Below are 56,298 nucleotides of genomic sequence, written 5' to 3'. Positions count from 1 at the left end.
TTTTCACTATTTCCTTCAGCAATGTGTTCAAAAAGTTCACCAATTTGGTAAAAAATCATGACAAAAACAGCTTCGGCAAACTCTGCTTCCTGCGTGATAAAACTAAGAAGAAAAGCACCTAGCGTTGCCAAGGATATGAGAAAATGCTCACTAAAGACCTTACCTTGACTGATTTTCACAACAGCTTTTTTCAAAACCGTATACCCCGCAATTAAATAAGGAACGGCGTACAAAATAGCTTGCATTTCTAAGGTTGGTTGATAGATCCGCACCACCACAACAACCAGTAAAAAGACAAGGATAGCTAGAACAATCTGCCTTAAGGATTTTTTATTCTTCTCTGACATCGGTATCCTCCTCATAATGCTCGATAACGGAATGTAAGACGTGACTGATATGGCTATCAGCCAAACGGTAAATTTGATGCTTACCTTCACGTCTAACAGCCACAATCTTAAGGTTTTTCAATAAAGTCAATTGATGGGAAATGGCTGATGGTGTCATCTCTAAAACTGCCGCTAAGTCTGTTGGTTTCCATTCTTTTTGGCTTAGTTGCCACAAGATTTTCAAGCGGGTTTCATTGCCCAAAGCCTTGAAAAAATTAGAAACCGTATCTAGCAACTCCCCCTCAAAATGCTCTATCATCTTTTCTCCTTTCTATTATTAACGTTTTTTATATTTGAACACTTATTCAATCGTTCAATAATTTTTAGTATAACCTAAACGCTTTCGTTTTTCAAGTAAAAAACGCTAAAAGACCACTCTCAACACTCAGACACCTCAATATTCCTATTTGAAGAAATCAAAACGGCCTTGAAAGCTTTATAAGATCGCAAGGTTATTGGAAAACTGGTCTTTGATATGTATTTATCTTGAAAACGTTCGGGAAAATGACTTGCTTTCATTCTGATGAAATAGTAAAATGAAGATGGGTTGGAATGCCTTTTCAACCGTTATTACAACACTTGGAGGACTTTATGGTTTCTACTGCAACAAAAATCGGTGCTTTCGATTTTGACAACTGCCTCATGAATGCCGCTGGCGTTTACTGCATGACTCGTGAGGAATTAGCTGATATTGATGCTTCTGCTGCTGGCTCTTTTGTCACCAAGACAGGGACATTAAACGCACGCGCTGGTAACCCTGAACCACGCTACGTTGATACAAGCCTTGGCTCAATCAACTCAATGGGCTTGCCAAATCACGGTTTCCAATATTATTTGGACTTTGTGACTGAGCTCCAAAACACGCCAAATAGCAAGAATCACTTCTTATCACTTGTTGGTATGTCTGAAGAAGAAACACACACCATTTTAAAAGCCGTCCAAGACTCTGACTACCAAGGTTTGGTGGAATTAAACCTTTCTTGTCCAAACGTTCCAGGAAAACCTCAAATCGCTTATGATTTTGAAACAACTGAGAAACTCTTGAAGGACATTTTTGCTTATTTCACAAAACCACTTGGGGTGAAATTGCCTCCTTATTTTGATATTGCTCACTTTGACCGTGCTGCTGCGGTATTCAATCAATTCCCGTTGGCTTTTGTTAACTGCATCAATTCAATCGGTAACGGTTTGGTTATCGAAGATGAAACCGTTGTTATCAAGCCAAAACATGGTTTTGGTGGTATTGGTGGGGATTATATCAAACCAACAGCGCTTGCTAACGTACACGCCTTTTACCAACGCCTAAATCCTACTATTCCTATTATAGGGACAGGTGGGGTCAAGACTGGTCGCGATGCCTTTGAACACATCTTGTGCGGAGCTAGCATGGTTCAACTAGGAACTGTTTTACACCAAGAAGGTCCAGCCGTTTTTGAACGTATTACAAATGAATTAAAAGCCATTATGACTGAAAAAGGCTATGAAAGCCTTGATGATTTCCGTGGCAAGTTACAGTATTTGGACTAACCAAATCATAAAAAAATGCCGCCCTAGAAATAGGGTGGCATTTTTAGTCTTAAAATGACGCTTACCAATCATTCCAAAAATCATCATCGTCATCATTGTTGAGTGTCTTTTCATCGTCCTTATCGTCTTTTTTATTCTTAGGAGCGATGATATTGCCGTCCTTATCCACTTTTGGTTTTAGGACGTAACTATAAGCAATCAACAAAAGAACCTTGATAATTGAAAAAATAGCTAAAACAATAATGATAAATAACAGCGTTTCCTTCATGTTATCAACTCTTCTCTCTAATCCTTTTGGGCAAAGCCAAAAGATGTTTCAACTGATTATAACACAAGTTACCCACATTTTAAACTGTAACCACCTGCTTTATCTTCTATGGTGGTTTTGTGCTAGGCAGTTTGGGCATTCTATGATACACTATAACTTGAGGGTGGTTTCATTTCTGTATTCATGGGCGATTAGACAAATTTTAGCTCAGGATATGTGGACGCATACCATTCGACATACGAGATAACAAACGTGTAAGGCTGAACCACGTAAAAAGCTGAAAATAGAAGATAATCATGAAAAAGCTTAGTGTAATCGGGATGACTTTATTGTCTATTGTGACCCTTAGTGCTTGTGCCACCTCGTCAAACAACTCAAGCAGCAAAAGCAAGACGGAAAATTCGTATCCTTTAGAACGTTATGCTTCTTCTAGCGAAACAGAATTACCTCAAAAGACCACGGCTTATTCAGACGAGGCCTATGTATCATTTCCGTATAGCGTTCAAGCCGATAAAAAAAATACCTATACTTTTAAGAGTATTACCAAAGTCAAAGGAAACAGCGATGAGGACAATATCCTCTTGGTTGATATCAGTTTCACCAACAATGAAGAAACAGCAACAACACCTTATATGGGATTTGCTGTTGATTGGGACTTGCAACAAACTAACGACAACAAAAATGAGAGTCTTTCTCCTGTTGACCTCAAGGAAGTCCACACCGATGCCAACCAAGAACTCGTGGACAACGCTAATAAAGAAGTCAATCCAGGCGAAACCGTTGACGCCATTGTCGGCTACCGTCTAGCCAACAACACTGAAGACGTTGGCTTTATCCTACGTTCTACCATTTCAAGAGACAACCACAAAGGCTTCGCTTGGTCAAACCAGTAATTTCTCATCACATTATCCTTTATGGCAATAGCCATAAGGGATTTTTTTAACGCAAAAAAGCACCTAGAAGCTCATCTTGGTGCTATCGTCTGATGACTAAAAAAGAGTCTTGCAACACTCAACAAAGGTTGATGGGACAAGGCTCTTTTTCTGCGTTGATTATTTTACAGCGTCTTTAAGTGCTTTACCAGCTTTAAATGCAGGAACTTTTGAAGCTGAAATTTCAATTTCTTCACCAGTTTGTGGGTTACGACCTTTACGAGCTGCACGTTCGCGAACTTCAAAGTTACCAAAACCGATTAATTGAACTTTTTCGCCTTCAGCAAGGAAGCTTTCAATTGCTGAGAATACTGCATCTACAGCTGCTGCTGAATCTTTTTTAGTAAGCTCAGTTGCTTCTGCAACTTTAGCGATTAAATCTTGTTTGTTAGCCATTTAACAAATCCTCCAATTAATTTCTAAGCGTTAACACTTTAACACGTTCTATCATACCCAAAAATCCCCATGAGGTCAAGTATTTAGCGCTATTTAACGGCTTTTCTTGTAAATGTCAAAATTGAATTGGTCCCCAACCAAATCGACTGTTGTTGCCTTCAAATAAATGTCCGCATCGTTCTTCAAATTTTGGATATTGATGTTGATGGCTGACTCATCAGGAAGCACTTCAACAAAGTAAGGCAGCTTATAACTTGACGCAATGTATTTTAAGATTTCAGATTTTGGTAACGAAAGGGTTCCGACTGAGAATGAGGTAACTTTTAACTGAATAGCACCTGAATTTAAGCGGCTAGGTTGGAAGTAGATGTACAAGGGCACTTCATAACCCAGCAAGGTGTATTTCCCTTCAAACATGATTTCAGACGATGTAGCATAGACATTATAAGACATTTTTTTGGTCTGATAATCCTTCAGGTAAGCTGCCACGGTGTCGTTAAGCTGCTCTATGTTGGTTGAGAACGTCCCAACCTTGATGCTCTTTTTTTGGTTGTTGCTGATGTTTTCGGTGGCAGGCTCTCTGACTTGCAACAAACGACTTGCCACCACACCAACAAAAGCGAGGTTCATGGCTAAAATAAGGAGAAATCCCCATTTCCACCAGTTAGTTTTTCGTCCAGTCTTTTTTTGTTTCACTTATCTTCTCCATTACTGCATCTGACATGATTTGGTAGCCGATATTATTGGGATGGAAATGGTCGCCACTAAACAAGGCATCGTTGATGACGGTTGTTTGGTCACCTGAGGTAGATACAATGCCCTCTTCACCATTGACGCCCTTATAGAGCAAATCATTGATTGGCACAAAGTAAACCTTGTCATACTCTTTGGTAACGTCTTCTGTGGCGGTATTCCAATTGTCCACAATGTCTTGCATTTCCGTCATATCAGGAAAATTCAAATAAAAAGGATTGTAAATACCTAGAATATAAATCGGCAAGTTGGGGTTATCTGTTCTTGCAAGGTCAATAATCTGACGGAGGCGTTTTTGGTAATCCTTGGACGATTCGGTGAAAGAAGACACCGACAAATTAGCCAAATTCTTGCGAATCACAGCCATCACGTCATTGCCTCCGACAGTTAAGGTCATCAGATTGGCTTTGGCAAGAGCTTCTTGAATGTCTGTTTGTTCCTGCATGCGTTTTAAAATCTGATTGCTGGTATTGCCAGACACCCCATAATTGCTGTAATGAACATCGTAATGATATTTATCGGTCAAGTCCTGAGAAAGCAAGGGCACAAAGCCACCTTGATTGGTACTATCGCCAACCCCTTGGGTCAAGGAATCACCGATGGCAACATAGTTAAAGGACTTAGCCTTGGTAGTCGCAATGTCCTTGTGGCTTATCTCTGAAGCAGATTTTGGAATGAGTAAGGAAAAAAGCCCACCGAACAGAAGAAGGGCTGCTAAAAAGAACGCAAACCCTACCATTATCTGTTTGAATTTATTCATAACGCACCATCACCGCAAAGGCATTTTCGCCTGTATGAGTTTGGATAATTGACCCCGTTTCAAGAACGGTGATTGGCGCTCCTAGAACTTCTAGTTTTTCTTTAAAGCCATTCGCCATGTCAGCCGTTCCACAGTAAGAAATCCCAATTTCAGCGACTTTTTTGTTCTTAGCTGTTTCAATAAAACCATCCAACCATTTGTTAAAGGTTTTCAAGCCACGCCCTTTGACAATAGGATTGAGTTCGCTGTGAGCCATTTCCATAACGACTTTGATATTAAGCAGTGAGCTGAGCAAGCCTGTCACACGACCGATACGGCCACCCTTAACAAGATTTTCAAGGGTTGATACACCGATAAAGAGTTCTGATTTTTTACGAACTTCTTCGATTTTTGCCACGACTTCTGACAAGCTCGCACCTTCTTGCGCTAATTTGGCAGCTTGAACCACTTGGAAGGTTTGGCATTGGTCAGTAAAGGTCGAATCAATGACCGTCACATTCGCACCTGATAAGTTAGCACCTTGGCGGGCCGCTTCTACTGTTCCTGACAAGGTATGAGCGATGTGAATCGATACAATGTGTTCAGCGCCCTCTTTCATCAGTTTTTCATAAACTTCTGCAAAAATGCCGACAGGTGGTTGGCTGGTCTTTGGCAAATCACGGCTATGACGCATCATGTTCAAGAATTTGCCTTCTTCTTTTAAGTCATTGTCTGAATAAACCACACCGTCAATCATCACTGACAAAGGGATAACGGTAATATCATACTTCGTAATCAACTCAGGTTCTATCGTTAAAGACGAATCTGTAACAATTTTAATTTTACTCATATTTTATCCTATCATTACTTCTGTTCTAGTTTTTACTCCAATGCCATTATACCAAATTTTTCAAGACTTCGGGGATTTTTTCTAACGTGAAAATGAGAAATCTTTGAAAAGAAAGCTACTCTGTTCCACTTTTGTGCTAAGCGTCTAATGTTTTAATAATTCTCGGGCTTGTTGGCGGGCCAAATCCGTCACGTCATTGCCTGCTAACATTTTAGCAATTTCTTCCACACGTTGGTCTTGCGTGAGCAAACGAACCGTTGACACGGTTTTATGCTCATCACTCCGTTTTTCAATGTAGAACTGGTAATCAGCAATAGCCACCACTTGTGGCAAGTGAGAAATAGCAAGAACCTGACCATGACTGCCAATTTTGTGAATTTTTTGGGCAATAGCTTGGGCAACACGACCTGACACCCCTGTATCCACCTCATCAAAAACAATACTGGTCTTGTCCTCTTTGCGTGAAAATGCTGATTTGATAGCCAGCATCAAGCGCGATAATTCCCCTCCAGATGCCACTTTAACCAGCGGCTTAAAGCCTTCACCAGGGTTAGTGGAAATGTAAAACTCAACGTTTTCATTACCTTCACGATTGAATTTTCCCTTGCTAAATTGCACTTGGAAGTCTGCCTTTTCCATGTACAAATCAGCCAGTTCTTGCTTGATTTCACTTTCTAGAGTTTTAGCAAGAGCATGGCGTTCTTGGCTGAGGTTGTCAGCTGCCGAGATAAGCTCTTTTTCCAATTGTTTCAAGGTCTTTTCCATATCATCGGAAAATTCGTCATTGCCCGTCAACAGATTGTATTCTTTGGTGATATTATCGTAATATTCCAAAACGTCATCGACACTGCCACCGTATTTTCGGGTAATGCTGTTAATGACTTCCAAACGAGCCTCGATTTGCTGCAATTGCCCGGCATCAAAATCCAAATTCTCAATCCCATCCCCTAATTGTTTGGTGATTTCTTCCAAAATGTAGTAGGCTTCTGATAGATTGGTGGACATTTCCTTGTAGTCACGGTCAAATTCTTCCAAGGACATCATGTCATTCATGGCAGAGCGGATATTGGACAAGCTTGAAAATTCTTCGTTATCCAGCATGACATAGGCATTCATCAACGTATCTGCAATGTGCTTGTGATTTAACAATTTATCGCGGTTTTGATGGAGTTTTTTGTCCTCACCTGATCGAAGGGCAGCTGCTTCAATTTCCGCCATTTGAAAGGCAAGCATCTCAATACGAGCCTTGTGTTCTTGCTCGTTTTTTTGTTTGGTCAATACCCGTTGACGCAATTGACGGTAGTCTTCAAAAAGGGATTGGTAATGTTTTTTGACTTCCCAAAAAGCCTTGTCACCAAATTCGTCCAGCATCTTAATATGGCGATTTGGCTTCATTAATTCTTCTTGGTCGTGCTGACCGTGGATATCCACCAGATATTGCCCCACAGCTCGCAAGGTAGCTAGGTTGACCAATTGCCCATTGATGCGACCGATTGAACGACCATTTTGCAAAATATCACGGCGAATAATCAATTCCTCACTGGCGTCAATGCCATTATCTTCCAAAATGGTCATCAGCGCAGCATTTTTCCCAACTGAAAAGAGCCCTTCAATTTCGGCTTTGGTCGCTCCATGACGAATCACATCAAGGCTGGCACGCGCCCCTAGCATCAGATTCATGGCGTCAATAATAATGGACTTACCAGCCCCTGTTTCCCCTGTCAACACCGTCATTCCATTATCAAAAGTCAGGGAAATTTCCTCGATAATGGCGAAATTTTTAATGGACATTTCTAAAAGCATGGGAAAAACCTCTCTTAATGGCTACTTGTCATCCATTGGTGCACTTCATGGCGAATGTCCTTGGCAGCGTCAGCGCTTTTTGCCAACACCAACAAGCTATCGTCATCTGCAATCACACTCAAAATACGGTCCTTGAAATCTTCCAACAAGAAACGTTTAATCAGGCGGCTATTTCCTGGAACCACGTCCAAATTGAGGAAGGCCTCTAAACCTGGTGTTTCTTCTGAAATCGACAAAACGGTGCTCTTAATGGGGACAGAGGGCTGACCGACTTTTTGGGCTTTATCTATTGAAAAGCCGTAGATATAAGGCCCTTCAGATGATGGCACCTTGATAATGCCAATCTCATTCATGTCCCTAGACACCGTTGCTTGGGTCAAGGTCAAGCCTCTTTCCTCTAGCAATTTCAGTAAGTCGTGTTGGGTTTCAATGGCATTTTCTGAAACCATTTTCTTGATTAGTTCTAAACGTTCACTCTTTTTCATCTTTAAATTCCTTATGTGCTTTTTCTACGATTTCTGGAATCTGTGCTGCCACTTGGCTTTGAGGGTCAGCAGATTTTTCCAAATGGGCCAAAAATTCGATATTGCCATGCCCACCTTGGATTGGTGAAAAATCAAGTCCCTTAACGCTAAAGCCATCAGCCAAAGCCAAAGCAGTCACCTGCTCTAAAACCTTTTGATGAACAGCCTTATCGCGAATGATGCCATTTTTTCCAATTTGCTCGCGGCCTGCTTCAAATTGCGGCTTAATCAGCGCAACCACTTGGCCTTGGTCTGCCAAAATAGCGTGTAGAGCTGGCAAAATGAGTTTGAGGGAAATAAAACTAACGTCAATGCTGGCAAATGTCGGCTGCCCTTCTGTAAAATCAGCTAACTGAGCGTAGCGGAAATTGTATTGCTCCATGCTCCGCACACGCGCATCCTGACGTAATTTCCAGACCAATTGGTTGGTACCGACATCAACAGCGTAAACCAGTTTGGCACCGTTTTGCAGCATCACATCGGTAAAGCCACCTGTTGAGGCACCGATATCAATCGTAGTCTGACCGTCCACAGACAGGCCAAAAACCTGCAAAGCCTTCTCCAATTTCAAACCACCACGGCTAACGTATTTGAGCTTTTCGCCCTTGAGTTTGAGTTCGGTTCCAGCGTCGATTTTTTCACCAGGTTTGTCATAACGTTCTCCGTTAATCACATTGACCACAAGACCCGCCATCACCCCACGTTTGGCTTGCTCACGGGTATCAAAAAGCCCTTGTTTATAGGCTAGTACGTCCACTCTTTCCTTAGGCATTTAGTCGTAACCTTTCTATCATTTCAGTGATTTTTTCAGTGTGAAACGCTTGCGTTTCTGCTAGTTTTTGGAAAATGGCTAGCGCTTGGTCGATGGATTGATTTAAGACATCGTACGACTGTTCTAAACCAAGCAAACTTGGATAAGTAGCCTTGTCAGCTAAGAGGTCTTTTTTAGGGGTTTTGCCGATTTCGTCAAAGGTCGCTGTCACATCTAAAATGTCATCACGCACTTGAAAAGCCAGTCCAATCAAGGCACCCGCTTCATGCAAACGAACCAAGTCTACTTCTGATACATTGGCAACAATCCCAGCTGCCACAATCGGAAAAGTCAACAATTTCCCTGTTTTATTGGCATGAATAGCCTGCAATTCTGTTAATTCCAGTTGACGTTCTTCGCCTTCCATATCCAGCATTTGCCCACCAACCATGCCATAGGTTCCAGATGCTTGGGACAATTCTGCTATCAATTGCACCTTAATCTTATCAGCCAGCTCTGCATTTGCCACCAACCCAAACGGGTCTAAAAAGAGACTATCTCCTGCTAAAATGGCTGTCGCTTCGCCAAATTTTTTGTGGTTAGTCAAACGCCCACGGCGGTAATCATCATCGTCCATGGCTGGCAAATCATCGTGAATCAAACTTCCCGTGTGAATCATCTCCAAAGCCGCTGCCACGTCAAAATGCCCCTCGGTCAAATCCATGCCAAAACCTTCCAACATTTCCAAAAACAGAAGCGGTCGAATGCGTTTGCCACCAGACTCCACCGAGTACAAAATAGAGGCAATTAAATCCTCTGAAACCTGAGGTTTTTGGCTATAATAACGGTAAATAGCCTGATTGATTTCCTTTATTTTATCCATTAGGCATCCATTTCCGTCTCTGTTCCGTCAGCTTGCATGACTTTGACAAGCGTTTTTTCCGCAGAATCCAGCGTTTTTTGCAATTCTTTTGACAAAATCATGCCTTGCTGGAAGGCCTCGATCGCATCTTCCAAAGCCACATCACCATTTTCAAGCTTGGTCACAATGGCTTCTAATTCCTGTAAATTTTCCTCAAATGTTTTCTTTTTTGGCATTTTTTACCTCCACTTCAAGTTGCCCATCTTTTAATTGAACGCTCAATTGCTCTCCTTTTGCTACTTCAGTGACGCTAGAGATCACCTTATCTCCCTTTTGCACCATGGCATAACCTCTTGCAATAATACGACTCGTATCCAAGGACAACAAAGCGTCTTGGGCTTTTTCAAATCGTGCCAATTGGCTTTCGTACTGGCTAGTCACCTGCGAGGTCAATAGACGTTTGAGGGCCTCAATTCGCTCCTTATAGCGTCTGATATTGCGCTCCAAATCTACGGCCAAAAGGCGTTGGTTAAGCAATTGTTGGGCTTGACTGGCTTGTTGAACCTGCTGTTCCACGGTGCTTTTTAACCGCGAGGTCAAATGGTCACATTTCTGGGCATAACCATCATACAAACGCTCAGGCTGTCTGAAAATCACCGATTTGGCCAACTTACCCAAACGTTCTTGATCTCTTTTAATCACTCGCAAACCAGCTTGATAAGCCCTGTTTTGTCGCTCAGAAATCCATGAAATAATGTCTGTCTTTGTCACAGGTGTCGCCAATTCTGCCGCTGCCGTTGGAGTAGCAGCCCTGCGGTCAGCCACAAAATCCGCCAAGGTGGTATCGGTTTCATGCCCCACGCTTGAAATCACAGGAAGGCGAGATTCAAAAATGGCCTGCACCACAACTTCTTCATTGAAAGCCCACAGGTCCTCAATCGAGCCGCCGCCACGACCGACAATCAGTAGGTCCAGGTCCTCACGTTCATTGGCTAAGGCGATATTAGCAGCCACTTCCTGACTAGCTCCCTCACCTTGCACCTTGGTTGGGAAAAGCAAAATCTCCACCCCAGGAAAACGGCGAGATACAGTGGTAATAATATCACGAATAACGGCTCCACTGGGGCTAGTCACCACACCAATTTTCTTGACAAATTGTGGTAAGGGTTGTTTATGACGCTCGTCAAAATACCCCGCCTCAGTCAATTTTTTCTTCAATTGCTCAAACTGAATAGCCAAGGCACCAATACCATCTGGCTCCGCTTTCTCAATGATAATCGAATACGAACCGCTTGGTTCATAAATTTGGACACGGCCAACAACGTTGATTTTCATGCCTTCTTCCAGCTCAAAATCAAGTTTTTTAAAAGTGCCTGCCCACATGGTGGCCTGAATGACCGCTTGCTCATCTTTTAAAGAAAAATATTGGTGATTGGGACGACGACGAAAATTGGATACCTGACCAGTCAAATACACCCGCTCCAAATAAGGGTCGCGGTCAAATTTTAATTTAAGGTATTTGGTCAAACTTGACACACTTAAATAATCTGACATAGTAGGCTCCTTTCTGTTCTCTTGTTACCTGATATAAATATGGCATATCATTACAATTATAGCAAAAAATAGCGCAAAATGGCAGACGGAATCTCCTAGTCTGTCCAAACAAAAAGCACCACAGAGCGCTTTTCAGATTATAATTCGGAATACTTTTTCATCACGCGCGGAATATCGGCACTAATGCTTGTCGGAAGAACAACATAGGCATCCGCACTCAATTTATCCGCTATGGCTGAGTGGAGATAAGTCGCCGCTGCCACCGTATCAAAGAGATTATCAGATAATTGTGCCACAAATCCTGCAATCATGCCGCACAAAGTATCCCCCATACCTCCAGTTGCTTGGTAGGGGCCTCCAACCATCAATTCACCAATACGTTTACCTTGAATGACCTTAGTCTGATGGCTTTTAGCCACTAAAATGGTTGAGGCTGGGAAAGCTTGCAGGGCTTTTCGGGTATTGGGCAAGGTTTGTTTGGCAATGGGAATACCTGATAAGCGTTCCCACTCTTTTTGGTGCGGCGTTAAGATTAGATTTGGCGTCTTAAATTGACGAAAATTGGGCAAAGCAAGGAGATTTAAGGCGGAACCGTCAACAATCAAAATTTGGCGTTTGGCAACCTTATCCAAAACCGTTTTGAAAACCTTTTGGGCTTTAAAGCTTTTACCCAAACCAGGACCAATCAAAATCACATCAGCTTGTTCAATGCTGGTTTGCAAAAGTTCGGTATCCACAGCATCAAAAGCCATGGCTTCTGGCAAGTGGCTATGCAAGGCAGCGATATTGTCACGCTCGGTCGCCACAGTCACCAAACCCGCTCCGCTATTGACCGTAGCAAGAGCCGACATGATAATAGCACCACCATAAGGATAAAAACCACCGATCAAAAGCACATGACCGTAGGTTCCTTTATAAGAATGACTGACACGTTTGGTAATAACTTTTTTAACTAAATGTTCATTGATAATCATAAACTCACACTTCTAAGGGCTGATTGATAGGTTTGTTCCATCAGCATGGTTATGGTCATTGGGCCAACCCCACCAGGAACAGGGGTGATTAGACTGGCTATTGGTTCAACCTCTTCAAAATCAACATCACCAATAAGTCTGCCATCAACATCACGATTCATGCCAACGTCAATGACTACGGCACCTTCTTTGACAAAGTCATCCGTCACAAAATGACCTTGGCCGATAGCGACAATTAAAATATCCGCTTGCTTGGTGACTTTTGCCAAATCGCGTGTCCGCGAATGCGCCAAGGTTACCGTTGCATTTTTTTCCAGCAGGAGTTGTGCCATAGGCTTACCAACGATATTGGAACGGCCAATGATAACAGCCGTTTTGCCCTCTAACGCCACTTCGTACTCACGCAACAATTCCATGATACCAGCTGGGGTACAAGGCACCATGACAGGACGCCCACTCCAAAGATGACCAGTATTCATAGGATGAAACCCATCCACATCTTTTTTAGGGTCAATGGCTAAAATGACACGCTTGTCATTGATATGCTTTGGCAAAGGCAATTGCACCAAAATTCCATGAAAACGCTCGTCCTTATTGTATTTTTCAATAACTTGAATCAGCTCTTCTTCGCTGATAGATTCTGACAAACGAACCGTTTCACTCAAAAAGCCGACCTTTTTAGCAAAGCACTCCTTATTTCGCACATATACTTGGCTGGCAGGGTCGTCCCCCACTAAAATAACCACCAATCCAGGCACTAGACCTGATTCAGCTTTTAAACGTTCCACTTTTTCCTGCAAGGCCGCTTGCTTTTTTGCCGCTAGGGCTTTGCCATCAATTATCTTTGCCATACCATTCCCCCTTTTTATTATTACCCTCTATTATACCAAAAAAATCGATTATAAAAGTGTGTATTTTCAGAATATTTCTCCATAAAAAAACGTGCTCCAAAGAGCAAGTCCTTATTTTAAATGAGCGGGTTTGTGCATTTCTTCTTTGATAGGGCACGAACACTCACAATCTGCGCAAGCCCCCTTACTTTTAAAGAGGCGTCGAATGCCAAAAAACGTCGCTACTGCAATCAATGCTGCAATAATAAAAGTTGCCATATTATTTCCCCACTGTTTCTAAATCATCCAAATGAATCACTGGCGTGTCTGCTGTTTTTGGTTTTCTGACGATGAAGTAAATTATGCCAAGGCACAACAGAACCGCGATAACTGTCCACACGGTAATTGGCTCACCGTACAAGCAGACCAAACCAAATTGATAAACCACCAAGCTAATCACATAAGCCAAACCTGTTTGAAATCCAATGGTGCCCAAAGTCCATTTCAAATCACCCATTTCACGTTTAATGGCACCAATAGCCGCAAAACATGGGGCACAAAGCAGATTGAAAATCAAGAAAGAATAAGCTGCTAAGCTACTATAATCCAATTGCAAGGCTGTTTCAAGGCCACTAACGTCGCTGCTGTGGTACAAGATACCAAATGTGGCAACCACTGTTTCTTTGGCTGCTAGACCAGTTACAGCTGCCACCGCTGCTTTCCAATTGCCAAAACCAAGTGGTTGGAAAATCCAAGCAAAGAGTTGCCCAAAATGCGCCAAAATAGAAGAATCTGTATCAACGGCATGAAGAGAGAAGTCATAAGAAGACATAAACCAAATAATAACCGTCAAACTGAAAATGACTGTCCCAGCACGTTTTACAAAACTCAAGGCTTTCCCAAAGGCATAGCGAAGAACCGTTCCCATTTTTGGCAAGTGGTAGGCTGGTAATTCCATGATGAAAGGACTCACGTAACTGCCAAGCATAGTTGTTTTCTTCAAAGCAATCCCTGATAAAATAATGGTTAGAAAGCCGATGAAATAGGTCGAGGGCGCTACAAATGGATTGTCAGGGAAAAAGACGCCTGAAATCAAGGCAATGATTTCTAGCTTAGCCGAACAAGGCATGAAGGTCGCGGTCATAATGGTAATGCGGCGGTCACGCTCATTTTCAATCGTTCGGCTCGACATGATGGCTGGCACCCCGCATCCCGTCGCAATTAGCATGGGAATAAAGGATTTTCCAGACAAGCCAAAACGCCTAAAAATACGGTCCATGACAAAGGCAATCCGACTCATGTACCCAATATCTTCCAAGACACCAAGGCAGACAAAGAGCACGAAAATTTGCGGCAAAAAGCCAAGAACCGTTCCCACTCCAGCGATGATACCGTCAATAATCAAAGATTTTAACCAATCAGCCACCTGCCAACTTGTCAACAGAGAATCCGCCAAACTTGGAATCCAGTCACCAAACAAGGTGTCATTGACCCAATCTGTCCACATGGTCCCCACCGTCTGAATCGAGAGGAAATAAACCAAAAACATCACCAAAGCAAAGATTGGCAAGGCAAGAATACGGTTCGTCACAATGCGGTCAATACGGTCAGACAGCGTTGTGCTGAAGCTGTTATCGTGGTGCTGAGCCATTTGGGTCACACGTTCGATAAAGGCATAGCGTTCGTTGATGACGATTGATTCCGAATCTTCCGTGAAAATTTCCTCAGTGATTTTGATCACGTCATCGATTTCTTTCTGCTGAAACTCCGATAAAGTCACCTCGGTTTGCACCAAAGCGTCGCGTTCAAAGAGCTTAATGGCAAAAAAACGCATGGCACGTTCTGGGACACTATTGCCTAAAATATCCACAATCTGTTGAATAGCTGCCTCAAATTTATCGCTGTACACAGGGTATTCCACCGTATCCACAGTTGCTCGAGTGGTGTGTGCTGCCTTTTTCAAAACCTTATCCACACCTTGATTTTTAATAGCGCTGGTCGAAACGACAGGAACACCTAGTTGATAAGACAACTTATCCACACTAATCTCTTTCCCTTGAGCTTTTAGTACGTCGCTCATGTTCAAGGCCAATGTTACAGGGATACCCGTTTCAATCAACTGAGTGGTCAAATAAAGATTGCGTTCAAGATTTGTGGCATCTACCACATTTAAAATGCTGTCAGCACGGTTGCTCAACAAATAATCTCTGGCAACTTTTTCCTCAGGCGTATAAGGCGACATGGAATAAATACCAGGCAAATCTTGAACTTGCCAGTTTTGGTTGAGCCTGGCTGTCCCACTCTTACGCTCAACCGTCACTCCAGGCCAATTTCCCACGCGCTGATTGGTTCCTGTCAAAATGTTAAACAGACTGGTTTTCCCGCTATTGGGATTTCCGATTAAAGCAATTTCTGTCATTTGTCCTCCTCTCCCTCGATTTTCACCACACTAATCATCTGCGCTTCAGACTTGCGCAAGGTCAATTCATACCCACGTAAACGAATTTCAATCGGGTCACCTAGCGGAGCGACTTTACGAAGGTAAACTTTGGTATGACGCGTCAGTCCCATATCCATAAGACGCCGTTTGGTTTCATTTACCGCATAAATGCCTTCGATATAAGCGAATTCGCCAACCTTCAAATTCGACAAAGGCATGACTTCCTTGTCACCTTCTTCGGTAACATCAATGTGTTTTAAAATGGATTGATCAAAGGCCAAACGACTCGATTTTAGCATGACAATAGCACTTGTAGATGTCTTAGACACCAATCGAATGGGACTGCTCACCTTTAACCCCAAGTGCGATAAATGCCGCACACTATCATCTGGTAAATCTATGCTCGCAACGGTGTAGGGAATCCCCACCTTTGCATTTTGCAAAATCATATCTAAAACCTCCCTACCAGGTAAGAAAATCTCCTGTTATAAGGCTTTATTATAGCACAAAAACCGACCCAATTTAGCCGATTTGCCATATTTTCCAGCCTATAACAAAAATGAGAATTATTCTAATTATCACAAAAAAAATCATAGAAAGGAACGGCTAAAGGCCAACCCATTTCTATGATTTCAATGCTTTGTTTACAAGACCTTACTTAAAAAGTCTTTTGTTCGTTCTTCTTTGGTGTGTTCAAAGACTTCTTCTGGCGTTCCTTGTTCCACGATAACACCGCCGTCCATGAAAATTACACGGTCAGCCACTTCACGGGCAAAGCCCATTTCGTGTGTCACGATAGCCATTGTCATCCCTGATTTGGCAAGGTTTTGCATAACCCCAAGTACTTCTCCAACCATTTCAGGGTCAAGGGCTGATGTGGGTTCGTCAAACAACAAAACGTCAGGATCCATAGCTAAGCCACGCGCAATCGCGATACGTTGTTGTTGCCCACCTGAAAGGCTATTTGGATAAGCGTCTGCCTTATCACGAAGCCCGACCTTTTCAAGCAATTCATAAGCCTTAGCTTCTGCTTGGGCTTGCGGAATTCCTTTTGTTTTGATAGGCGACAAGGTAATGTTTTCTAAAACCGTCATATTTGGGAAAAGGTTAAATTGTTGGAAAACCATACCCATTTTTTCACGCATTTTAAAAATATCATTTTTCTTGTCTGTAATATCTACCCCTTCAAAGGTAATCACACCCTTAGTTGGTGTTTCCAATAAATTCATGGTACGAAGGAAGGTTGATTTTCCTGAACCTGACGGTCCGATAATAACCACCACTTCTCCCGCGTGAATATCGAGGTCGATTCCTTTTAATACTTCATTTTTTCCGAAATATTTATGAAGTCCTTTGATTGAAATAATTGTTTTTGACATTAGTTACGAGCTCCATTTCCCATACGTTTTTCCAGTTGTTTCAATAAGAAAGACAAGACTGTGGTTACCATCAAGTAGTAAAATGCCGCAAAAAGAAGTGGCGTTACAGGTAGATAAGTGGCGGTCACGACTGATTGTGCCCCACTCCACAATTCCATAACCCCGATGGTTTGCAAGAGGGAACTGTCTTTGATAATGGTAATAAATTCATTCCCCAAGGCTGGCAAAATGTTTTTCAAAGCCTGTGGTAAAATGACGTAACGCATGGCATTGACGGGACGAATTCCAAGCGAATACGCCGCTTCCAACTGCCCCTTAGGCACTGCCTCAATCCCTGCACGCACAATCTCAGAAATATAAGCACCGCTATTTAAAGAAATGATAATAATACCAGGTAATAGACGTGAAAAATCAAGGTTCAAAACCCCAAATCCAATAATAGGAGCATTGTTAAAATGCATCCAAGCAAATGAAATCATAATCTGAACGACCATGGGTGTCCCACGGAAAACCCAGACATAAAAACTCGTAATCGCGTTTAAAATCTTGCTATTTGTTCGTTTAGCCAGAGCAACTAAAATACCAATAATGGTCCCAAAAAAGACGACGCAAGCCGAAATCATAATGGTCACAAGGACACCATAGTTAAAATAAGACCAATATTCTGGTAAAAATGAAAAGTTCATTTATTTCTCCTATCACTAATAATCAACTAATTATAACATTCTTTGAATAAAAATACAACAACACAAAGACGTGCTTACCTTGCTTTTTTTCAGCAAAAAAGGAGCGTCGTAACAACCCCTTTATGTCAGAGCATCAAAACGAAAAAGGTTGCTTTTTAAAACAACCCCCGTTTGACTTTTTAAATGATCGCTATTTTAGTAAAGAAGATCGTAGATTTCCATTGCGATAAGGTCGATGCTATCAAATGAGTAAAACTCACGCGCTTCAACATCACGCAAAGTGAAAACAGGACCATTTTCAGAGTCATTGCTAAATGACACTTCTGCCACAACGACACCATCACGTTCAAAATTACGTTTTAGATTGCTACTATCAGTTGTCATCAATTCCAAACGGTTGATAATTCTCACCAAATGTGATTCCATGTTTTTTTCTCCTATTTGTTTATTGTCTTTTCTATTTTAACATAATTTTTCCTAAACAAACACTCTTAGGAGGGTATTTTCTTATATTTATGGTTCAATTAAGAAATGACCTTGAGCGATTGGTACATAATTGCCTTGATAGAATGCATACGGTTTTCTGCTTCTTGGAAAATGATCGGGCTAAATTGTTGAAAAACAGCATCTGTGATTTCCAGTTCGGCCAAGCCGTATTTTTGGTAAATCTCCTGACCAATCTCGGTATTAAGGTCATGAAAAGCTGGCAGACAGTGCATGACAATCACATTTGGATTTTCCGTTTTGGCTAACAAGTCCGCGTTAATCTGATAAGGTAGCAACAGGTCAATCCGTTCTTTAAAGTCAACCGCTTCTCCCATAGATACCCAAACATCGGTGTAGAGCATATCCACACCTTTAACAGCATCAAGGTCATCGGTGATCGTGATTGTCGCACCATTATTGTATTGCTGCGCCAAAGCAACAATTTCTGCTTTTGGCTGCAAACTCTCTGGAGCGATGATGGTCACATGAACTCCCAAAATAGCTGAGGTAACCAGCAAGGAATTCGCCATATTATTGCGTCCATCACCGACATAAGCAATGCTTAAACCGTCCAAACTGCCAAAAACTTCCTTTAAAGTCATAAAATCTGCAATCATTTGGGTCGGGTGCCAAGTGTCTGTCAACCCATTCCACACAGGCACGCCCGAATGCTCTGCCAAGGCCTCCACATCTTCTTGCTTAAAACCACGGTATTCAATCCCATCAAACATAGACCCCAGAACTTTTGCCGTATCAATGACGGATTCTTTCTTGCCCAGCTGAATCTCGTCACTACCAAGATAAGTGACATTCATGCCCAAATCTTGCCCTGCCACCGTGAAAGCCGAACGCGTTCTCGTGCTGGCTTTTTCAAAAATCAAGGCAATATTCAATCCCTCTAAATACTTATGCAAAATTCTTTTCTTTTTTAATTCCTTAAAAGCCAAGCCTAAATCAATCAATTCTAAGAGCTCTTCCTTTGTAAAATCAATTTCTTTCACAAATGATTTTTGTTTTGTCATATGTCATCTCCACCCTTTTATTCTGAAATATTATAATTTATTTTAGCATAAATATACCATTTGTCAATATTTTCTGAATAAAAATAAAATATAGCACTCTAATGACAAGAGTGATAATTTTGTAATCTTTTTCCTTGATTTCTAGTCATCACATGCTATAATGGAAATATAAATTTGACTATCTTTGACCTTTGTCGCCATAGTCAGTGATTTCGAAAGGAGGGTATATTATATGCTCTGTCAAAATTGTCATTTAAATGAATCAACCATTCATCTTTATACAAATGTCAACGGTCAGCAAAAGCAGATTGACTTGTGCCAAAACTGCTATCAAATCATGAAAACTGACCCTAACAATACTATTTTAGGAAATCTAGGTGGGGGGCAATCAGCTACGTCAAACAATCAAAACCAAGCATCTGGTACCAATCCATTTGACGATTTTTTTAGCAATCTAGGTAACTTCCAAGCATTTGGAAATCAAAGCTTCCAAAATACACCTCCAACTCAGTCAGGAAATGGTGGGCGTAACGGAGGAAACAATAATAACAACTATCGCAACAATGGTGGTGCCCAACAACCAAAAGGCTTACTAGAAGAATTTGGTATCAATATTACTGAAATGGCCCTTCGTGGCGATATTGACCCTGTCATCGGACGTGATTCTGAAATTGTCCGTGTCATCGAAATTCTCAACCGCCGTACCAAAAATAACCCTGTCCTCATCGGAGAACCTGGTGTTGGTAAAACCGCAGTTGTGGAAGGCCTAGCCCAAAAAATCGTTGACGGCAATGTGCCACAAAAATTGCAAAACAAACAAGTCATTCGCTTAGATGTGGTTAGCCTCGTTCAAGGCACTGGCATCCGTGGTCAATTTGAAGAACGCATGCAAAAATTGATGGAAGAAATCCGCAAACGTAAGGACGTTATCCTCTTCATTGATGAAATTCACGAAATTGTTGGTGCAGGTTCAACAGGTGATGGCAGCATGGATGCAGGTAACATTTTGAAACCAGCCTTGGCACGCGGTGAATTGCAACTGGTTGGGGCAACAACCCTCAATGAATATCGCATCATCGAAAAAGATGCTGCTTTAGAACGTCGCATGCAGCCTGTCAAAGTGGATGAACCAAGCGTTGAAGAAACCATTACCATTCTTCGTGGTATTCAAAAGAAATATGAAGATTACCACCATGTCAAATACAGTGATGATGCTATTGAAGCAGCCGCAAATCTATCAAATCGCTATATTCAAGACCGTTTCTTGCCTGACAAGGCCATCGACCTTCTTGATGAAGCTGGTTCTCGCATGAATTTGACGCTTAATTTTATTGATCCAAAAGAAATCGATAAACGTCTAGAGCAAGCTGAAAACTTGAAAACTCAAGCCACTCGTGAAGAAGATTACGAACGCGCTGCTTATTTTCGCGACCAAATCGCTAAATACAAGGAAATGCAGCAACAAACTATCAACGAGGAAGATATTCCAGTCATCACTGAAAAAACCATCGAAGCGATCATTGAAGAAAAGACCAACATTCCTGTTGGCGACTTGAAAGAAAAAGAACAATCTCAATTGATTCATTTAGCCGATGATTTGAAGAAACACGTGATTGGACAAGATGAGGCTGTGGATAAAATTGCCAAAGCCATCCGCCGTAATCGTATCGGACTTGGTACCCCAAATCGTCCAATTGGTTCTTTCCTTTTTGTCGGGCCAACTGGTGTTGGTAAAACCGAACTTTCAAAGCAATTGGCTATCGAACTCTTTGGTTCAGCTGATAGCATGATTCGTTTTGATATGTCTGAGTACATGGAAAAACACGCTGTCGCTAAACTTGTCGGAGCCCCTCCAGGGTATGTTGGTTACGAAGAAGCTGGACAATTGACTGAAAAAGTACGCCGCAACCCTTATTCACTTATCTTGCTTGATGAAGTGGAAAAAGCGCATCCTGATGTGATGCATATGTTCTTGCAAGTTCTTGATGACGGTCGTTTGACAGACGGACAAGGACGCACAGTCAGCTTCAAGGATACCATTATCATCATGACATCAAATGCCGGAACTGGTAAGGTAGAAGCTAGCGTTGGTTTTGGGGCAGTACGCGAAGGACGCACTAATTCTGTTCTAGGCGAATTAGGCAACTACTTCAGCCCTGAATTTATGAACCGTTTTGACGGCATTATCGAATTCAAATCACTCAGCAAGGATAACTTGCTCCACATCGTCAACCTCATGCTTGATGATGTTAACAAACGCCTTGCTCAAAATGACATTCATCTTGAAGTAACCGATAAGGTAAAAGAAAAATTGGTTGACATTGGTTACGACCCTAAAATGGGAGCACGTCCTCTCCGTCGTACTATTCAAGACTACATTGAAGATGCTATTACCGACTACTATCTTGAAAATCCAAGCGAAAAAGATTTGAAGGCTGTTTTGACCAGCAAGGGCAAGATTAGCATCAAATCCGCTAACAAAGACAAAGATAAAGATGCTGAAACCGTATCAGAACCGACAGAATAAGTCATTATTCTCCAGATAGCAACTATCTGGAGAATTTTAAAAACCAATATTATTAAAATATTCAGATAACTTTCTGGAAAAAATGAGAGCGATTTAGTATAATATAAGTAATGGATGGATTTAGTGTCGTCAGGTTTGTCTGATTCGCTGCTTCTATCCCATTTACCAATGGAGGAAAAGCATTATGACAAATCCTACTTTCGGTCAAAAATTAGACCATGTTAACTATAAAGCGCGCTATGGCGTGTATGCGATTATTCCAGATAAGAGCCAAACGCAAATCATTTTAGTTCAAGCTCCAAACGGCTCATGGTTTTTGCCTGGTGGCGAAATCGAAGCTGGTGAAGACCATTTTACCGCCTTGCAACGTGAGCTCCGAGAAGAATTGGGCTTTTCAGCGGATATTGGCTATTATTATGGGCAAGCCGATGAGTACTTCTACTCACGTCATCGCAATACCTACTTCTACAACCCTGCTTACTTGTACGAAGTCACCCATTTTCAAGAATTAGGGGCACCGCTTGAGGACTTTAACAACCTCGCTTGGTTCCATGTTGAAGAAGCCATCCAAAAATTAAAACGCGGCAGCCACCAATGGGGTGTGAAAGCCTGGCTGAAAAAACACCATAAAAACGCTTAATTTGTTAAAAATCATGTTATAATATTAATGTAAAGAAAACATCAGGAGGGGAGTATATGAGATTAATCAACACCACCAGTAGCCACTCTGAGTTAGTTCGTAACCAACTTCGCAATACGGATGCTCAGCTGGTTGAGACTTATTCAGCAGGAAATACTGACGTTATTTTCACGCAGGCGCCTAACCACTACGAGCTGTTGATTTCAAACAAATATCGCGCTATTAAAGATAGTGAAATTGAAACCATTCGTGAGTTTTTCCTCAAGCGTAAAATCGATACGTCAAGTATCCAATTAGACCAGCTAAAAACTCTACACACGGCTAATCTCATTGAAATTTCATTCCCAACAGCTTCTTAATCTGAGGCATTTTGTCTCAGATTTTTTCTTTTGGACAAGCAAAAAAGCTAGGATTCTCATCCTAGCTTTTGATTTTTTATTGGCTTATTCAAAACCTTCGCTTACGGCTGCTGAAAAATTCGTTTCAACAATGTCAGCACAGTGGTCACAGATTGTCACACCGTATGAGCGTTCCGCTGTTGTTGGGTCAACACGGCGGCAGCGGTCACAAACAGCACCTTCTGCATGAGCAACTGTGAAGGCAACATCTTCAAAAGCAACGGCATCTGCTGGCGCAGCTTCATCTGTAATGGTCAATTGAGAAACAATCAACAATTGCGCAATGTCGCTATCAAGGGCTGTCAAAAGTGTTCTCACTTCTTCGCTCGCATAGATTGTCAAATGAGCTTCCAATGATTTACCGATAACTTTAGTATTACGCGCTTCTTCCAAGGCTTTTTGAGCTTGGTTGCGAAGGGTCATGAAGGCATCCCATTCTTCAAGGATATTGTCTTGACCTTCAAAGACTTCTGCTTCTGGTAATTCTGATAATTGCACGTAGTCTTCTGGTTCAAACTCTAAGTATGACCAAATTTCTTCCGCAGTGTGTGGAAGGATTGGTGTCAACAATTTAGTGATTTTAACCAAAATGTCATAAAAGACGGTTTGCATTTGACGACGAGCAAGGTTGTCAGCTGCTTCGATGTAAACCACATCTTTGGCAAAATCAAGGTAGAAGGCAGACAAATCAACAGTGATGAAGTTCACAACAGCTTTGTAGATAGCCATGAAACCATAAGCTTCATAAGCTTTACGGATAGTTGCTACCAATTGGTTGAATTTCACGGTCATGTATTTATCCACAGAACGCAATTCTTCGTAAGCAACGGTATCTTCATTTGGATTGAAATCGCTGGTATTTGCAATCAAGAAACGAAGGGTATTACGGATTTTACGGTAAGTTTCTGACGTTTGTTTCAAAATATCCATTGAAATACGAACATCGTTGCTAGAATCAACGCTTGTTACCCAAAGACGTAAGATTTCAGCACCAAATTGTTTTTCAACGTCACTTGGAAGGATAGTGTTTCCGAGTGATTTAGACATTTTTTCACCTTTACCATCAAGAACGAAACCTTGAGAAAGGACAGCTTTATAAGGAGCATGACCATTGACGGCAACTGAGGTAATCAATGATGAGTTGAACCAACCACGGTATTGGTCAGAACCTTCAAGGTAAAGATCAGCTGGATATTCCAAACCTTCGCGGGCATTCATAACACCATTCCATGAAGAACCTGAGTCAAACCAAACATCCATGATATCTGTTTCTTTGGTAAATTCGCCATTTGGTGAACCTGGGTGCGTGAAGCCTTCTGGAAGAAGGTCTTTGGCATCGCGTTCCCACCAAACGATTGAACCGTATTTTTCAAACAAATCTGCAACGTGGTCAGTCACTTCTTTAGTCATGATAGCTGTACCGTCTTCTGCATAGAAGATTGGAAGTGGCACACCCCAAGCACGTTGACGTGAGATAACCCAATCGCCACGGTCACGAATCATGTTGTAAAGACGTGTACGACCCCATTCTGGATAGAATGTTGTGCGGTCAATTTCATCAAGAATGTCTCGACGGAATTTAGAAACTGATGCAAACCATTGTGGTACAGCACGCCAGATGATTGGTTTCTTAGTACGCCAGTCAAATGGGTATGAGTGAGTAATGGCTTCGCTAGCAAGCAAAAGGTCACCAAGTTTTTCAGTAACAGTTGGAACAACTTTATCGTAGAATTGACCTTGGAAATCTGGACCAGCATTTTCCATCATGATACCACGTTCGTCAACAGTAACAAAAACTTCCAATCCGTATTTAACACCAACGTTGTAGTCATCTTCACCAAAACCAGGGGCAGTATGGACAACACCTGTACCTGAATCAAGTGTAACGTGGTCACCCAAGATAACCAATTCATCCACTTCAGTATCCCATGGGTGTTCTGTAACGATATATTCGAGTTCAGTACCTTTATGTTTAGCAAGAATTTCAAATGATTCCCAACCAAATTTTTCAGCTAAGCTATCCAAAAGTCCTTCTGCAACAACGAATTTTCGGTCATTATTAGCAGGTTTCACAACGACATAATCCATATCAGGACCAACAGTCAAAGCGCGTGATGCTGTTACTGTAAATGGTGTTGTTGTCCAAACGACAATGTAAGTATCTGTATCAAGCACACCTTTACCATCTTTAACTTTATTGGCATAGTAAAGAGAAGTTGAATCAATATCGTGGTATTCAATTTCAGCTTCCGCAAGAGCCGATTCAGATGACCATGACCAGTAAACTGGCTTAGCACCACGGTAAATGTAGCCTTTGTCAGCCATAGCACCAAAGACACGGATTTGAGCCGCTTCATAAGCTGGTTTTAGAGTAATGTATGGATTTTCCCAATCAGCAGAAACTCCTAAACGTTTAAAGTCGTTACGTTGTTTATCCACTTGGCTAAGCGCATACTCACGACACATTTCAAGGTATTCTGTCAATGGAATTTCTTTGCGTTTCACACCTTTTTTAGACAACACTTGTTCAATTGGCAAACCGTGTGTGTCCCAACCAGGTACATAAGGGGCGTGGAAACCAGACATTGATTTTGAACGCACAATAATATCTTTAGAAATTTTATTCATGGCATGCCCAACGTGGATATTTCCGTTAGCGTACGGAGGTCCATCGTGGAGGTTGAAAGAAGGCTTGCCTTCGTTTAATTGTTGACGTTTGGCGTAAATGTTAGCTTCTTCCCATTCTTGCTGCCATTTTGGTTCTTTGTTAGGAAGCCCAGCACGCATTGGGAAAGCTGTTTTTCCAAGATTAAGCGTTTCTTTTAGTTTCATAGCTACTCCTTATATAAATAATCTAACTGTCATCACACAAGCAACGACAGAAGGTTGACAGGGTTAAATAATAAAAAAGAGCTTTCGCCTCAAAAGGACGAAAGCTCGTGGTACCACCTTTGTTCAGAGATTTTATTTTCCTAAAAAAATCAGGTCAAACCAAATCTCCCTCTGCGACTCGTAAGGTAAGTCAGCCCTTTTATCTTACTTCATTCAGATAAAACGATTCGAAAATGATAATTGCCAATCTAGGGATTACAGGACTCACACCATCTCCTGCTCGCTGAAAATATGGATTAACAATCGCGTTTTTCTTAGTCTTCTTCGATATTCAATTTAAATGTTTGTGTTTCGCTGAGATTAACTACTTCATCTGTATCTGCGTCAGCAGATTCGTTGTCAGCAGCTGCTAATTTTTGCGTTTCTTCAAGGTGTTTGTTGCTTTCTTCAACACGACGTTGCAATTCTTCCATTTCTTCTGGTGTGAATTGACGTGTCGCATCCATTGACAACTCATCATCCAATTCTGGAACTTCTTCGTCTAACACTTTCTCAACAACTTCACGAAAAGCTGCGTCTGAGTTTTGAAGATAAACGGCTGTTGGTTGCAACAATTCGTTCCATTCTGGTGAGTTAGCCAAGCTAAGTTGACCTTCAATAGCAGCTACCAAACGTTGGTGGAAGACGCGTGTTTGACGTTTCAAATCTTCTGTTTCCACAGCAACACGTTTTGCTTCGTCAGTTGCATCACGCAAAATTTGGTTGGCTTTTGATTTTGCTTCATCAATCAAATGTTGCGCATCGTAGTTCGCCTTGCTAACAAGGTTTGCTGCTTCGTCGTTTGCTGATGTTTTCACTTTTTCAGCTGTTTCTTGAGCAAGGATAACAGATTGGCTCAATGATTCTTTCATTTCATCAAAGTAAGCCAATTTATCTTCCAAATCTTTGATACGATTTTCTTGCTCATGGTTACGATGAACCAAGTTTTCGTAGTCTTCAACAACAATATCTAGAAATTCATTAACTTCTTCTTCGTCATAACCACGGAATTTTACTTTAAATGTTTTATCTTTAATATCAAGTGCTGTAAGTGCCATTGAATTCTCCTTATTTATGTATCATCTTATCTATGGTCAATTTCAATTTGCCGTTTTTGGTTATCCCATTATCGCTCAAAATTGAAAATCGACCAAATCCTCTTACACTAACTAAATCTCCAACTTGAAGAACTGTCGCTGTTTTATCGATCAGTTGATAATTAAGTTTGACTTTACCTGTTCCTATTAACTGCGCAGCTTGCGTTCTTGATAGCTTTAGCACAGTTGCCAGAATCTTATCCAGACGCATACTTGACACGATGACGTTTAGCTGCAGACTAGCCTGATTTGCAACGATGATATCGCTTAGAGGAATTTCTCTCAATGAAACACTCGTTCTGGCTATCTTTGTTGTATGGATTCTAATATAATCAGACATATTTCGCGAAACTAACACCTGAGCGTAGCCATCTGTTACCAAAATATCACCGATGACTGTCCGTTTAATGCCAAGATGATTAAGGAGAGTTCCCATAATCTGTGCATGGCTTAACTGGGCAAATTTTGACTGGTAACGCACTTCAAGCAAGGCTAATTCAAAATCTTCTACCTGACAGACATAATATTCTGGTGCGATAATCAGACGGGCATATTCACTAGCATAATAATCACTGGACACAAATGCTTTCAGTCCAAAATGATTAACCACCGTTTTCGCAATCTCGATTTGACGAGGATTTAAAAACTCCGTCAAAACATAGGCATAGGTTTCTTCTACCCGCTGAGCAAGACGTGTTATTTTATCAATAAAGTCATGCTCCTCAGGTCGAAAATGTTGATAGACTCCTTGTGATGTCATAAGGATGTGAATACCATAATCAGAATGCGGCTCAAAATATTAAGAGCGAACACCACAGCTATAATCGTAAAATCTAACCCCAAAAATTGAAGGTTAAAACGTCGGAAAGGTCTAATCACAGGCTCAACAATTTGTGTCAAAACCTGCCCCAACCAAGTATCGTAGGCTCCTGGGAACCAAGACAGTAAAGCGTAAGCAAATAGTAGATAAGAATAAAACTGAATCGTCTTTAGTAATACAATTAATATAAAAATCATATGTTATCTATATTAGCGTCTTTTCATGTCAAAATCAAATCCGACATCTTGACCATTATTTGGCATTGGAAGTTCTTCAACATTGACAATCACATTAAATGGTGTCAAAAGGTACATTGAACTACCTACTTTTTGAAGTGTTCCATAAAGCACTTTACTTGCGCCATCAATGAAATCAAGGCAACGACGTGCTTGAGCGTCTAGCATGTATTGAAAATCAATCAAAACACATTCGTTATTGTTTAACAAATCCACTACTTCTTGAGCATCCTCATATTTACGAGGGTATTTAAGCGTAATAGTTGTAGTTTGTTGATTCACATTTGCTTGCTCTTCACGGCGTTGGTTTAATGCGCGAACACGTTGCATATCTTCTACCGTCCTCTTTTGTTGAGATGAAGATGAGCGTTGAGCATCGTTACCATTAACCACGTGTTGAACGCGGTTAGATGGTTGAGGTTGTTCCATTGGTCGTTTGATTGGCTGGACCTTTTCACTCTCTTGAGAGGCAGAAGGCTTGACCTCCTCACTCACTGTTGGCTCAACGTCACTAACTTCATCAGTATCAAAATATGAAATTATTTTCTCAAATCTGTCTTTAAATGCCATCTTTTCTCCTGTTACTTAAAGAATGATGTCCCAATTCTGACGAAAGTCGCTCCGTTTTGAATAGCAAGCTTAAAATCACCGCTCATCCCCATACTTAATTCTGTAAATGGCATATGGGGTAAACCACGTTTTTGTAACTCTTGTCTAATCTGATTTGCTCTACCAAAAATGTCGTTTATCTCATTTCCAGAAGCATCTTTCGGAGCCATTGTCATTAGGCCCACCAGTTCCACTTTATCACATTCAGAGATAGCGGCTAAAGCTTCGTCAATTTCCGAAACTTTAAAACCGTGCTTACTCTCTTCACCTGAAATATTGACTTGTAGGAAACATTTGATTGTATGCTCCGCTCGTTTCTGAATTTCTAAAGCCAATTTGACAGAATCTAAGGCATGGAAGTAATCCACCAAGTTAATCACATTTTTAACTTTACGGCGTTGCAAACTTCCAATCAAATGCCAAGTCAAAGGTCTGTCTTTCAAAGCTTCGTATTTATCAAGAAAAACATCAACCCTGTTTTCCCCAATATGGGTAATGCCAGTATCAACAAGACGAGCAGCCACACCACTGTCAACGTACTTCGTCACTGCGATAATATTGACACTATCCTTAGAGCGATTAGCGGCTTGCGCTGCCTGCGCTACTTGTTCAAAAACAAGGTCTTTATTCTTTTGAAAATCCGTCATTAACGGTTTTTAAAGAATGGTGGTGTTTCTAATTCATCGTCAGTTGTGTCGTTGCTTGAGAAAGTTGACATCGTCAATTTGCTGTCTAGTTCACCTTCTTTTGGACGGCTGATGTTGTCACGACGAAGATCCCAGTTTCCAAATGAATTGTCTTTTTGTTGTGAAGCTGGGTTAGACGCTGGTTGTGATGTTGGTACAGTGTTTGTTGCACCCATATCATAGTCAAAGCTTGAACGACGTTCAAAAGCTGGTTGGCTTGATTGTTGTGCACGTTCAGAAACGTATTGAGCACCTGCTGCTTGTTGTGCATTTGGTTGGTTAAATGAACGGTTTGATTGTTGGAAACCAGCCACTTTATCTGCACGGTCTTGGCGGACACCAGTTGCCACAACAGTCACACGGATTTCATCTTTCATGCTGTCATCAATAGATGTACCCAACCAAATGTTGACCCCTTTACCAGCAGCTTGGCTGATGATTTCAGAAGCTTCTTCGGCTTCAGTAAGAGTCATGTCAAGACCACCAGTAACGTTTACGATAACATCTGCAGCACCATCGATTGTTGTTTCGAGTAATGGTGAGAAGATAGCTTTGCGAGCAGCTTCTGTGATACGTTCTTCACCAGAACCGATACCGATTCCCATAAGAGCGTTACCTTTGTTTGCCATAACGGTTTTCACATCGGCAAAGTCAAGGTTGATAAGGCCTGGGCTTGTAATCAAGTCTGTAATACCTTGTACCCCTTGTCTAAGCACATTGTCAGCTTCGCTAAGTGCTTCAAGAAGCGGTGTCTTTTTATCCACGATTTCAAGAAGGTTGTTGTTTGAGATAATCAACAAAGTATCTACTTGTTCGCGAAGTTCTGCAATACCTTCAGCAGCGAAGTTGCCACGTTTGTTTCCTTCAAAACCAAACGGACGTGTGACAACGGCAACTGTAAGAGCACCCAAGCTTTTAGCAATACGAGCGATAACTGGCGCAGCACCTGTACCAGAGCCACCACCCATACCAGCAGTGATAAAGACCATATCAGAACCTGACAAAGCATCTGTCAAAGCTTCTTCGCTTTCTTCGGCAGCTTTACGACCAACCTCAGGTTGACCTCCAGCACCTAAGCCACGTGTTAATTTTGGACCTAATTGAATGACTGTTTCTGCTTTTGAAGAACTCAACGCTTGAATATCAGTGTTAGCAGCGATAAATTCAACACCTGCAACACCTTCATCAATCATGCGGTTAATGGCATTTCCGCCACCCCCGCCGACACCGATAACTTTAATAATAGCACCTTGTACAGACGCTGCATCAAATGAAATTCCCATTTTTAATTTTCCTCACTTATTATTAATCAAACATACTTCCAAAAAGACCACGAATACGCTCTGTCAGGCTAGGTCTTGATGGCTCCTTATGAGCAGGAATACCCTGAGGAGCCTGCGGTGTAGGCTCGCTAACTACTGGAGCAACAGGCTCTGGAGCTGGTTGATAGACTGGACGTGGTTGTGGTTCTGGTTCAAAATCCACTGGCTTACGTCTAAGGAGTTCTTCACCAGAAACCGCACGTTGAGCAATCACATCTACCTCGCTCATCATGCCAACGTATTCTACCAAACTAATCACGTTGGCAAACATTGGGTTACGGATACCCACTTGGTTTGGCACGTGGAGTTTAACAGTGGTTCCGAAAATTTCTTGAGCCAACTCAACCACACCTGGCATGATCGCTCCACCACCGACAAGAATAATCCCTCCTGGCAAATCCAAGAGGCGTCCACGTTCCAAATCTTGTTTGACACGGTCTAAGATGTGGCGAACACGCGCAGAAATGATTTCTGCCAAGTAATGCTCGCTCACTGAAATTGGCGTGTCACTACCAACCACATCAACTTGAACACTTTCTGACTCACTTGCTTCTGCCAAGTTTGCTTGTCCAAAGTTGAATTTAAGCGCTTCTGCAATTTGCATTGATGTCTTCAAGACTTTCGAAATGTCTTTTGTGACATACTCTCCACCTTCTGGGTAGATGTTTGTGTATTGCAACTCTTGTGCGCGCATTGAAGCGACTGTTGTTTGACCGCCACCCATATCAATCACAGTAGCACCAAATTCACGTTCCCCTTCGTTGAGAACTGATTTCGCCAAAGCTAGTGGTGAAATAATCACGTTTTCCACGCTAATACCAGCACGCTCTACTGTCTTGCGAAGATTGTGAAGGATCGTGCTTGGCCCAGTGTAAATCAAGCCACGCATTTCCAAGCGAATACCCATCATGCCACGAGGGTCACGGATACCTTGGAAACCATCCACGATAAACTCTTCTGGAATGAGTGAAATCACTTCACGCTCTGGCGTAATGCTTTTTGTCAAAGCTGATTTCACGACACTATCAACATCTTCGTCTTTAATTTCTTTTGATTCGCTAGGAACGGGAATCATCCCTTGAGTAGGCTCGATTTGAAGAAGATTAGCTGGAAGACCAACGTTAATCTTATCAATGGTCATTCCGGCTTTTTCTTCTGCTTGTTCAACCGCTTTTTTGATTGCTTCAGCAGCAGCTTCAATATCTATAATAATTCCATCTTTTACTCCAGTGCTGGGAACGTTGCTCACACCAATGACGTTCATCTCGCCAGAAACAAATTCTGCTACGAGAACTTTAATCGAGCTTGTCCCTATATCCAAACCTGTAAAAAAGCCATTTCTAGCCATTCACTCGACCTCTCTATCTTTCCATTCATTTACTATTCTAAAATCTGCATAAAATCAGAAGTATTCAGAAAATATTATATCATAAAAAAACGTAAAATGTTATCATTTTACGTTTTTTGTTATAGAAATTTCCCTACTATTAATATTGTAAAAAACGTTACAGTATAAAACACATACTAATATTTATAGATAGAATATATTAATTACGATAAAATACACGTAACAAAAATCGTAACAAATTTTATAACAAATTTACGAGTTCAGCAGGCAGGAAAAAAGCACCCAAACGGGTGCTTTTATGATATAGTGAAAATGTTCGGGCTGTTTTTGTGTTACCATTCTTTTAGCTCTTCCAAAACGTCTGCTACCTTTTCAATGGTGACAACCTCATGGGGCTTTACTGGTTCATTAGGGAGAACATAATCAAATACTATCCCATTTTTTCTAACAATCTGAACAGTATCTCCCTTTATAAAACCACGTTCGATTGCCTCTTTAAATTCATCATAATATAACATAACGATACCTCCTTACTTATCTATTCGTAAAAGAAACAGAAAAAGTACTACTTTTTACTACATTCAGCGCCTTATATTAATCATTTCAATAACCGCTTATGCTATAATAGTAGTGTACTTAGATAGATATATTGTGATTTTCTTCCGTGGTTTATTCCACGGCTTTTTATTTGCATAAAAAAAGGTATCCATGTTCTTATTGTAGCACTGTAAGCGATTGTGGTATAATATGAATAAGTTTTTTATGTGTGTTGTCCTGCTTGCCCGAGCAGGCTTTTTTATTTGGCTATGTCACAACAAACAGTTGATAAATAGCCATTTTTATAGGGGAGTATCAGAACTCCCCTACAAACTGTTATTTGCAGTTATCTATACTCATTTGGAATTTCGATATGAAATGTCTCACACAATAACTTCACATCATGTGCATCATTTTCATCAAACTCGTATCCCAGATGGAACATTACTTGACTATATGGTTCAATACAGGAAACCTCTATTTCCTCAATTCTTCCTTTACCCGAAAAAGTTTCTACCGGAAAACAATCCCCATCATAAAGAATTTCACCTTCGTCCGTATATTCAAAACAATGCAAATCAATAATTCTGTTTTTCAAATCTTCCCATACAGTATGGTTCAATGTTGTATATTCCATCTTAATCTCATAAAAGCCATTAGCTTTCATTATTTCTATAAAGTTCTGATAATCGTTCTTTTCTACAAAAATGTCAATATCATTATGGGCTCTTGACTGATATCCAAGAAGAGCATCTACACCCCAGCCACCATCAAGAAAGACTTTAATCTCCGCATCTATTGCAAATTGAAGAATCTGTTTTACATCTGTTATATTGACCATCTTATCATCTCCACAAATTCTAATTAGGCGACCAGAGGAACTGCTGGTCTGTTTGATAAATCTCTGCATTTAGCAGTTTTCAATGTTGCCAAAACAAAAGTTAAGAAGATGTTCCTTTTCTCCATGTCGCTTTCTTTGGCGTAATTTACAAGGTTATTCCACACAAGATAGTTGTTCAGATACTTGGTAGAAACACCGTTAAAGCCACGCATAAACCTCTTTAGCTGGCTATGGTAGCTATTGATATGTTGGATATTATAAATGCCTTTCTTGGCTTTGCCAGTCTTTAACTGCACAAGGTCAATGCCATTGGCATTTGTAAATCTCACATGGGAGTTCATCTTGTCCGTAACAAGAGTGGAATTGGTCTTAATCCTACCATCATAAATATGATGTAAATCTCTTGTAGAAACTCTACCAGTATTCGTAATCTTGGAGATAGACAAGCCATTCCTATTAACCGCACAAGGAACACATACCTTTTCTTGGGACAAGCCTCTGATATGTGTAGAATGACCACGCTTATGAGCCTTGCGTGGCATAGCAAATGTCTTACTCTTGCTATGATTGCCCTTGTACGAGATGGCGAAAAAAGTTTCGTCAGCCTCAATAATGCCGTCAAGAATAATTGGAAAATGGAGAAACACCCACGTCTCAAGTATACCAAAAAGCAATATCAGTAGCAATCTAAAAGCGGAACAGATAGAAAGTTAACTGGTAAATAAAATATAATCAAAATAAGGCTTTTCAAGGTTACATGACACCCCTTTAAATTCTTAAAAAATGGTGCGTGATACAAGACAACACCTTGCCGTGGCTCTCCGTGTTAGTAAACAGGGGGGGCGGGGTCTTTTAGTGATAGCCTAAAATCAAATATACGCCCCGTTTACCCACGTTACCACCTTATCTAATACCATAAATACCCCAAGAATTTAAACACGCTTATAGGGACAAATACAGGCGTTTAAACACGTTCAGAAATTTAAAAAGGGAAAATCATGCACGGAAAAGGGCGGCGTTGTTTTCCCCGAACGATTACCCACCCCGTTTTAGAAATAGTGGGAAAATAAGAAAAAAACCTTTAAAATAAGGCTTTTGAGTTAGGTTTCTATCTTTTGGTAGCTATTTGGGTAGCCAAAGAGATTTAATCGATAAAATCACTTGATATGAGATTGAGTTTATCTGTTAATTCGGAATCGGCATTTGGGTATAGATGGCTATAAATACTAAGTGTAGTTTTGACATCAGAATGACCTAATCGTCTTTGAATATATAGGGCATTTACATTGTACTCATTAATGAGTAATGATGCGTGGGAGTGTCTCAGACCTTTTGGTTGAATGTATTTAACCCCAGCACGCTTAGCGTATTTTATAATCTGGTCTCTAATACTACGTTTACAATATGGATTTCCATCAAGTGATAGAATGAATGAGTATTGCTAATATTATTATCTTTTATTGTGTAATGTGTAGTTGTCATAGTATTCTCAATCTAGCCATATTTCGCTTCTTATGGACTTTGTATTACCATTTTGGTATAATTGTGTTGGTTTTAAACGAAAGCCTCAGAACGCTTTGCAGAGCTTTCTGGGGTGTTTTTGCATATTCATAAGCTAACTAGTATTGCCTATTTTGTATGCTTTGCTTCAATATAACCTTTTTTGGTTATAAGCCAATATAAAAGCGAAAGGAATTTTAAAATGTTAAAAGACAATATAAAAAAAGCCCGACTAGATGCAGGACTTACTCAAATAGAAGTTGCTAATAAGTTAGGTGTAGCTCAAGCTCAATATGCTAGGTGGGAAAACGGAGGAAGAAATCCAAAAGATGAAACTGTAGAAAAATTGGCTAAAATCTTCGATACATCTTTTGAGATGCTAAAAGGACGTGATGATGGATTAGAAGAAATTGTTAGTTTATTGAGGGAATATAAACTAACGGAAGAACAAAAATGTTCACTTTTGATTACAATAAAAAATGAATTGAATAACAAAAATATAAAATAGTGTTTTATTTTGAGAAAGAGGTTTTAAGAATATGGCGGTAAGAGGACAAATTGAACGTTTGACAAAACAACATAAACTTTCTGAAGGTGTTTTAGGAATCTTTAATTCTGTATCAAAAGAACATGATATAAATGTAGGAACAGTAGCTAAAGCCACAATGCAATATTTGGTTGAACAGTATCCTTATTTAAAGTTTAGACATAGGCCTAGTATTTCAAAGAAAGAAATTAATGATTCATTAAAGAAGATAGATGATGAGCTAGGGCAAACATTGTTTGTTAACAATTCTAGAATTAAACCAGACGGTGGGATTATCGAAGTTGAAGATGATAACAAGAATTGGAGAATAGTTTTAGTTACTGAAGCAAAGCACCAAGGAAATGACATTGAAAATATTAAAAGTGGTATTTTAGTTGGGAAAAATAATAACCAAGATTTAATGGTTGCTGGCAATGCAATTGAACGTTCACATAAGAATATTGATGAAATTGCAAATTATATGTTGTCAGAGAACTATTTTCCATATGTAATCTTTTTAGAGGGTTCAAACTTCATTACAGAAACGATAGAAATAACTAGACCAGATGGCAGAAAAGTTAAATTAGAATACAAATCAGGTTCTCTAAATCGGTTGGATAGGCTAACAGCTGCTAATTATGGTATGCCTTTTAATAAAAACCTATGTGAGAACAAATTTGTATCAATTGATGATAGGTTAATAATGTTACAAGCAGCTTCAATGTATACAACTGGCAATGGGGAAGTATGGGAAGCAGGAGACATGCTAAACATTATGATTGATATTGCAGAAACCTCAATAGAATGTTTAGCTAGAGATATTTTCAAACAACTTACTGGAAAGAACGATGTGGAAGATGAGAAAGAATGATTTTTTAAGAAAAGCTAAAAAAGGAAAGAATGATGAATTTTATACTCAATTAGAAGATATTGAAAAAGAACTAATACATTATAAAGTTCATTTTAAAAATAAGGTTGTGTATTGCAATTGTGATGACCCAATAACAAGTAATTTCTATAAGTATTTTGCTATTAACTTTAAAAAGTTAGGTTTAAAAAAACTTATTGCTTCTTGTTATGTTGAACAAGAATTTAATTTGTTCAATTTAGATAATGAAATAAAAAGAGGCTATTATTACGAGTATTCTGGAAAGAAAGATGAAGTTATTTTTCCAACGAGTGATACGGTAAAGTACTTTGATGGTGACGGTGATTTTCGTAGTGAAGAAAGTATAGAATTATTAACTGAATCAGATATTGTGGTAACTAATCCACCCTTTTCACTTTTTCGTGAGTTCCTCTCACAACTTGTAGAATACAATAAACAATTTTTGATTATTGGGAATATTAATGCTATTACATATAAAGAAACATTCAAACTAATAGGTGAAAATAGAATTTGGATGGGAATAAATATGGGAAGGGGTATCTCTGGTTTTATAGTACCAGAACATTATGAACTTTACGGTACAGAAACTAAAGTAAATGAGAATGGAGAGAAAATAGTCTCACCTAATAATTGTTTGTGGCTCACGAATTTAGATAATTCCAAACGACATGAAGATATCCCATTAACTAAAACATACCAGAAAGACAAGCATTTATATCAGCATTATGATAATTACAATGGAATTAATGTAAATAGGACAGTTGATATCCCCTCTGATTACTCTGGAGTCATGGGCGTACCAATTACATTTTTACACAAATATAATCCTGAACAATTTGAAATTGTAGGTTTTCGAAAAGGTGATGATGGTAGAGACTTATCAGTAAACGGAAAGAATCCTTACTTTAGAATATTGATAAAACATAAGAGATTATCTCCCGAAACACTGGATTAGTATTTGGTTTGGTATCTTTTTGGTAGCTAAACAGACAAAAGTTATCATTTTTCTAAAATGATATATTACGAGAATGTTGATTTATCAGCATTCTTTTTAATTTCAAATCAATTATCGGAATAAATTCTTGGGGGTGTTTGCTGGCTCTGTAAGGCACACAAAAAGGAAGTAAGTTGCCTTACTCCCCTTGTTAAACTATTCCACCTAATTCTAACAACGTTTCATGGTCTGCCTTGTTTAGTTCTTCCCAACTCATAGCCATAAGACAATAATAACGTGCGTTCAATCTCAACTCCTCTTTTTGGCTATACTCTAAAAATTCTTTATATTCTTTTTCTGTCATTTCTCTTTCCTTTCTTGTGTTTTGTCATACACTTCATACACTTGTTTTTGATTTCTTTATTTTAATATAGCCTTATCCGTTAATATTACTATTTTTATTTTTTTGTTTTATATACTCTAAAATAGACTGTATGAAGTGTATGAAACCCTTGATATGACTGGGCTATTTTGTCATACACTTTGAAACAGTAGTGTATGAAGTGTATGCAAATGAAAGTCTATTTTCTTATGTTATTGTTAATATATCCGAACAATACGATACCTCGATAAAAAAATAAGGGGTATTTTTGAACGATTATACACCCGTTATAAGCCTCCCTATGGCTGTTTCTCGGAGTTCGCTCGCTGTTTGGTGTGATTACCGATACATGCTTACTTTGTCGCTCTCTGCTGACTGTTTACTGTATCCTACTGTATCTTACTGTATCCAAACAAAAGAATGAAAAGGCAACACTTGGTAGCACTGGTTTAAAGTCGCTAACCAACTGACTAACTCTGTTCATGTCTGCTTGTTGCATTGCTCTATCAATCATGTTGTTAAAATGTTTCTCTAAACAGTCAGTGAACAACTGTAGTCTGTCATCTGTTGGGAACTTCTTATCATAGTGTAATGCTGTTCTTGCTACCATGTTCCACACCTTGAAACGTGTATTTATGTTTCTGTGTAACATGTATAAGTTAACTGTGTTATCCTCATTCATTACCCTATTACCAATCTCTAACAGTTTTGTATGGTCTGCCTTATTTAAATCTTCCCACTCCATACCCATAAACTGATAGCGCCTAGCCTCATAGCGTGTCAGTTCTTTCTCACAATAGCTAATATATTCTTTTTCATTCATATTAGTTTACCTCCTCATAAATAACCATGATTGATAGCTGTACACTCATATCCTCATAGGTGCCATAAGTAGCCTCTTGATATTTAATATCAACTACTTTCTTATCGGCTATAAACTCGTTTACTCTGTTTTCTATCTCCTCATTAGTTTCTTGTCTGTATTTAGTCATACCATTACTGTAGTAGCTATCAAAAACTAACTCACGGTTGAATAGTTTGATTTTCATCTGTTTTTTGTCCTTTCTGTTTTATCTGTTTCTTAGTATTTTTGGTACACTTAGTACACTTGAAAAACACCCGTACTATAAAATAAACGTTGATATATCAAGGGGTTTGCACAGTTAGTACGGATATGACACTTTTTTTCAAAAAGTTTTTCCCGCATACTTTTTTTATTTTTTTATTTTTTTATGTATCAATATTATTACTGTACTAAGTGTACTAAGTGTACAAAAGTATTGATATTAAAGGTTTTATATTTTTGTATACTGTACTAAACCCGTACTAAACCCGTACCAAAAATTAAACTCTTTCATATCCCCGCTCTGGTTTGGCTTTATTTTGGCTCTTTTCATGCTCTCTACCGTTGTAATACTCCCCAAAATGCCAAGGGTTGAAAACTAAGTTAGGGTTAAAATCTTTGTAAAACCTCTTCTCTTTTGGGATAGTTACTTTTTTAGGTCTAAAGGACTTAGGTAACAATGGCTTTAACTGTTTATGTAAAGAGACTTCGTTTAGAAAGTATTTACTGTTTTGGTGTTGCTTGCAATAAGCTTTAAAGCATTCAAAAACATATCCGTTAGGTACATACTTGCATTGAATAACGTCATCATTGAAAAATCTGTCTACAAAGTCCGCTACGGGGTTCATTTCTTTGTATTCTTCGTTAAGAAAATCAATTGACCTTTGAGGTTCAATGTCTTTAAACGGTGTTTCAATGGCAAGCTTAACAAGGTATTCTAACACTTCGGGGCGATTAATATAGTCATTCTTAATTCTCTTATCTGGTTTCCCTTTTAGTTCGCTAAATGACAACACTCTAAAACGTCTATCAATGGCGTTTTTATCTGCGTTCATTCTCGGAAAACCATTAGATGACTGAACAACAGTCATTTTTAAGCGTGTGGTATATGGTCTTTTTCCTTTATCCTCTATCCTAATCGGGTCACCTGTTGCAAGACTGAACACAATAGAAGTATCTTTTATAATCACGTCTTTTTGAACGTCATCACCAATAACTACAGACTTACCAATAAGAATAGAAGTATCAAAGCGCCCATTCTTTTCATCAATTTTATAACTAGCTATGTTTTCAGCACCCACTAAATTCTCTAGCAAAGTTTGAAATGTTCCTTTACCTGTTCCACCTACTCCATGCAACCAAAAAATATTGTCTAAGGTCTTGCCTGTAACTGTAGCACGGATGATTTGAATGGCTAACTCATAACTTTCTTTATCATGGTTAAAAAGTCCTTTAAGCCATTCTGTGGGTTTCCAACCATTGATAGTTGGTTCTACTGCGTTGGGATTGTATTCTGTTTTAACTTTTCGGGTTGCGATAACGTTAGGGTTAAACGGTTGAAATTCGCCCGTTTGATTGTTGTAAAGTTCACTACCGATAACAACAGAGTTACTTTGCTTATCTCTCAAAGGGACACTGTGAGAGATTTTATAAAGCGTATCAATAGCTTGTCTTTCTGTAATATTCGGATAAATAGTTACCATTAAATCTTGCAATAACTCGTTATCCTCTGAATAAATACCGCTGTCGGGGTCATAGAAATATAACGGCGCTTTTTGTCCTTTTCCCTCGGGTCTAATTCGTACAAAACGGATATATTTTCTTAAAAAAATTGAACATTGTAAGGGCGTTTTGGGGCTTGCTTTGCTTTTAACCTTTTCTGCGTGCTCCACTGCTTTACCCTCTACTAATTGGCGCTCGAGGTCTGCGTTAAGGTCATCATCTTTTATCTTAGATAGTTTACTTAAAGCCTTGGGGCTTTTCATGTAAGCATTGTAAGCCTCTTTATAGGCGTTTTCTTTTTGTTTTTCTATAATGTTCCTAAACTGACCTCGGATATTTTTAAACGTTAGTAAGTAGCCCTCACTATCAAAAGGTGATTGCTCTTCTTTAATTTCTTCTTCCAATTTTGCAATGTCTAACACTTATAATAATTCCTCCTTAAAGTCTGTTGGTTAATTCTTTTTTAGCGATACTCTTAAAAGTATTATCTAATTCTTCCTCTGGTAACGGTTCGGGTGTATTATTGTTCGCCATTACAGTTAACTGATAAGCTGTGGCAATATCAAAGTTAACGTAACGATTGAATAACATACCAACAAAGCTAGCACATGCATTGTTGCGCCCGCCCTCTTCGCCAAAGCCATTAAATAGTGTTTCAATAATTTTTACAGTTAAGCTTTTTCGCTCGTTAGGAGAACGGATACTATAACCCTTTGTGGTTGTCTGCTTGATTGTGGTAAGTTTGCTCCCCTCGTACTTTGGTACGGGATAATCTTTCCCACGGTGTACAGTCTTAACATATTCATGACGTTTCCCAACTGTCACGGGTAAGCCTTGCAATTGCGACCACGTAAGGGAGGCGGTATCGTATTCTAAACCAATCTTGTCGGCTATTTCAGTAACCACTGCCTTATAAGTCTCTTTATCCATTGGTTTGCTAGGCTTTACCACTAATCTAAAACGTGGTTTTTCCTCTGTGTGTTTGATTGTCGGATAAATGATATAAGAGTAGTCACCTATTGCCCGTTCAACAGTAGCCTTAAATTCTTCGCTTGTTATGGTGATATTGTCATAATCTAAGAAAATCAAGTCCCTGTAAATCAGATTGCTATCATTACGTCTGTACGTGCCTTTTTTATCTTTCTTGACCTTACCAGAAATACAGTAAGGCGCTTTAGTTTTCTTGTACTCCTCTATATCCATTTCCTCGGGAACTTCCAAAGCTGGGAACTCTTTAACAAACTCAAATGGTTCAGCGCTTAACTTATTGTTTTGTTCACCATCGTATAAATACAGCAGTCCGTTAGTAACTCCCTTTGCCTCATATATACTCATTCCTCTCCCCCATTTCTAGCGTACAGTTAAAAAATTAATCACGTCTGACACTCTGAAATATTGTTTTTTACTACTCTCAAAGGGTGGCTGATAGACTTTTAGTCCCTTTTTAACCCAACTTGTAAGTGTTGCTCCCGTTATGTCTAATTCTTTTTTTAGTTCTCTAGCACTCATTAAGCCCGTCTGTTTTTGTAGCCGTCTTTCTAGTTCTAACTTCTTTTTGGAAAGTTCGTCTACACGATCTAATAAGCCTTGTTCAAATTCTGTTGAAAATGTTCCCATATCATACCCCCATTTTTAGAATTTGTCGGATAACCCAATTCAAACGGTCATGCGCTACCGCTAACTTTATTTTAGTGCCTTGAATATTGATAACGATATCTGTCATGGCAATATTTCTCCTTTCTCTAACTTGGCAATCTGATTTTTTGCCCATGCTTTCCTATCTTCTTGCCGTTCCAAGTGTTTGAACTCTTCTAATTCGGCAAACGTTACACGTTCATTGATAAGGTCAGCTATTTTATTTAATTCTTTATCTGTCATTGTCTGCCTCCTTAATTGTAATATCGTCCCTGTGATTGAATATAAGCCCCATATCGTTCTTTTACATGGTTGTCTGTCTTAACGTTCTGTGTCTGCTTTTCTTCCTCATTTCTTGGCGGTTCGTACCTTATCAGTAGAATAATAACAATTGATAAAATAGCCATGATAAGCAACTCCGCCCATACTGGTAAATTGATTTCTTGGTAAATCATTATTCTGCCTCCTCTAATCTAAATGTAAATCAATAGTGTTAACAATTTTGATAGTCTTGCCCTCGCTCGCAAGGATATCCAATTCCCACTCAGAAAACTTTTTACCATTCCAAAACTTATCTCTATTAGGTGTTGTTAGCATGTAATAACACTTAAATTGACCCGTGTTGTTATAGTCATAATCGTTCACTTTTTCAAATAACAGTTTCATAAAAAACCTCCTAAACATTGATATAACGCTGTTTCTATGCTATAATATAAGCATAGAAGATAACACCAAAACCCTTATAGCCTGCCCGCTGTAGTGTTTTGTTTTATCTAATATTTTTAAAGTTCACTTTCTTGGCTTGAGTTCGTTCCTCAGGCTTTTTTTGTTGCTCTTATAACTGAACTTGCGATAATGTATCACGGATGACACTGTATTCCATGTTCAGCTCAATTAGTGGGATAATCGCTTTTTCATAAGCTTGATATTTTGCTAGTTCTACGCTTGTTAAGCAATCAAGCCCCGTTTTGCCACCTCTATCCTCAATCAGCTTTTTCTTATTCTTACCCGTTGATAGTTTTAGAAGTAAGTTGCTTACAATAGAATAACCATGGGGTGGTCTAGGAGCGTTGTCCCATTTACTGATAGCTTCGTTCAATGTTTTGTGTGTTGGTTTCTCCAATGCTCGTTGAAAACGAAAATTAGCGTTTTCTTTCTCTAATTCTTCGATATAGTCATATATCCAAGCTCTGAATGCTTTTCCTTTTTCAGTTCGGGACAACATACCAATTTCAAAGATACCTCGTTTATTGAACAAACGTGTTTCTTGGGCACCCCCCAAGCTGTGGGGTACCTTTGCAATAACTGAATATTCGTCATTTCTTAAATAGGAGTTACGTTCTAACATTCTTTCAATACCCTTACGGTTTTTATAACCAAACCCTTGGGCTAGCTGTTCGATAGTAACTAAGATTGCTCTATCTTTGTTCAAATAGAAGTCAATTTTAATCTCTCCGAACTCCCCTTTTTCTCGTTTAATAATTTCCATAAATTTCTCCTTTATTGTAATTTTGAACATTAGGGATTTTTTGTCGTTTTTTCTACAAATCCTCAATAAGCCAATTCATAACACTTTCATAGATACGCTTAGGGGCGTCATAGTTGCCTTTTTCGATTTTGACTAGGGTGCTACGGGCAATATTTAAATTTTCAGCTAATTGGCTTTTAGAAAATCCGTTATCAACTCGTTTATGACGTACTAAGCTAGATGCCTTTTCAGAAATAAGCATATTAAACCTCCTTTTTTATTTTACTCTCAATTTGAAAGTAAAATTATTATATTCTTTCGTTTTGAAAAAGTCAAATACTTTTTCTTTCATTTTGAAAATATTTTTTTGATTTTATGCTCAAACATGTTATAATCAAAAATATAAAAATAGGAGCATTCTCACATGGGAAATAGACTAAAAGAATTACGAAAAACAAAAGGTTTAACACTAGATGAACTAAGCAAAGAACTAAAGAAAAAACATGGGGTATTACTTTCTACTGGGCAATTATCTTCTTACGAGAATGGCAAACGTTCGCCGAGAGAAGAAAATACTTGGAGAATAATCGCCGAATACTTTAAAGTTCCTATCTCTTATTTACTAGGTTATGATGATAATTTAACTATTGGTGACGCCGTAGAAATTCTAGAAGCCGTTTATGCTGGGGATATTCCCTCTAATGATGAAATAGTTAAAAAAATAATTGCTCAGCAAAAAAAAACAGGTAAAGAAGCACGAGAAATAGTTAAAAAAATAAACGCTTTAAGGTTTAAAAGAGGTCAAGAAATAGCCCAACAAGCCTATGAAAAATATAAAGATTTTGACTTGGTATCTAATATTAAGGTTCTTACTGTGCTTTTAGAAAATTGTGATAACATTTATACAAATATAATCCGTTATGTTTCGCCTAGACTTGTTCAAAATGAACTTACAGAAACAGAACTTAAGTCATTGAATACTTTTATCAGTCTTTTAGAAGAACACGGCAAAGAATTTAAAGATACTGCCGATTCATTTAGTAAACGACTTAACGCCGATCTAAAAACCACCCCAACCGATAACGATTAGGGCGAATAATATATATTTAAAGCCATGCTATTTTGAATGGTTCTAAAACCTCAAACTCTAAAACCCTTATAGCCTGCCTGCTGTAGTTAAGAGAAGAGGTTACAAATGGCAGAAATTAAGAAAATCACAAAGAAAAACGGTACAACCGTGTACCGTACTAATATCTATTTAGGTATTGATAAAGCAACGGGTAAACAAGCTCGTACCACGATCACTGCTACTACTAAAAAAGCTATTAAAATAAAAACCCGTGAGGCGATGAATAAATTCGCTCATAACGGATATACCGTTAAAAAGAAAGTAAATGTAAAAACATATAGCGAACTTGTTTTCCTTTGGTGGGATAGTTACAAAAATACAGTTAAGCCAAATACAAAAAAAGCTGTTAAAAGCTATCTAGACGCCCATCTATTGCCCGCTTTTGGTGAATATAGACTAGATAAACTAACAACGCCCATTATTCAAAAACAAGTGAATAAATGGGCGAACAAAGCCAATAGACAAAGTAAGAACGCTTTTGACTCTTATCATAAATTAGTTGGCTTAAATAAGCGTATCTTAAAATATGGCGTTAGTTTGCAACTGTTGGAGCATAACCCCGCAACTGACGTTATTGTTCCCCGTAAAAAACAAGAAAAGAAAACTGAAATTAAGTTTTTAGACAAACAAGAATTAAAACAGTTTTTAAATTACTTAGATACACTTGATCAATCAAAATACAAAAATCTGTTTAACATTGTCTTATATAAAACGCTTTTGGCTACTGGGTTGCGTATCGGGGAGGCTATGGCGCTTGAATGGTCTGATATTGACTTAGATAATGGTGTTATTGACGTTAACAAGACACTAAACAACAGAATTGAAATAAACAGCCCTAAATCTATGGCAAGTTATAGACAAATTTCAATTGATAAAGCTACTATACTCATGCTTAAACAATATAAAAACCGACAACATGTTAAAGCGTGGGAACTTGGTCGGTCTGAAAAAGTCGTCTTTTCAAATTTCACTGATAAATACATTGACCCTAACAACATTAGGAACCAATTATATAAACACTTTAAAAACGCTGGTGTGCCTAATGTACGTTTCCATGGTCTACGCCATACACACGCCACTTTAATGTTAAATGCTGGTATGTCTCCAAAAGACTTGCAACACCGTCTAGGTCATAGCAATATCACAATGACGCTCAACATTTACGTTCATGCAACCGAGGAGGGAGCAAAACAAGGCGGAAACATTTTTGAGATGGCTATCAATAATTTATAAAAAAAGGGTAGCCCTTAATCGGGTTACCCTAATTTTTGGTATAAATCGTAACAAAAATCGTAACAAATTTTATAAGTACTTTTTTTTAAAATCTCTCAAATGCTTTAATATCAACGTTTACAAGCATTTAAAATTAATGTATTAAGTTTCTGTTATAGAAACTTCAATTTCGTTTTTTCGCTTTAACAACACGGATTTGGAATCATTGTTGAGTACTTGACGTATCACTAACTGCGTCTGTTTCGGTGCTGGTAGCTGATGCCTCTTGACTCACTTCTGACTGACTTTCTGTGTCGTTAGATTCTGTCAATTCCGTTGATTCATCTGTGCTTTTCGTTTGTGACTCGTCCGCGTTAGCTTCATTTTGCGCTTTTTCTTTTTCGGCAGCAGCTTCTGACTCAATGGTTGACGTGGTTGTGTAAATACCAACTTCCATATCCACAATACTATTTTCCGTCAAGTTTTGCTTGATTTTATCGTAATATGGCAATTTTTCATCCAATTCTGATAGCGGAACACGCACCGTATTGCCATCGTGCATTTCCAAATTCAGCAAATCTGAAGTTGTTGACGAATCAGCCGAGCTCACAATTTGAATTTGTTGCACCAAACTCTTGTCTAATTTTGAGAAAGCTTTGATGAGTTGCTCAATTTCTTTTTCAGATGATAAATTGATGGTTAAGAAATTGTCTGGCAAATCCTGCGAGCTAACAACTCCCAAACGTGTGCCATTTTCAAGAATTGGCTGATAACCATCGTCTGTCTGTGCATAAGCCACAATGTTGTATTCTTTAATCTTAATCGTGAATTTATTAGGAAAATGATAGGTCATTTTCGCTTCCCTGATGAGCTTATCATTCTTTAAGATATTGTGCATATAAGATGACCTATTCAAAATCAAGGAAAAGAAATAATCTGAACTGCTGATGCCAGACGCCGACAAGACATCTTCTTGAGTGGCTCTATTGCCACCTTCGACAGTAATCACTTTCTTTTTGCTTAAGGGCGATACCAAGAAAATCGAAATCGCCAACACAAGAACAGCACCCAAAAGAACAGGAAGAGCGTGCCTGATTGCTTTTTGAAGGGGTGAGCGTTCTTTTTTTTCTTTGGGCTTTTTCACCTTTTTAGGTTTGGGTTGGTCTGATTCCACTATTTCTGAGAATTCAGAGGATTCCTTTTTCTTGTCACTTGCCTTATCGGCTACTTTTTCCTTAGAATCCTTGTCCTCATCATCTTCAGCTTGCTTTTGGCTAGCAGCGTAAGGATTGCGTTCCAAACGCATCTTTTCTTGCTGCTTTTTTTTCTCCAACTCTTCAGCTTCTTTTTTCTTCAAAAACTCAATATTGCGTTTTTGCCATTCGGTTAATTCTTCTTGTGGTTTTGTGTCTTGTTGTTTGTCTTGCTCTTTCTCTTTTGCCATTTAAATTCCTTTTGCGGTTTTAGAAATGTCAGCCATCATCAGATGGTAAAATTCATCCTGTGATTTCAACTCATTGGATTCTTTCATCTGTTTTTTGTACTGTGCTTCATCCGTAAAGAGCTGGTTCAATTCATCTTGCAAGTTTTCCAAGGTCAAACGGTCTTCTGCTAATTGACGCGCGTAGCCTTTTTTCTCAAAATAAGCCGCATTTTCCAATTGGTCACCTCGGCTAGCCTCCTTGCCTAGTGGCACAATCAAGTGCAATTTTTGCATAGCCACCAGTTCAAAAATAGTGTTAGAACCCCCACGCGTTACCACAACATCTGCCAAATCCATCAAAGGCTGATACAAATCCGTCACATAATCCACTCGGTAAAGATTTTGGCTCAATTCATTCAACGATTTGTCGCCAGAAATGTTGATGACGTTGTAGTGCTGGGTCAATTCAGGTGTGTTACTTACAAAATCATTGAAAACACGCGCCCCAGCTGAACCACCAATAAAGAGAATAGTTTTTAATTTAGGGTCAAAGTGGCTCTTGATAGCGTCGATTTTACTCGTGTCATAAGGCACTTTATTGCCAACCTTAGTGATAGCTCCAACGTGTTTGGCTTTGGTTAGGCTTTCAGGTTGCTCAAACGTCGTGTACATAGTTGTCGCGAAGCGGTAAGCAATTTTATTGGCAAGTCCCATGGACAAATCTGACTCGTGGACAAAGACTGGAACGCCTAGTGGTTTTGTCGCAATAACGGGCGGTACTGAAACAAAGCCTCCCTTTGAAAACAAAACTTGCGGTTTAAGGCGTGCCATAATGGCAAAAGATTGCAAAACGCCGTAAGAAACCTTAAACACATCTAACATATTTTGCCATGAAAAATAGCGTCGCAATTTCCCAGTAGCTATTGAATGAAAGGTCACATCCAAGCCAGATTGAGTGATTTGTTCGTACTCAATACCATGCTTATCCCCAATGTAATGCACTTCCCAACCATCTTCGATGAATTTTGGAATGAGAATGAGATTCAAGGTCACATGACCAACCGTTCCACCGCCGGTAAACACAATTTTTTTAGGCATTGTTACTCTCCTTAAGGGCTTCAAAAGTCGCTATAAATTCGTCACCACGGACTTCAAAGTTTTTGTACATATCCCAACTAGCATTGGCTGGACTCAACAAAACAACGTCGCCAGCTTCCGCATTACTAAAGGCAATTCGAGTCGCATCCGCAACGTCTGTGGCATCCAGATAAGGCACCTTAGCCTTGTCAGCTGCTCGTTTGACACGCGGTGCAGATTCACCAAGAATCACCATCAATTTCACACCAGTAATATCAGGAACCAACTCATCAAATTCATTGCCTCGGTCCAAACCACCAGCAATCAAAATCACTTTGGCATTATCAAAACCAGAAAGGGCTTTTTGAGTGGCTAGAATGTTAGTTGATTTGGAATCATTGTAAAAACGGACACCATCCACTTCACCAAGGGCTTGCAAGCGGTGTTTTACCCCACCAAAATGAGCCAAGGTTTCCTTAATGGCTTCATTGGAAATTCCTGATAATTTAGCCACAACGATGGTTGCCAAAGCATTTTCAACATTGTGTGTTCCAGGCACACCAATTTCTGAGGCTTTCATGATAGCTTCCTCTTTAAAATACAAGGTATTGCCGTCAAGATAAGCACCGTCAACCTTTTCAATTGTTGAAAATGGTACCACTTGTGCTGCTGTTTTTTGTGCTAATTCTTTTGCCAAATCTTGGTTGAAATTAAGCACCACAAAATCATCTGCCGTCATGTGTTTTTGAATGTTCCATTTGGCAGCAACATAATTATCAAAAGTACCGTGGTAATCAATATGCGTTGGCATTAAATTAGTAATAACAGCAATGTGTGGATGGAAGGTGCGTGTTCCCATCAATTGGAAAGATGACAATTCCATAACCAAGGTGTCTTTGTCAGTCGCCGTTTGGGCAACTTCTGAAGCAGGAAATCCGATATTTCCTGAAAGAAGCCCTGATTTGCCACCGTTATTAAGGGTTTCAGCAATCATGGTTGTTGTCGTTGTCTTACCATTTGACCCTGTGATACCAATAATTGGCGCATCTGAAATCATGTAAGCCAACTCAACTTCTGTGATGACTGGGATGCCTTTTTCAAGAGCTTTCACCACCATAGGATTATCGTAACGGATACCAGGATTTTTAACCATCCATTCAAAATTTTCATCCAATAATTCCAAAGGGTGGCTACCACAAATCACCTTGATTCCTTCTTCTAACAAGGCTTGTGCAGAAGGGTTTTCATCAAAAGGTTTGCTATCATTAACGGTCACGATAGCCCCAAGTTTATCCAACAACTTAGCTGCAGCTTCCCCTGATTTGGCCAAGCCAAGTACCAATACCTTTTTGTTTTTAAATGTTTCTATTTTTTTCATCGTTTATCCATTCTAACCTTACAAATATAGTAATATTCTACATTTATTTAAACGCTTTTTCAATCATTCTAGTGCCGTCACTAAAAAAGATTGAGCAAAACTCAATCTCCTTTATTTGGATGTTCACTTTTTTCTGCCCTAGCTGGTAATTGATAGACATCACGAATGGCGAAAAATCCAAAGATCGCCATGGTAAATCCCAACAAAATTTCTGGTGGCGATTGAAGGATTTTGATAAAACTCATAAATGCCAGCACAATTAAGAGAGCCATGGCACCCACCAAGCCAATGGTGTTCAATGTATTACGAATGCTTGTAGGGGCCATAAAAAAGTAATAAGAAACGATTAAAATCGCAACAATAAGGTAAAACATGCTGACCCCCTCTTCACATCGCACGATTGGTCTTTAGCTTCGCACGTTTAAAGCATTACTCTGCAGATTTTTTCTTTTTCGCAGCCTTAGCACGCATATTTTTATCAAGGATTTGTTTGCGTAGGCGAATAGATTCTGGAGTAACTTCCATGTATTCATCATCGTTCAAGAATTCAAGTGATTCTTCAAGCGTCAAAATACGTGGGGTTTTGATAACAGCCGTTTGGTCTTTCGTTGCTGAACGAACGTTGGTCATTTGTTTTGCTTTCGTGATATTAACAGTCAAGTCATTTTCACGTGAATTTTCACCAATAATCATTCCTTCGTAAACTTCTGTACCAGGGTTAACGAAGATAGTACCACGTTCTTCAACAGACATGATAGAGTATGTTGTTGCTTTACCAGTATCGATAGATACCAAGGCACCACGGTGACGTCCGCCGATTTCAGCGTTAATCACTGGCATGTATTGGTCAAAGGTATGGTTCATGATACCATAACCACGAGTCATTGATAAGAATTCAGTTGGGTAACCAATCAAACCACGAGCTGGCGCAAGGAAAATCAAGCGTGTTTGACCATTTCCAGTTGATTGCATATCCAACATTTCACCTTTACGTTCTGACAAGGATTGGATAACCGCACCTTGGTATTCTTCAGGTGTATCGATTTGAACGCGTTCGAATGGTTCCATTTTCACACCATCAATTTCTTTGATGATAACTTCTGGACGTGATACTTGAAGTTCGTATCCTTCACGACGCATAGTTTCAATCAAGATTGACAAGTGCAATTCACCACGACCTGAAACAGTCCATTTATCTGGAGAATCTGTTGGTTCAACGCGCAATGAAACGTCTGTTTGCAATTCAGCAAGCAAACGTTCTTCTACTTTACGAGAAGTAACGTATTTTCCTTCACGACCTGCAAATGGTGAGTTATTTGCCAAGAAAGTCATTTGAAGGGTTGGTTCGTCAATGTGAAGAATTGGAAGAGGTTCAACGCAATCTGTTGGTGTGATGGTTTCCCCAACGAAGATGTCTTCCATACCAGAAATGGCAATCAAGTCACCTGCTTTTGCTTCCTTGATTTCACGGCGTTCAAGTCCAAAGAAACCAAATAGTTTTGTTACACGGAAGTTTTTCGTTGTACCGTCCAATTTTGAAAGGGTTACTTGGTCACCCACTTTAACCGTACCGCGGAAGATACGACCGATACCAATACGTCCAACGAAGTCATTGTAGTCAAGAAGTGACACTTGGAATTGAAGGGGCTCATCTGAGTTATCCACAGGTGCTGGGATATGGTCGATGATGGTATCAAAGATTGGTGCCATTGTGTGTTCTTGGTCAGCTGGGTCATCAGAAAGTGATGATGTTCCATTGATAGCTGAAGCGTACACAACTGGGAATTCCAATTGGTCGTCGTCTGCACCAAGTTCGATGAAAAGTTCAAGTACTTCGTCCACAACTTCAGCTGGACGAGCAGATGGTTTATCAATTTTGTTAACAACCACGATTGGTGTCAAGTTTTGCTCAAGGGCTTTTTTCAACACAAAACGTGTTTGTGGCATTGTTCCTTCGTAGGCATCCACAACAAGCACAACACCATCAACCATTTTCATGATACGTTCTACTTCACCACCGAAGTCCGCGTGTCCTGGTGTGTCCATGATGTTGATACGAACGCCGTTGTAAGCAACCGCCGTATTTTTAGCCAAAATGGTAATACCGCGTTCTTTTTCAAGGTCGTTTGAGTCCATCGCACGTTCTTGCAACTCTTTACGTTCGTCAAGTGTGTGTGATTGTTTCAATAATTCATCAACAAGGGTTGTTTTCCCGTGGTCAACGTGGGCGATAATCGCCACATTACGAATATCTTCTCTTAATTTAGTCATGATTCCTCGATTTTTTTCATTTATTCTAACTTTTGAATTATACCACAAATCCTTTGAAAAAACAGCGTCAAAAGAATTGTAAATGTTTTCAAATATAGAGCACTTTTAAGACATCGCTTTCCCAAAAATAGCTCACACTCTTTTTGTCAAGAAACAAAGTATAAATTTCTAATTATCTTTTTATATTTTCTTAAATGCTCGTAAAGCCTTATTCTATGTGCTTTCGAGTATTTTTACTGTAGGAAGATACTTCACGTTTCTTTGCATATTTCCTCATGTCTTAGCTGTCAGAAGTGGTAAATAAGTAGTAAATTCATTTGTACTACTAAGCAACAAGACGCTCCTGTTGCTTCTCTTTATTCAAGCGTTTCATTTCTGCCATTGCAGAATCGAATGTTGCATGTGCGTAATAGTTCAGCGTCATGGCTATATTAGCATGTCCCATAATGTACTGTAATGCCTTTGGATTCATTCCTGCATTTGCATAGTTGGTACAGAATGTATGTCGCAAACTATGTGGAGTGATGTGTGGCAATTTATCCTCGTTATACTTATTGTATTTCTTAACAAGACCTTTCATCATGCCGTTGTAATCACTTGCCACTTTTGGATAGTTCTTTCTATTAAGAAAGAGGAAATCACTATATCCATCAATCTCAACACGCTTATCATTCTTTCGATTCGCTAACACTCGCTTAAATGCTTGATAGGCTTCTTCAACCATAGGAACTTGACGTTCGCCACTTTTGGTCTTTGGTGTTTCAATGTAGTACCCAATTTCAGTATCTCTCAATAGCTGATGGTCTATATTGACAAGACGATTCTCAAAATCTAAATCTGGAAGTGTCAAACCACCAAACTCTGAAATACGAAGACCTGTTTTTAAGAGTATCAGAATTTCATCATAATTTTTGCTGTAGGTTTTATCAGCTTTTGCAAAGGCTAACAGTTTTTCTTCCTGTTCTTCTGTTAGTACGGTCTTAGGGACAGTATCATCATCAAGAACTGCTTTCAGTTGAAAGTCAAATGGATTCTTCCGAACACAATCATCTTGTATAGCAATATAGAATGAAGCCTTTAAAGAACGTTTGTAGTTATTGATGGTTTGATAAGCATAACCATTTTCACTCATTCTAATAGCCCATTCTTTAGCGTCTGATGGCTTAATACTGTCAATACTTCTTACACCTAACTTGTCTTTCTTCAAAATATCCATAAGATATTTGCGTCCAGTTTCAGTGTTTTTTCTAACCTTTGGTCTTTGAGCGTTCTGTTTTGCGTAAAGCTGGCAGAGTGTCATTTTCTTTCCTACAACATCAATACCATCATGAATGTCTTTCTGTAACTCTGCGATTTTCTCTCTAAGTGAGATACAATCACGCTTTCCTGCTGGTACTCGGTCTGTAGCCACAAGTTTCCACGAGTAAACAAATTGCGGTTCTCCAAATGAATCTATATATTTGTATAAGTATCTTCCGTCTTTTCGTTGGCTCTCTCCAGTCTTTAAGATTCGACCTTTATTGTCACGTCTTTTTTCTGACATGGCATTTGCTCCTTTCCTTTATGGAAAGAGCCTTGATACGACTTAATACTATTTTATCATATACAAGACCCTTTGGCGACGCTAGATTGCGTCCAATGTATCTATAATTTTTTCAAATTGTTTTCGTTTAATCTGAATACGATTGCCATTCATAATCAGCCAATTTGCATTTTTATTTTCCTCTGCCAAGCGTCGTAGCTTGTTTTCGCCAATACGAAAATATTTTGACGCTTCTTCAATGGTTAGGGTATAACGTTCCCAAATAGGAATGTCAGTCTGCTTCATAAAATCCTCCTTTCCAAATCACTTATTTGGATTTCATAAAAGTTGTTTTACCAGCAATCGAACAGCTTTAGCAAAGCTCACGGGAGTTCCACCCCTGCATGGTTCTCATGTAGCCATACTCATTGCCTGCGACGGTTTTATCACGCTCGGACTATTGACTGTATGGGAGTATCATTATCACGATAAGAATGTCGTTGCAGGCAATCCTGCTAAAGATTGCTTCTCGGATCACTAACATGAATCGCTCGCTATCTTTATAAGATAGGTCATGGCGGTTAGTTCCGTTGGCTCTTTTCTTATCGAAACGTATTCGATTACTTTTATTCAGTTTTCAAAGAACAATGGCTCGTTAGCCTATCAAAACACATTGAAAGCTCAATATGCTTTGGTGGAATAACAAACCTCCCTGTTCGGGAAGCGTGGAATGGTTTAGCACGCTTCCACGAAAGGAGAGAGGATATTACTTAATTTCAAATGACAAAATCTTTGTAATCAGTCTGGTTTCCATTCTTCCACGTAAGACTTCATCAACGACCATACTTTGATTGCCATATTCATCTTTCATAAGTCGTAGGGAACGCTTCGTTATGTACCCTCTGTAATGATGTAGAATCTGGTTAATCGCTTCGGTATCGCCATCTGTTGCCTTTACAATGAGAGGAAAGGGAATCATAGGATATTGTGTTTTCATTCTTCAAATTCCTCCATAAACTTTTTAATTAAGGCTAGTCCACTGGTTCTATGCCGATAGACAGTAGAACGGTTCAATTTCAACAGGTCTGCAATTTCTGAATCGCTCATGTCCATAAAGTAAAACAGCAGTAGAATTTCACGTTTCTTGTCTGGCAACTCACGTAATGCTTCACTCAACAAATCATTTTCAACGCCTACTGATAACCCATTGAGTGTAAAAATCTGAAAGTCAGTTGAATAGTTATCTGTTGTCGCAAACTGGCTAACAAGATAATCGCCAACATCCGAAAAGGACACCTCACGCTTTGCAATCCTTGAAAGATAAAGCATATAATTCTTTCGCTCGTCTTCCATAGCACGTTTACAGATATAGTCAAACTGATTTTCTATTGTGGTCTGAAAAGAAGATGGTTTCATGTTTCTCACCCCCTTTCTGTCTAGGAAAGGAAGTGAGCCTTGCTCGTTTATCTCCTTTCACTCTTAGTCCCAATGTGAAAGGGGGATTTGTTGCATTACTGATAAATAAACTTTGTAAAAAAGTTCTGAATAGCCAAAAAAGCATATAAACAGATTTATTTCTCTGTTTACATGCTTCTGTTATTCTATCTATATGATTTATAAAACCACATTGGTGGACGTACTTATCTATTGCAGATAGACGACTTTTTTTGACAAGAACCCAATGTAAGGAAATTTATTGTATATGATGTACTTCATGGCGACGTTGACCTCCAACAAACCGCCATTTGGAAGTAATATACAATATTTTAACAGCGTAAATAGCACTACCATATAACGGTTTTTTTTATTGGCGTTTAGTAGTGCTTTTTATTAAATATAAACCTATAAACCATATAACACGTTTTTCTATACCTGTTTTTAATTCAGTAGGAACAATAAAATGTATAGAGGTGGTCTACTATGCGTAAAAAAGAAGATAAATATGATTTTAGAGCCTTTGGTTTAGCCATTAAAGAAGCTCGATTGAAACGAGGTTTAACTCGTGAACAAGTGGGAGCATTGATTGAAATTGACCCACGGTACTTAACTAATATTGAAAATAAAGGGCAACACCCCAGCATACAAGTTCTTTATGACCTTGTATCGTTACTTCATGTTTCCGTTGATGAATTTTTCTTACCTGCTAATAACTTGGTAAAAAGCACCCGACGATTACAGATAGAGAAATACATGGATAGCTTTACAGACAAAGAACTATCCTTAATGGAATCTTTAGCCAGCGGTATCAACGAAGCAAGAAACATCGAAGACTAATTAAAAGAATCCATACATAACGGAAAGAGCCGATAAAATGAGATTGTATTAATCTCATTTTATCGGCTCTGCGTCTTTGCGTCTGGCTCTGTAATCACAGTTACTTTGAACTGCTTTATTTCAATTAAATTTTCTTGTCTGCATTTCGGACAATAGAGGGGGAATTTTTTTAATTCAGTATCTTCCCTTATCTTTAATCGTGTTTTATTTCCACATACAGGACACAATATCCACTTGTAGTTTATAATAACTATCTCCTCCTTTACACTTTAATTCAAATCTTTATTAAAAAATATTTCATCTTATTTAACAAGAAACCATATTTATATAACAACATAAAATACACTAAGTTATTTTATTGAACATATATCGTACTTTATCTATCCGACTATTTGGACGACGGGGCTGGCAAACAGGTTCACCGGTAGTAACATGGTACCCTTTTAACTCTGTTAAACAAACACTACGTCCATTTGTAAAGAAAGTTAAATCACTACGATATTCTTGAATACACCGAGCAGGGATTTCTCCACTAAGAATGACCTCATTATTTTTCAATTGAGTGTCTACGATGTTCGCACAATATTTAGGAGCATCGTTGTATGCTCGTGAAAGATATTCCTGTGGCGCATAAATTTTAAAACTAAGATATGGCTCTAACAATTCTGTTCCAGCTTTTTTTAAGACTTGTTCCAATACAATAGGAGCAAGCATCCGAAAATCTGCTGGGGTACTAACAGGGCTATAGTATAAGCCATACTTAAAACAGATTTTACAGTCCGTCACATTCCAACCATACAATCCTTGTTCACAGCCATAGCGTATCCCTTCCATAACTGCATTTTGAAATGATTGATTTAAGTATCCAAGAGAAACCGAGCTCTCATACTGCATTCCACTTCCCAACGGAAGCGGTGATACAGATAAACCAATGGAAGCCCAGAAAGGATTTGGCGGCACTTCGATGTGAATGGTATATTCTGCATTTTTTAACGGTCTCTCCATATAAATGACTGTA

Annotated in this window: 65 protein-coding genes and 2 pseudogenes (2 of these 67 cut by a window edge); 11 read left to right on the top strand and 56 right to left on the bottom strand. The window is 39.3% G+C overall.

Going from position 1 to position 56,298, the window contains the following annotated elements; all coding sequences use genetic code 11:
* Both HFK82_RS07275 and HFK82_RS07270 read right to left on the bottom strand, forming a co-directional pair.
* Nucleotides 1–347, bottom strand: partial view of a heavy metal translocating P-type ATPase gene (locus tag HFK82_RS07275; protein WP_168261300.1) — the 5' end (the start) only. The gene continues 1,549 nt to the left of window position 1, outside the view; only the first 347 of its 1,896 coding nucleotides appear in the window; it begins with the start codon at nt 345–347; its stop codon lies off the left edge, out of view.
* Nucleotides 331–645 carry an ArsR/SmtB family transcription factor gene (locus HFK82_RS07270; protein ID WP_168261299.1) on the bottom strand — a complete coding sequence of 105 codons (315 nt, stop codon included), beginning with the start codon at nt 643–645 and terminating at the stop codon, nt 331–333. Before HFK82_RS07270 ends, HFK82_RS07275 begins: the two co-directional genes overlap by 17 nt.
* Nucleotides 646–977: 332 nt before the next feature.
* Between HFK82_RS07270 and HFK82_RS07265 the strand changes: the two genes are divergently transcribed.
* Nucleotides 978–1,913: a dihydroorotate oxidase gene (locus HFK82_RS07265; protein WP_168261298.1), complete on the top strand. Its 936-nt coding sequence runs from the start codon at nt 978–980 to the stop codon at nt 1,911–1,913.
* Nucleotides 1,914–1,974: 61 nt separating this feature from the next.
* Here HFK82_RS07265 and HFK82_RS07260 read toward each other — a convergent pair whose 3' ends face one another.
* Entirely contained in the window at nt 1,975–2,181 is a 207-nt protein-coding gene (locus HFK82_RS07260) for a hypothetical protein (RefSeq protein WP_154454420.1), read from the bottom strand.
* Nucleotides 2,182–2,477: 296 nt separating this feature from the next.
* Here HFK82_RS07260 and HFK82_RS07255 point away from each other — a divergent pair, with 296 nt between their 5' ends.
* Nucleotides 2,478–3,074, top strand: coding sequence for a DUF5067 domain-containing protein (locus tag HFK82_RS07255; RefSeq protein ID WP_168261297.1), 597 nt, complete (start codon nt 2,478–2,480; stop codon nt 3,072–3,074).
* Nucleotides 3,075–3,233: 159 nt separating this feature from the next.
* Here the strand turns inward: HFK82_RS07255 and HFK82_RS07250 are convergent, their stop codons facing one another.
* The 19 genes from HFK82_RS07250 to argF all read right to left on the bottom strand — a co-directional run bounded on the left by HFK82_RS07250 (nt 3,234) and on the right by argF (nt 19,162).
* Nucleotides 3,234–3,509, bottom strand: a complete 276-nt coding sequence (locus HFK82_RS07250; protein ID WP_154454422.1) for an HU family DNA-binding protein — start codon at nt 3,507–3,509, stop codon at nt 3,234–3,236.
* Between the two features lie 93 nt (nt 3,510–3,602).
* Nucleotides 3,603–4,205 (bottom strand): YpmS family protein, encoded by a 603-nt coding sequence (locus HFK82_RS07245; protein ID WP_167829255.1) that lies wholly within the window; start codon nt 4,203–4,205, stop codon nt 3,603–3,605.
* Nucleotides 4,174–5,022: an SGNH/GDSL hydrolase family protein gene (locus HFK82_RS07240; RefSeq protein ID WP_154454423.1), complete on the bottom strand. Its 849-nt coding sequence runs from the start codon at nt 5,020–5,022 to the stop codon at nt 4,174–4,176. Before HFK82_RS07240 ends, HFK82_RS07245 begins: the two co-directional genes overlap by 32 nt.
* A complete protein-coding gene (locus HFK82_RS07235) occupies nt 5,015–5,851 on the bottom strand; it encodes a DegV family protein (protein ID WP_168261296.1) in 837 nt (278 codons plus the stop codon). The genes HFK82_RS07240 and HFK82_RS07235 overlap by 8 nt, the downstream gene beginning before the upstream one ends.
* A 144-nt stretch (nt 5,852–5,995) precedes the next feature.
* On the bottom strand, nt 5,996–7,654 hold the full coding sequence (gene recN, locus HFK82_RS07230; protein ID WP_168261295.1) for a DNA repair protein RecN: 1,659 nt from the start codon (nt 7,652–7,654) through the stop codon (nt 5,996–5,998).
* A 14-nt stretch (nt 7,655–7,668) separates the two neighbouring features.
* The gene (locus tag HFK82_RS07225) at nt 7,669–8,139 is read right to left on the bottom strand and encodes an arginine repressor (RefSeq protein WP_168261294.1); all 471 of its coding nucleotides are present in this window, start codon (nt 8,137–8,139) and stop codon (nt 7,669–7,671) included.
* Nucleotides 8,126–8,950 (bottom strand): TlyA family RNA methyltransferase, encoded by an 825-nt coding sequence (locus HFK82_RS07220; RefSeq protein WP_168261293.1) that lies wholly within the window; start codon nt 8,948–8,950, stop codon nt 8,126–8,128. Before HFK82_RS07220 ends, HFK82_RS07225 begins: the two co-directional genes overlap by 14 nt.
* Nucleotides 8,943–9,812, bottom strand: a complete 870-nt coding sequence (locus HFK82_RS07215) for a polyprenyl synthetase family protein (RefSeq protein WP_168261292.1) — start codon at nt 9,810–9,812, stop codon at nt 8,943–8,945. The genes HFK82_RS07220 and HFK82_RS07215 overlap by 8 nt, the downstream gene beginning before the upstream one ends.
* Complete coding sequence (locus HFK82_RS07210) at nt 9,812–10,027, bottom strand: exodeoxyribonuclease VII small subunit (RefSeq protein WP_154454429.1); 216 nt, start codon at nt 10,025–10,027, stop codon at nt 9,812–9,814. Before HFK82_RS07210 ends, HFK82_RS07215 begins: the two co-directional genes overlap by 1 nt.
* Nucleotides 10,005–11,345 (bottom strand): exodeoxyribonuclease VII large subunit, encoded by a 1,341-nt coding sequence (xseA, locus tag HFK82_RS07205; protein WP_168261291.1) that lies wholly within the window; start codon nt 11,343–11,345, stop codon nt 10,005–10,007. The genes HFK82_RS07210 and xseA overlap by 23 nt, the downstream gene beginning before the upstream one ends.
* A 137-nt stretch (nt 11,346–11,482) precedes the next feature.
* Nucleotides 11,483–12,319: an NAD(P)H-hydrate dehydratase gene (locus tag HFK82_RS07200; RefSeq protein ID WP_168261290.1), complete on the bottom strand. Its 837-nt coding sequence runs from the start codon at nt 12,317–12,319 to the stop codon at nt 11,483–11,485.
* Complete coding sequence (locus HFK82_RS07195) at nt 12,316–13,170, bottom strand: bifunctional methylenetetrahydrofolate dehydrogenase/methenyltetrahydrofolate cyclohydrolase (protein ID WP_168261289.1); 855 nt, start codon at nt 13,168–13,170, stop codon at nt 12,316–12,318. Before HFK82_RS07195 ends, HFK82_RS07200 begins: the two co-directional genes overlap by 4 nt.
* Before the next feature lie 111 nt (nt 13,171–13,281).
* Nucleotides 13,282–13,428, bottom strand: coding sequence for a FeoB-associated Cys-rich membrane protein (locus HFK82_RS07190; protein ID WP_168261288.1), 147 nt, complete (start codon nt 13,426–13,428; stop codon nt 13,282–13,284).
* A gap of 1 nt (nt 13,429) precedes the next feature.
* On the bottom strand, nt 13,430–15,568 hold the full coding sequence (feoB, locus tag HFK82_RS07185) for a ferrous iron transport protein B (protein ID WP_168261287.1): 2,139 nt from the start codon (nt 15,566–15,568) through the stop codon (nt 13,430–13,432).
* Nucleotides 15,565–16,038: a ferrous iron transport protein A gene (locus HFK82_RS07180; RefSeq protein ID WP_154454435.1), complete on the bottom strand. Its 474-nt coding sequence runs from the start codon at nt 16,036–16,038 to the stop codon at nt 15,565–15,567. Before HFK82_RS07180 ends, feoB begins: the two co-directional genes overlap by 4 nt.
* A gap of 195 nt (nt 16,039–16,233) precedes the next feature.
* Nucleotides 16,234–16,968 (bottom strand): amino acid ABC transporter ATP-binding protein, encoded by a 735-nt coding sequence (locus HFK82_RS07175; protein ID WP_168261286.1) that lies wholly within the window; start codon nt 16,966–16,968, stop codon nt 16,234–16,236.
* Nucleotides 16,968–17,654: an amino acid ABC transporter permease gene (locus tag HFK82_RS07170; protein ID WP_154454437.1), complete on the bottom strand. Its 687-nt coding sequence runs from the start codon at nt 17,652–17,654 to the stop codon at nt 16,968–16,970. Before HFK82_RS07170 ends, HFK82_RS07175 begins: the two co-directional genes overlap by 1 nt.
* Nucleotides 17,655–17,849: 195 nt before the next feature.
* Nucleotides 17,850–18,080 (bottom strand): DUF1797 family protein, encoded by a 231-nt coding sequence (locus tag HFK82_RS07165; protein ID WP_154454438.1) that lies wholly within the window; start codon nt 18,078–18,080, stop codon nt 17,850–17,852.
* Nucleotides 18,081–18,178: 98 nt separating this feature from the next.
* Nucleotides 18,179–19,162 (bottom strand): ornithine carbamoyltransferase, encoded by a 984-nt coding sequence (gene argF, locus HFK82_RS07160; RefSeq protein WP_168261285.1) that lies wholly within the window; start codon nt 19,160–19,162, stop codon nt 18,179–18,181.
* Between the two features lie 232 nt (nt 19,163–19,394).
* Between argF and HFK82_RS07155 the strand changes: the two genes are divergently transcribed.
* The 3 genes from HFK82_RS07155 (at nt 19,395) to HFK82_RS07145 (ending at nt 22,688) form a co-directional block, all read left to right on the top strand.
* Nucleotides 19,395–21,689 (top strand): ATP-dependent Clp protease ATP-binding subunit, encoded by a 2,295-nt coding sequence (locus HFK82_RS07155; protein WP_168261284.1) that lies wholly within the window; start codon nt 19,395–19,397, stop codon nt 21,687–21,689.
* Between the two features lie 184 nt (nt 21,690–21,873).
* A complete protein-coding gene (locus HFK82_RS07150; protein WP_154454443.1) occupies nt 21,874–22,329 on the top strand; it encodes an NUDIX hydrolase in 456 nt (151 codons plus the stop codon).
* Between the two features lie 56 nt (nt 22,330–22,385).
* Nucleotides 22,386–22,688 (top strand): DUF1827 family protein, encoded by a 303-nt coding sequence (locus HFK82_RS07145; RefSeq protein WP_168261283.1) that lies wholly within the window; start codon nt 22,386–22,388, stop codon nt 22,686–22,688.
* A gap of 84 nt (nt 22,689–22,772) precedes the next feature.
* On the opposite strand, the gene ileS is transcribed toward HFK82_RS07145, so the two are convergent.
* The 12 genes and pseudogenes from ileS to HFK82_RS07085 form a co-directional block, all read right to left on the bottom strand.
* Nucleotides 22,773–25,559: an isoleucine--tRNA ligase gene (ileS, locus tag HFK82_RS07140; RefSeq protein WP_168261282.1), complete on the bottom strand. Its 2,787-nt coding sequence runs from the start codon at nt 25,557–25,559 to the stop codon at nt 22,773–22,775.
* Nucleotides 25,560–25,873: 314 nt separating this feature from the next.
* Nucleotides 25,874–26,656, bottom strand: coding sequence for a DivIVA domain-containing protein (locus HFK82_RS07135; protein ID WP_168261281.1), 783 nt, complete (start codon nt 26,654–26,656; stop codon nt 25,874–25,876).
* Between the two features lie 10 nt (nt 26,657–26,666).
* On the bottom strand, nt 26,667–27,455 hold the full coding sequence (locus HFK82_RS07130) for a YlmH family RNA-binding protein (RefSeq protein ID WP_154454447.1): 789 nt from the start codon (nt 27,453–27,455) through the stop codon (nt 26,667–26,669).
* Nucleotides 27,452–27,712: a YggT family protein gene (locus HFK82_RS07125; protein WP_154454448.1), complete on the bottom strand. Its 261-nt coding sequence runs from the start codon at nt 27,710–27,712 to the stop codon at nt 27,452–27,454. Before HFK82_RS07125 ends, HFK82_RS07130 begins: the two co-directional genes overlap by 4 nt.
* A gap of 12 nt (nt 27,713–27,724) precedes the next feature.
* Nucleotides 27,725–28,027: pseudogene (locus HFK82_RS09325) on the bottom strand (cell division protein SepF); the annotation flags it as partial.
* Nucleotides 28,028–28,332: 305 nt separating this feature from the next.
* Nucleotides 28,333–29,007 carry a YggS family pyridoxal phosphate-dependent enzyme gene (locus tag HFK82_RS07115; RefSeq protein ID WP_168261279.1) on the bottom strand — a complete coding sequence of 225 codons (675 nt, stop codon included), beginning with the start codon at nt 29,005–29,007 and terminating at the stop codon, nt 28,333–28,335.
* Nucleotides 29,007–30,329: a cell division protein FtsZ gene (gene ftsZ / locus HFK82_RS07110; protein ID WP_168261278.1), complete on the bottom strand. Its 1,323-nt coding sequence runs from the start codon at nt 30,327–30,329 to the stop codon at nt 29,007–29,009. Before ftsZ ends, HFK82_RS07115 begins: the two co-directional genes overlap by 1 nt.
* A gap of 22 nt (nt 30,330–30,351) precedes the next feature.
* A complete protein-coding gene (gene ftsA, locus HFK82_RS07105) occupies nt 30,352–31,716 on the bottom strand; it encodes a cell division protein FtsA (protein ID WP_168261277.1) in 1,365 nt (454 codons plus the stop codon).
* Between the two features lie 332 nt (nt 31,717–32,048).
* The gene (locus HFK82_RS07100; RefSeq protein WP_117567419.1) at nt 32,049–32,234 is read right to left on the bottom strand and encodes a competence regulator inhibitor paratox; all 186 of its coding nucleotides are present in this window, start codon (nt 32,232–32,234) and stop codon (nt 32,049–32,051) included.
* Nucleotides 32,235–32,599: 365 nt separating this feature from the next.
* On the bottom strand, nt 32,600–33,094 hold the full coding sequence (gene lnu(C) / locus HFK82_RS07095; protein ID WP_002837187.1) for a lincosamide nucleotidyltransferase Lnu(C): 495 nt from the start codon (nt 33,092–33,094) through the stop codon (nt 32,600–32,602).
* A 23-nt stretch (nt 33,095–33,117) separates the two neighbouring features.
* A pseudogene (locus tag HFK82_RS07090) lies at nt 33,118–33,723 on the bottom strand (IS1595-like element ISSag10 family transposase); the annotation flags it as partial.
* A 515-nt stretch (nt 33,724–34,238) separates the two neighbouring features.
* Nucleotides 34,239–34,523: a tyrosine-type recombinase/integrase gene (locus HFK82_RS07085; RefSeq protein ID WP_336498473.1), complete on the bottom strand. Its 285-nt coding sequence runs from the start codon at nt 34,521–34,523 to the stop codon at nt 34,239–34,241.
* Nucleotides 34,524–34,796: 273 nt separating this feature from the next.
* On the opposite strand from HFK82_RS07085, the gene HFK82_RS07080 reads away from it, so the two are divergent.
* Genes HFK82_RS07080 through HFK82_RS07070 form a run of 3 tightly spaced genes read left to right on the top strand, consistent with a single transcriptional unit; the run spans nt 34,797 to nt 36,964 of the window.
* Nucleotides 34,797–35,102, top strand: coding sequence for a helix-turn-helix transcriptional regulator (locus tag HFK82_RS07080; protein ID WP_168261276.1), 306 nt, complete (start codon nt 34,797–34,799; stop codon nt 35,100–35,102).
* Nucleotides 35,103–35,133: 31 nt separating this feature from the next.
* Nucleotides 35,134–35,991: an EcoRI family type II restriction endonuclease gene (locus HFK82_RS07075; protein WP_168261275.1), complete on the top strand. Its 858-nt coding sequence runs from the start codon at nt 35,134–35,136 to the stop codon at nt 35,989–35,991.
* A complete protein-coding gene (locus tag HFK82_RS07070; RefSeq protein WP_419579907.1) occupies nt 35,978–36,964 on the top strand; it encodes an adenine-specific methyltransferase EcoRI family protein in 987 nt (328 codons plus the stop codon). Before HFK82_RS07075 ends, HFK82_RS07070 begins: the two co-directional genes overlap by 14 nt.
* A gap of 190 nt (nt 36,965–37,154) precedes the next feature.
* Here the strand turns inward: HFK82_RS07070 and HFK82_RS07065 are convergent, their stop codons facing one another.
* The 11 genes from HFK82_RS07065 to HFK82_RS07015 form a co-directional block, all read right to left on the bottom strand.
* Entirely contained in the window at nt 37,155–37,307 is a 153-nt protein-coding gene (locus tag HFK82_RS07065; protein ID WP_168261273.1) for a hypothetical protein, read from the bottom strand.
* Between the two features lie 397 nt (nt 37,308–37,704).
* Nucleotides 37,705–38,148 carry a hypothetical protein gene (locus HFK82_RS07060; RefSeq protein ID WP_168261272.1) on the bottom strand — a complete coding sequence of 148 codons (444 nt, stop codon included), beginning with the start codon at nt 38,146–38,148 and terminating at the stop codon, nt 37,705–37,707.
* A gap of 1 nt (nt 38,149) precedes the next feature.
* Nucleotides 38,150–38,374 (bottom strand): hypothetical protein, encoded by a 225-nt coding sequence (locus HFK82_RS07055; RefSeq protein WP_168261222.1) that lies wholly within the window; start codon nt 38,372–38,374, stop codon nt 38,150–38,152.
* A gap of 295 nt (nt 38,375–38,669) precedes the next feature.
* Entirely contained in the window at nt 38,670–40,304 is a 1,635-nt protein-coding gene (locus tag HFK82_RS07050; RefSeq protein WP_419579908.1) for a phage/plasmid primase, P4 family, read from the bottom strand.
* Nucleotides 40,305–40,329: 25 nt separating this feature from the next.
* Complete coding sequence (locus HFK82_RS07045; RefSeq protein ID WP_168261271.1) at nt 40,330–41,226, bottom strand: primase alpha helix C-terminal domain-containing protein; 897 nt, start codon at nt 41,224–41,226, stop codon at nt 40,330–40,332.
* Nucleotides 41,227–41,241: 15 nt separating this feature from the next.
* The gene (locus tag HFK82_RS07040; protein WP_118100873.1) at nt 41,242–41,508 is read right to left on the bottom strand and encodes a hypothetical protein; all 267 of its coding nucleotides are present in this window, start codon (nt 41,506–41,508) and stop codon (nt 41,242–41,244) included.
* A 102-nt stretch (nt 41,509–41,610) separates the two neighbouring features.
* Nucleotides 41,611–41,769, bottom strand: a complete 159-nt coding sequence (locus HFK82_RS07035) for a hypothetical protein (protein WP_168261270.1) — start codon at nt 41,767–41,769, stop codon at nt 41,611–41,613.
* Nucleotides 41,770–41,780: 11 nt separating this feature from the next.
* On the bottom strand, nt 41,781–41,981 hold the full coding sequence (locus HFK82_RS07030; protein WP_118100872.1) for a hypothetical protein: 201 nt from the start codon (nt 41,979–41,981) through the stop codon (nt 41,781–41,783).
* 13 nt (nt 41,982–41,994) lie between these two features.
* Nucleotides 41,995–42,192, bottom strand: a complete 198-nt coding sequence (locus HFK82_RS07025) for a hypothetical protein (RefSeq protein ID WP_168261269.1) — start codon at nt 42,190–42,192, stop codon at nt 41,995–41,997.
* A 169-nt stretch (nt 42,193–42,361) separates the two neighbouring features.
* Nucleotides 42,362–43,015 (bottom strand): BRO-N domain-containing protein, encoded by a 654-nt coding sequence (locus tag HFK82_RS07020; protein WP_168261268.1) that lies wholly within the window; start codon nt 43,013–43,015, stop codon nt 42,362–42,364.
* A 52-nt stretch (nt 43,016–43,067) separates the two neighbouring features.
* Complete coding sequence (locus HFK82_RS07015) at nt 43,068–43,256, bottom strand: helix-turn-helix domain-containing protein (RefSeq protein ID WP_168261267.1); 189 nt, start codon at nt 43,254–43,256, stop codon at nt 43,068–43,070.
* Between the two features lie 162 nt (nt 43,257–43,418).
* On the opposite strand from HFK82_RS07015, the gene HFK82_RS07010 reads away from it, so the two are divergent.
* Nucleotides 43,419–44,084, top strand: a complete 666-nt coding sequence (locus tag HFK82_RS07010; protein WP_168261266.1) for a helix-turn-helix domain-containing protein — start codon at nt 43,419–43,421, stop codon at nt 44,082–44,084.
* Nucleotides 44,085–44,189: 105 nt separating this feature from the next.
* The gene (locus HFK82_RS07005) at nt 44,190–45,356 is read left to right on the top strand and encodes a tyrosine-type recombinase/integrase (RefSeq protein WP_168261265.1); all 1,167 of its coding nucleotides are present in this window, start codon (nt 44,190–44,192) and stop codon (nt 45,354–45,356) included.
* A gap of 202 nt (nt 45,357–45,558) precedes the next feature.
* On the opposite strand, the gene HFK82_RS07000 is transcribed toward HFK82_RS07005, so the two are convergent.
* From HFK82_RS07000 to HFK82_RS06960, 9 genes are all read right to left on the bottom strand, one after another.
* Nucleotides 45,559–46,779 carry a cell division protein FtsQ/DivIB gene (locus HFK82_RS07000; protein ID WP_168261264.1) on the bottom strand — a complete coding sequence of 407 codons (1,221 nt, stop codon included), beginning with the start codon at nt 46,777–46,779 and terminating at the stop codon, nt 45,559–45,561.
* Nucleotides 46,780–47,856: a UDP-N-acetylglucosamine--N-acetylmuramyl-(pentapeptide) pyrophosphoryl-undecaprenol N-acetylglucosamine transferase gene (locus HFK82_RS06995; RefSeq protein WP_154454455.1), complete on the bottom strand. Its 1,077-nt coding sequence runs from the start codon at nt 47,854–47,856 to the stop codon at nt 46,780–46,782. It lies immediately after the preceding gene.
* Nucleotides 47,849–49,213, bottom strand: coding sequence for a UDP-N-acetylmuramoyl-L-alanine--D-glutamate ligase (gene murD / locus HFK82_RS06990; RefSeq protein ID WP_168261263.1), 1,365 nt, complete (start codon nt 49,211–49,213; stop codon nt 47,849–47,851). Before murD ends, HFK82_RS06995 begins: the two co-directional genes overlap by 8 nt.
* A 101-nt stretch (nt 49,214–49,314) precedes the next feature.
* The gene (locus HFK82_RS06985) at nt 49,315–49,587 is read right to left on the bottom strand and encodes a DUF3165 family protein (protein ID WP_168261262.1); all 273 of its coding nucleotides are present in this window, start codon (nt 49,585–49,587) and stop codon (nt 49,315–49,317) included.
* Nucleotides 49,588–49,642: 55 nt separating this feature from the next.
* Nucleotides 49,643–51,484: a translational GTPase TypA gene (gene typA, locus HFK82_RS06980; RefSeq protein WP_154454458.1), complete on the bottom strand. Its 1,842-nt coding sequence runs from the start codon at nt 51,482–51,484 to the stop codon at nt 49,643–49,645.
* 325 nt (nt 51,485–51,809) lie between these two features.
* Nucleotides 51,810–53,027, bottom strand: coding sequence for a tyrosine-type recombinase/integrase (locus HFK82_RS06975; RefSeq protein ID WP_001291561.1), 1,218 nt, complete (start codon nt 53,025–53,027; stop codon nt 51,810–51,812).
* An 81-nt stretch (nt 53,028–53,108) separates the two neighbouring features.
* A complete protein-coding gene (locus tag HFK82_RS06970; RefSeq protein WP_000814511.1) occupies nt 53,109–53,312 on the bottom strand; it encodes an excisionase in 204 nt (67 codons plus the stop codon).
* 460 nt (nt 53,313–53,772) lie between these two features.
* Nucleotides 53,773–54,003 carry a helix-turn-helix domain-containing protein gene (locus HFK82_RS06965; protein ID WP_000857133.1) on the bottom strand — a complete coding sequence of 77 codons (231 nt, stop codon included), beginning with the start codon at nt 54,001–54,003 and terminating at the stop codon, nt 53,773–53,775.
* Nucleotides 54,000–54,422, bottom strand: coding sequence for a sigma-70 family RNA polymerase sigma factor (locus HFK82_RS06960; protein WP_000804885.1), 423 nt, complete (start codon nt 54,420–54,422; stop codon nt 54,000–54,002). Before HFK82_RS06960 ends, HFK82_RS06965 begins: the two co-directional genes overlap by 4 nt.
* Before the next feature lie 504 nt (nt 54,423–54,926).
* On the opposite strand from HFK82_RS06960, the gene HFK82_RS06955 reads away from it, so the two are divergent.
* On the top strand, nt 54,927–55,280 hold the full coding sequence (locus tag HFK82_RS06955; RefSeq protein ID WP_001227347.1) for a helix-turn-helix transcriptional regulator: 354 nt from the start codon (nt 54,927–54,929) through the stop codon (nt 55,278–55,280).
* A gap of 59 nt (nt 55,281–55,339) precedes the next feature.
* Here the strand turns inward: HFK82_RS06955 and HFK82_RS06950 are convergent, their stop codons facing one another.
* Nucleotides 55,340–55,507 (bottom strand): cysteine-rich KTR domain-containing protein, encoded by a 168-nt coding sequence (locus HFK82_RS06950; RefSeq protein ID WP_000336323.1) that lies wholly within the window; start codon nt 55,505–55,507, stop codon nt 55,340–55,342.
* Nucleotides 55,508–55,625: 118 nt separating this feature from the next.
* On the bottom strand, nt 55,626–56,298 hold the 3' portion of the coding sequence (gene tet(M) / locus HFK82_RS06945) for a tetracycline resistance ribosomal protection protein Tet(M) (RefSeq protein ID WP_043029018.1). Its footprint extends 1,247 nt past the window's final position; the window shows 673 of its 1,920 coding nt (coding positions 1,248–1,920); the start codon falls outside the window, past its right edge; its stop codon occupies nt 55,626–55,628.

It is taken from the genome of Streptococcus alactolyticus, from assembly GCF_012277075.1.
Classification (GTDB): Bacteria; Bacillota; Bacilli; order Lactobacillales; family Streptococcaceae; genus Streptococcus; species Streptococcus alactolyticus.
Note: the sequence above shows the minus strand (reverse complement) of the source record. Positions and strands in the feature narration are given on the sequence as shown.

Bases quoted from the DNA above. Each gene is read 5' to 3' on its own strand.
- HFK82_RS07270 (WP_168261299.1), bottom strand. From the start codon at position 645: ATGATAGAGCATTTTGAGGGGGAGTTGCTAGATACGGTTTCTAATTTT.
- HFK82_RS07265 (WP_168261298.1), top strand. From the start codon at position 978: ATGGTTTCTACTGCAACAAAAATCGGTGCTTTCGATTTTGACAACTGC.
- HFK82_RS07260 (WP_154454420.1), bottom strand. From the start codon at position 2,181: ATGAAGGAAACGCTGTTATTTATCATTATTGTTTTAGCTATTTTTTCA.
- HFK82_RS07255 (WP_168261297.1), top strand. From the start codon at position 2,478: ATGAAAAAGCTTAGTGTAATCGGGATGACTTTATTGTCTATTGTGACC.
- HFK82_RS07250 (WP_154454422.1), bottom strand. From the start codon at position 3,509: ATGGCTAACAAACAAGATTTAATCGCTAAAGTTGCAGAAGCAACTGAG.
- HFK82_RS07240 (WP_154454423.1), bottom strand. From the start codon at position 5,022: ATGAATAAATTCAAACAGATAATGGTAGGGTTTGCGTTCTTTTTAGCA.
- HFK82_RS07235 (WP_168261296.1), bottom strand. From the start codon at position 5,851: ATGAGTAAAATTAAAATTGTTACAGATTCGTCTTTAACGATAGAACCT.
- recN (WP_168261295.1), bottom strand. From the start codon at position 7,654: ATGCTTTTAGAAATGTCCATTAAAAATTTCGCCATTATCGAGGAAATT.
- HFK82_RS07225 (WP_168261294.1), bottom strand. From the start codon at position 8,139: ATGAAAAAGAGTGAACGTTTAGAACTAATCAAGAAAATGGTTTCAGAA.
- HFK82_RS07220 (WP_168261293.1), bottom strand. From the start codon at position 8,950: ATGCCTAAGGAAAGAGTGGACGTACTAGCCTATAAACAAGGGCTTTTT.
- HFK82_RS07215 (WP_168261292.1), bottom strand. From the start codon at position 9,812: ATGGATAAAATAAAGGAAATCAATCAGGCTATTTACCGTTATTATAGC.
- HFK82_RS07210 (WP_154454429.1), bottom strand. From the start codon at position 10,027: ATGCCAAAAAAGAAAACATTTGAGGAAAATTTACAGGAATTAGAAGCC.
- xseA (WP_168261291.1), bottom strand. From the start codon at position 11,345: ATGTCAGATTATTTAAGTGTGTCAAGTTTGACCAAATACCTTAAATTA.
- HFK82_RS07200 (WP_168261290.1), bottom strand. From the start codon at position 12,319: ATGATTATCAATGAACATTTAGTTAAAAAAGTTATTACCAAACGTGTC.
- HFK82_RS07195 (WP_168261289.1), bottom strand. From the start codon at position 13,170: ATGGCAAAGATAATTGATGGCAAAGCCCTAGCGGCAAAAAAGCAAGCG.
- HFK82_RS07190 (WP_168261288.1), bottom strand. From the start codon at position 13,428: ATGGCAACTTTTATTATTGCAGCATTGATTGCAGTAGCGACGTTTTTT.
- feoB (WP_168261287.1), bottom strand. From the start codon at position 15,568: ATGACAGAAATTGCTTTAATCGGAAATCCCAATAGCGGGAAAACCAGT.
- HFK82_RS07180 (WP_154454435.1), bottom strand. From the start codon at position 16,038: ATGATTTTGCAAAATGCAAAGGTGGGGATTCCCTACACCGTTGCGAGC.
- HFK82_RS07175 (WP_168261286.1), bottom strand. From the start codon at position 16,968: ATGTCAAAAACAATTATTTCAATCAAAGGACTTCATAAATATTTCGGA.
- HFK82_RS07170 (WP_154454437.1), bottom strand. From the start codon at position 17,654: ATGAACTTTTCATTTTTACCAGAATATTGGTCTTATTTTAACTATGGT.
- HFK82_RS07165 (WP_154454438.1), bottom strand. From the start codon at position 18,080: ATGGAATCACATTTGGTGAGAATTATCAACCGTTTGGAATTGATGACA.
- argF (WP_168261285.1), bottom strand. From the start codon at position 19,162: ATGACAAAACAAAAATCATTTGTGAAAGAAATTGATTTTACAAAGGAA.
- HFK82_RS07155 (WP_168261284.1), top strand. From the start codon at position 19,395: ATGCTCTGTCAAAATTGTCATTTAAATGAATCAACCATTCATCTTTAT.
- HFK82_RS07150 (WP_154454443.1), top strand. From the start codon at position 21,874: ATGACAAATCCTACTTTCGGTCAAAAATTAGACCATGTTAACTATAAA.
- HFK82_RS07145 (WP_168261283.1), top strand. From the start codon at position 22,386: ATGAGATTAATCAACACCACCAGTAGCCACTCTGAGTTAGTTCGTAAC.
- ileS (WP_168261282.1), bottom strand. From the start codon at position 25,559: ATGAAACTAAAAGAAACGCTTAATCTTGGAAAAACAGCTTTCCCAATG.
- HFK82_RS07135 (WP_168261281.1), bottom strand. From the start codon at position 26,656: ATGGCACTTACAGCACTTGATATTAAAGATAAAACATTTAAAGTAAAA.
- HFK82_RS07130 (WP_154454447.1), bottom strand. From the start codon at position 27,455: ATGACATCACAAGGAGTCTATCAACATTTTCGACCTGAGGAGCATGAC.
- HFK82_RS07125 (WP_154454448.1), bottom strand. From the start codon at position 27,712: ATGATTTTTATATTAATTGTATTACTAAAGACGATTCAGTTTTATTCT.
- HFK82_RS07115 (WP_168261279.1), bottom strand. From the start codon at position 29,007: ATGACGGATTTTCAAAAGAATAAAGACCTTGTTTTTGAACAAGTAGCG.
- ftsZ (WP_168261278.1), bottom strand. From the start codon at position 30,329: ATGGGAATTTCATTTGATGCAGCGTCTGTACAAGGTGCTATTATTAAA.
- ftsA (WP_168261277.1), bottom strand. From the start codon at position 31,716: ATGGCTAGAAATGGCTTTTTTACAGGTTTGGATATAGGGACAAGCTCG.
- HFK82_RS07100 (WP_117567419.1), bottom strand. From the start codon at position 32,234: ATGTTATATTATGATGAATTTAAAGAGGCAATCGAACGTGGTTTTATA.
- HFK82_RS07080 (WP_168261276.1), top strand. From the start codon at position 34,797: ATGTTAAAAGACAATATAAAAAAAGCCCGACTAGATGCAGGACTTACT.
- HFK82_RS07075 (WP_168261275.1), top strand. From the start codon at position 35,134: ATGGCGGTAAGAGGACAAATTGAACGTTTGACAAAACAACATAAACTT.
- HFK82_RS07070 (WP_419579907.1), top strand. From the start codon at position 35,978: ATGAGAAAGAATGATTTTTTAAGAAAAGCTAAAAAAGGAAAGAATGAT.
- HFK82_RS07065 (WP_168261273.1), bottom strand. From the start codon at position 37,307: ATGACAGAAAAAGAATATAAAGAATTTTTAGAGTATAGCCAAAAAGAG.
- HFK82_RS07060 (WP_168261272.1), bottom strand. From the start codon at position 38,148: ATGAATGAAAAAGAATATATTAGCTATTGTGAGAAAGAACTGACACGC.
- HFK82_RS07055 (WP_168261222.1), bottom strand. From the start codon at position 38,374: ATGAAAATCAAACTATTCAACCGTGAGTTAGTTTTTGATAGCTACTAC.
- HFK82_RS07045 (WP_168261271.1), bottom strand. From the start codon at position 41,226: ATGAGTATATATGAGGCAAAGGGAGTTACTAACGGACTGCTGTATTTA.
- HFK82_RS07040 (WP_118100873.1), bottom strand. From the start codon at position 41,508: ATGGGAACATTTTCAACAGAATTTGAACAAGGCTTATTAGATCGTGTA.
- HFK82_RS07035 (WP_168261270.1), bottom strand. From the start codon at position 41,769: ATGACAGATAAAGAATTAAATAAAATAGCTGACCTTATCAATGAACGT.
- HFK82_RS07030 (WP_118100872.1), bottom strand. From the start codon at position 41,981: ATGATTTACCAAGAAATCAATTTACCAGTATGGGCGGAGTTGCTTATC.
- HFK82_RS07025 (WP_168261269.1), bottom strand. From the start codon at position 42,192: ATGAAACTGTTATTTGAAAAAGTGAACGATTATGACTATAACAACACG.
- HFK82_RS07020 (WP_168261268.1), bottom strand. From the start codon at position 43,015: ATGGAAATTATTAAACGAGAAAAAGGGGAGTTCGGAGAGATTAAAATT.
- HFK82_RS07015 (WP_168261267.1), bottom strand. From the start codon at position 43,256: ATGCTTATTTCTGAAAAGGCATCTAGCTTAGTACGTCATAAACGAGTT.
- HFK82_RS07010 (WP_168261266.1), top strand. From the start codon at position 43,419: ATGGGAAATAGACTAAAAGAATTACGAAAAACAAAAGGTTTAACACTA.
- HFK82_RS07005 (WP_168261265.1), top strand. From the start codon at position 44,190: ATGGCAGAAATTAAGAAAATCACAAAGAAAAACGGTACAACCGTGTAC.
- HFK82_RS07000 (WP_168261264.1), bottom strand. From the start codon at position 46,779: ATGGCAAAAGAGAAAGAGCAAGACAAACAACAAGACACAAAACCACAA.
- HFK82_RS06995 (WP_154454455.1), bottom strand. From the start codon at position 47,856: ATGCCTAAAAAAATTGTGTTTACCGGCGGTGGAACGGTTGGTCATGTG.
- murD (WP_168261263.1), bottom strand. From the start codon at position 49,213: ATGAAAAAAATAGAAACATTTAAAAACAAAAAGGTATTGGTACTTGGC.
- HFK82_RS06985 (WP_168261262.1), bottom strand. From the start codon at position 49,587: ATGTTTTACCTTATTGTTGCGATTTTAATCGTTTCTTATTACTTTTTT.
- typA (WP_154454458.1), bottom strand. From the start codon at position 51,484: ATGACTAAATTAAGAGAAGATATTCGTAATGTGGCGATTATCGCCCAC.
- HFK82_RS06975 (WP_001291561.1), bottom strand. From the start codon at position 53,027: ATGTCAGAAAAAAGACGTGACAATAAAGGTCGAATCTTAAAGACTGGA.
- HFK82_RS06970 (WP_000814511.1), bottom strand. From the start codon at position 53,312: ATGAAGCAGACTGACATTCCTATTTGGGAACGTTATACCCTAACCATT.
- HFK82_RS06965 (WP_000857133.1), bottom strand. From the start codon at position 54,003: ATGAAAACACAATATCCTATGATTCCCTTTCCTCTCATTGTAAAGGCA.
- HFK82_RS06960 (WP_000804885.1), bottom strand. From the start codon at position 54,422: ATGAAACCATCTTCTTTTCAGACCACAATAGAAAATCAGTTTGACTAT.
- HFK82_RS06955 (WP_001227347.1), top strand. From the start codon at position 54,927: ATGCGTAAAAAAGAAGATAAATATGATTTTAGAGCCTTTGGTTTAGCC.